Annotated in this window: 40 protein-coding genes, 4 tRNA genes and 1 pseudogene; 9 read left to right on the top strand and 36 right to left on the bottom strand. The window is 65.6% G+C overall.

The window, feature by feature from the left end; genetic code table 11:
- Positions 1-152 precede the first annotated feature (152 nt).
- The gene (locus U5709_RS09120; RefSeq protein ID WP_321971074.1) at positions 153-1,070 is read left to right on the top strand and encodes a LysR family transcriptional regulator; all 918 of its coding nucleotides are present in this window, start codon (positions 153-155) and stop codon (positions 1,068-1,070) included.
- A 111-nt stretch (positions 1,071-1,181) separates the two neighbouring features.
- On the top strand, positions 1,182-2,318 hold the full coding sequence (locus U5709_RS09115; RefSeq protein WP_321973253.1) for a 5-methyltetrahydropteroyltriglutamate--homocysteine S-methyltransferase: 1,137 nt from the start codon (positions 1,182-1,184) through the stop codon (positions 2,316-2,318).
- 77 nt (positions 2,319-2,395) lie between these two features.
- Here the strand turns inward: U5709_RS09115 and rsmI are convergent, their stop codons facing one another.
- The 15 genes from rsmI to urtA all read right to left on the bottom strand — a co-directional run bounded on the left by rsmI (position 2,396) and on the right by urtA (position 15,625).
- Positions 2,396-3,244 (bottom strand): 16S rRNA (cytidine(1402)-2'-O)-methyltransferase, encoded by an 849-nt coding sequence (rsmI, locus tag U5709_RS09110; protein ID WP_321973252.1) that lies wholly within the window; start codon positions 3,242-3,244, stop codon positions 2,396-2,398.
- A complete protein-coding gene (locus tag U5709_RS09105) occupies positions 3,244-4,290 on the bottom strand; it encodes a glucan 1,3-beta-glucosidase (protein WP_321971077.1) in 1,047 nt (348 codons plus the stop codon). The genes rsmI and U5709_RS09105 overlap by 1 nt, the downstream gene beginning before the upstream one ends.
- Positions 4,291-4,475: 185 nt before the next feature.
- Complete coding sequence (locus U5709_RS09100) at positions 4,476-5,006, bottom strand: isochorismatase family cysteine hydrolase (RefSeq protein WP_321973251.1); 531 nt, start codon at positions 5,004-5,006, stop codon at positions 4,476-4,478.
- Positions 5,007-5,125: 119 nt separating this feature from the next.
- Positions 5,126-6,025: an urease accessory protein UreD gene (locus tag U5709_RS09095; protein WP_321973250.1), complete on the bottom strand. Its 900-nt coding sequence runs from the start codon at positions 6,023-6,025 to the stop codon at positions 5,126-5,128.
- Complete coding sequence (gene ureG / locus U5709_RS09090; RefSeq protein WP_321973249.1) at positions 6,022-6,633, bottom strand: urease accessory protein UreG; 612 nt, start codon at positions 6,631-6,633, stop codon at positions 6,022-6,024. Before ureG ends, U5709_RS09095 begins: the two co-directional genes overlap by 4 nt.
- 11 nt (positions 6,634-6,644) lie before the next feature.
- A complete protein-coding gene (locus U5709_RS09085; RefSeq protein ID WP_321973248.1) occupies positions 6,645-7,382 on the bottom strand; it encodes an urease accessory protein UreF in 738 nt (245 codons plus the stop codon).
- Positions 7,336-7,917, bottom strand: a complete 582-nt coding sequence (locus tag U5709_RS09080; protein ID WP_321971082.1) for a hypothetical protein — start codon at positions 7,915-7,917, stop codon at positions 7,336-7,338. The genes U5709_RS09085 and U5709_RS09080 overlap by 47 nt, the downstream gene beginning before the upstream one ends.
- Before the next feature lie 9 nt (positions 7,918-7,926).
- Positions 7,927-9,648 carry an urease subunit alpha gene (gene ureC, locus U5709_RS09075; protein ID WP_321973247.1) on the bottom strand — a complete coding sequence of 574 codons (1,722 nt, stop codon included), beginning with the start codon at positions 9,646-9,648 and terminating at the stop codon, positions 7,927-7,929.
- 2 nt (positions 9,649-9,650) lie between these two features.
- A complete protein-coding gene (ureB, locus tag U5709_RS09070) occupies positions 9,651-10,076 on the bottom strand; it encodes an urease subunit beta (protein ID WP_321973246.1) in 426 nt (141 codons plus the stop codon).
- Positions 10,077-10,088: 12 nt separating this feature from the next.
- The gene (gene ureA, locus U5709_RS09065) at positions 10,089-10,391 is read right to left on the bottom strand and encodes an urease subunit gamma (protein WP_321973245.1); all 303 of its coding nucleotides are present in this window, start codon (positions 10,389-10,391) and stop codon (positions 10,089-10,091) included.
- A gap of 413 nt (positions 10,392-10,804) precedes the next feature.
- On the bottom strand, positions 10,805-11,509 hold the full coding sequence (gene urtE / locus U5709_RS09060; RefSeq protein ID WP_321973244.1) for an urea ABC transporter ATP-binding subunit UrtE: 705 nt from the start codon (positions 11,507-11,509) through the stop codon (positions 10,805-10,807).
- Positions 11,510-12,316 carry an urea ABC transporter ATP-binding protein UrtD gene (gene urtD / locus U5709_RS09055; RefSeq protein ID WP_321971087.1) on the bottom strand — a complete coding sequence of 269 codons (807 nt, stop codon included), beginning with the start codon at positions 12,314-12,316 and terminating at the stop codon, positions 11,510-11,512. It lies immediately after the preceding gene.
- Entirely contained in the window at positions 12,316-13,413 is a 1,098-nt protein-coding gene (gene urtC, locus U5709_RS09050) for an urea ABC transporter permease subunit UrtC (RefSeq protein ID WP_321971088.1), read from the bottom strand. Before urtC ends, urtD begins: the two co-directional genes overlap by 1 nt.
- 9 nt (positions 13,414-13,422) lie before the next feature.
- Positions 13,423-14,328, bottom strand: coding sequence for an urea ABC transporter permease subunit UrtB (urtB, locus tag U5709_RS09045; RefSeq protein ID WP_321971089.1), 906 nt, complete (start codon positions 14,326-14,328; stop codon positions 13,423-13,425).
- A gap of 10 nt (positions 14,329-14,338) precedes the next feature.
- Positions 14,339-15,625, bottom strand: coding sequence for an urea ABC transporter substrate-binding protein (gene urtA, locus U5709_RS09040; RefSeq protein WP_321971090.1), 1,287 nt, complete (start codon positions 15,623-15,625; stop codon positions 14,339-14,341).
- Positions 15,626-15,959: 334 nt separating this feature from the next.
- Between urtA and U5709_RS10690 the strand changes: the two are divergent.
- Positions 15,960-16,106, top strand: a pseudogene (locus U5709_RS10690) (hypothetical protein); the annotation flags it as partial.
- Positions 16,048-16,887: a LysR substrate-binding domain-containing protein gene (locus U5709_RS09035; protein WP_321973243.1), complete on the top strand. Its 840-nt coding sequence runs from the start codon at positions 16,048-16,050 to the stop codon at positions 16,885-16,887. The pseudogene U5709_RS10690 and the gene U5709_RS09035, both read left to right, overlap by 59 nt.
- Positions 16,888-17,040: 153 nt before the next feature.
- On the opposite strand, the gene U5709_RS09030 is transcribed toward U5709_RS09035, so the two are convergent.
- The gene (locus tag U5709_RS09030) at positions 17,041-17,748 is read right to left on the bottom strand and encodes an aquaporin (RefSeq protein WP_321971091.1); all 708 of its coding nucleotides are present in this window, start codon (positions 17,746-17,748) and stop codon (positions 17,041-17,043) included.
- 89 nt (positions 17,749-17,837) lie between these two features.
- Entirely contained in the window at positions 17,838-18,470 is a 633-nt protein-coding gene (locus U5709_RS09025) for a Pr6Pr family membrane protein (RefSeq protein WP_321971092.1), read from the bottom strand.
- A 268-nt stretch (positions 18,471-18,738) separates the two neighbouring features.
- On the opposite strand from U5709_RS09025, the gene U5709_RS09020 reads away from it, so the two are divergent.
- Together U5709_RS09020 and U5709_RS09015 are read left to right on the top strand one after the other, a co-directional pair.
- Positions 18,739-19,590 (top strand): FAD binding domain-containing protein, encoded by an 852-nt coding sequence (locus U5709_RS09020; RefSeq protein ID WP_321971093.1) that lies wholly within the window; start codon positions 18,739-18,741, stop codon positions 19,588-19,590.
- Positions 19,590-22,454, top strand: coding sequence for a molybdopterin-dependent oxidoreductase (locus U5709_RS09015; protein ID WP_321971094.1), 2,865 nt, complete (start codon positions 19,590-19,592; stop codon positions 22,452-22,454). The genes U5709_RS09020 and U5709_RS09015 overlap by 1 nt, the downstream gene beginning before the upstream one ends.
- A 189-nt stretch (positions 22,455-22,643) precedes the next feature.
- Here U5709_RS09015 and U5709_RS09010 read toward each other — a convergent pair whose 3' ends face one another.
- Positions 22,644-23,036, bottom strand: a complete 393-nt coding sequence (locus U5709_RS09010; RefSeq protein ID WP_321971095.1) for a holo-ACP synthase — start codon at positions 23,034-23,036, stop codon at positions 22,644-22,646.
- 45 nt (positions 23,037-23,081) lie between these two features.
- Entirely contained in the window at positions 23,082-23,936 is an 855-nt protein-coding gene (locus U5709_RS09005) for a DegV family protein (protein ID WP_321971096.1), read from the bottom strand.
- A gap of 266 nt (positions 23,937-24,202) precedes the next feature.
- Between U5709_RS09005 and U5709_RS09000 the strand changes: the two genes are divergently transcribed.
- The 3 genes from U5709_RS09000 (at position 24,203) to U5709_RS08990 (ending at position 29,564) form a co-directional block, all read left to right on the top strand.
- Positions 24,203-26,005 carry a 1-deoxy-D-xylulose-5-phosphate synthase gene (locus U5709_RS09000; RefSeq protein ID WP_321973242.1) on the top strand — a complete coding sequence of 601 codons (1,803 nt, stop codon included), beginning with the start codon at positions 24,203-24,205 and terminating at the stop codon, positions 26,003-26,005.
- A 74-nt stretch (positions 26,006-26,079) separates the two neighbouring features.
- Complete coding sequence (locus U5709_RS08995) at positions 26,080-27,807, top strand: ABC transporter ATP-binding protein (RefSeq protein ID WP_321973241.1); 1,728 nt, start codon at positions 26,080-26,082, stop codon at positions 27,805-27,807.
- The gene (locus tag U5709_RS08990; RefSeq protein WP_321973240.1) at positions 27,804-29,564 is read left to right on the top strand and encodes an ABC transporter ATP-binding protein; all 1,761 of its coding nucleotides are present in this window, start codon (positions 27,804-27,806) and stop codon (positions 29,562-29,564) included. The genes U5709_RS08995 and U5709_RS08990 overlap by 4 nt, the downstream gene beginning before the upstream one ends.
- 238 nt (positions 29,565-29,802) lie before the next feature.
- Here U5709_RS08990 and U5709_RS08985 read toward each other — a convergent pair whose 3' ends face one another.
- The 17 genes from U5709_RS08985 to U5709_RS08905 form a co-directional block, all read right to left on the bottom strand.
- Positions 29,803-31,233 carry a lysylphosphatidylglycerol synthase transmembrane domain-containing protein gene (locus U5709_RS08985; RefSeq protein ID WP_321971100.1) on the bottom strand — a complete coding sequence of 477 codons (1,431 nt, stop codon included), beginning with the start codon at positions 31,231-31,233 and terminating at the stop codon, positions 29,803-29,805.
- 383 nt (positions 31,234-31,616) lie between these two features.
- A complete protein-coding gene (mnmA, locus tag U5709_RS08980) occupies positions 31,617-32,684 on the bottom strand; it encodes a tRNA 2-thiouridine(34) synthase MnmA (RefSeq protein WP_321973239.1) in 1,068 nt (355 codons plus the stop codon).
- Positions 32,684-33,979, bottom strand: coding sequence for a cysteine desulfurase family protein (locus U5709_RS08975; RefSeq protein WP_321973238.1), 1,296 nt, complete (start codon positions 33,977-33,979; stop codon positions 32,684-32,686). Before U5709_RS08975 ends, mnmA begins: the two co-directional genes overlap by 1 nt.
- Positions 33,976-34,887, bottom strand: coding sequence for a putative ABC transporter permease (locus tag U5709_RS08970; RefSeq protein ID WP_321971103.1), 912 nt, complete (start codon positions 34,885-34,887; stop codon positions 33,976-33,978). The genes U5709_RS08975 and U5709_RS08970 overlap by 4 nt, the downstream gene beginning before the upstream one ends.
- Positions 34,888-34,985: 98 nt before the next feature.
- Positions 34,986-35,059, bottom strand: a tRNA-Cys gene (locus tag U5709_RS08965).
- A 38-nt stretch (positions 35,060-35,097) separates the two neighbouring features.
- Positions 35,098-35,173 (bottom strand) — tRNA-Gly (locus U5709_RS08960).
- Between the two features lie 134 nt (positions 35,174-35,307).
- Positions 35,308-35,383 (bottom strand) — tRNA-Gly (locus U5709_RS08955).
- A 75-nt stretch (positions 35,384-35,458) separates the two neighbouring features.
- The gene (locus U5709_RS08950; RefSeq protein ID WP_321971104.1) at positions 35,459-36,208 is read right to left on the bottom strand and encodes an anti-sigma factor antagonist; all 750 of its coding nucleotides are present in this window, start codon (positions 36,206-36,208) and stop codon (positions 35,459-35,461) included.
- 184 nt (positions 36,209-36,392) lie between these two features.
- Complete coding sequence (locus U5709_RS08945) at positions 36,393-38,612, bottom strand: SpoIIE family protein phosphatase (RefSeq protein ID WP_321971105.1); 2,220 nt, start codon at positions 38,610-38,612, stop codon at positions 36,393-36,395.
- A 272-nt stretch (positions 38,613-38,884) separates the two neighbouring features.
- Positions 38,885-38,974: transfer RNA gene (locus U5709_RS08940), tRNA-Leu, on the bottom strand.
- 92 nt (positions 38,975-39,066) lie between these two features.
- Entirely contained in the window at positions 39,067-40,092 is a 1,026-nt protein-coding gene (locus U5709_RS08935) for a dipeptide ABC transporter ATP-binding protein (RefSeq protein WP_321971106.1), read from the bottom strand.
- Positions 40,093-41,187: an ABC transporter ATP-binding protein gene (locus U5709_RS08930; RefSeq protein WP_321971107.1), complete on the bottom strand. Its 1,095-nt coding sequence runs from the start codon at positions 41,185-41,187 to the stop codon at positions 40,093-40,095. It lies immediately after the preceding gene.
- Between the two features lie 3 nt (positions 41,188-41,190).
- Positions 41,191-42,144 carry an ABC transporter permease gene (locus U5709_RS08925; RefSeq protein WP_321971108.1) on the bottom strand — a complete coding sequence of 318 codons (954 nt, stop codon included), beginning with the start codon at positions 42,142-42,144 and terminating at the stop codon, positions 41,191-41,193.
- Between the two features lie 13 nt (positions 42,145-42,157).
- A complete protein-coding gene (locus U5709_RS08920; RefSeq protein ID WP_321971109.1) occupies positions 42,158-43,198 on the bottom strand; it encodes an ABC transporter permease in 1,041 nt (346 codons plus the stop codon).
- Positions 43,199-43,403: 205 nt separating this feature from the next.
- Positions 43,404-45,047 (bottom strand): ABC transporter substrate-binding protein, encoded by a 1,644-nt coding sequence (locus tag U5709_RS08915; RefSeq protein ID WP_321973237.1) that lies wholly within the window; start codon positions 45,045-45,047, stop codon positions 43,404-43,406.
- Between the two features lie 242 nt (positions 45,048-45,289).
- Positions 45,290-45,541 carry a preprotein translocase subunit SecG gene (gene secG / locus U5709_RS08910; RefSeq protein ID WP_321971111.1) on the bottom strand — a complete coding sequence of 84 codons (252 nt, stop codon included), beginning with the start codon at positions 45,539-45,541 and terminating at the stop codon, positions 45,290-45,292.
- A gap of 62 nt (positions 45,542-45,603) precedes the next feature.
- The coding region (locus U5709_RS08905) for a hypothetical protein (protein WP_321973236.1) at positions 45,604-45,799 on the bottom strand (196 nt) is incomplete at its 5' end.

Raw genomic sequence — 45,799 nt, 5'->3', positions numbered from 1 at the left:
CTGCTATTCAGGCGTGTTTATGTATTTGGGAACCCACACGAAACCCCGAAGAGCCAGATTTTCCTCCTGATTTTTGAGGTTTTGCGTTCTGCGGGCAAAACGGAGGGCGCAAAACCCTTAAAACAAGGAGCAAGTCCCAAAAGGAGTAGCCCATGACGCTCACGCAGCTCAGATACGTCGTCGCCGTAGCCGAGGCCGGCTCGATCAGCGCCGCGGCGGCGCGGCTCTTCATCGCACAGCCGAGCCTTTCGAAGGCCGTGGGCGAGCTCGAGGCCGAAATGGGCGTCCGCATCTTCGAGCGCAGCTCCCGCGGCGTCCGCGAGACCGAGGAGGGGACGCGCTTTCTCTCCTACGCACGCCAGGTCGTCGAGCAGGCCGACCTGCTCGAGAACCAGTACCTGCACGGCACGCCGCCACGCCGCGTCTTCGCCGTGAGCAGCCAGCACTACGCCTTCGTGGTCAACGCCTTCGTCGAGCTCGTCCACGAGCTCGGCCGCGAGAAGTACGAGTTCTCACTGCGCGAGGGGACGACGGCCGGAATCATCGACGATGTACGCACACAGCGCTCTGAGCTGGGCGTTATTTATCGCAGCCACTTCAACCGAGAGGTCATCGCAGGCGCCGTGGTGCGCGCGGAGCTACGCTTCGAGCCGCTCTTTACCGCGCGCCCGCACGTCTTCGTGAGCCGCACCTCGCCGCTTGCGGACCGTGCGTCCGTCACCCTCGGCGACCTCGCGCCCTTCCCCCGCCTCACCTACGACCAGGGCGCGCAGAACTCGTTTTTCTTCTCGGAGGAGCCGCACCCGACCGAGGCCGTGGACAAGCAGATCGTGGTCACGGACCGCGCGACCCTCTTCAACCTGCTCATCGGCCTTAACGGCTACACCATCAGCTCGGGTATCCTCTCGACCGACCTCAACGGCGACGACATCGTGGCCGTGCCGCTCGAGTCCGACGAGGAGATGGAGGTCGGCTACCTCAAGCTGGCGGGACGCCCCCTCTCGGACATCGGCGAGCGCTATATCGAGCGCCTGCGGGGGTACGTGAAGCCTTATCTCGCCGCGGAATAGTTACCATATAGCTTTGTTCTATAGCTACTAATAGATACCCCATAGTTCCCTATAGGCCATTTACCTGCCAAACTCGGTTGCGCCAAGAAAACCAACCGAGAGGAACCGAACATGGCATACACCAGCAACGCGCCCTTCCGCGCCGACGTCGTCGGCAGCTTCCTGCGCCCCGACGTGCTCCACCAGGCCCGCCACGACTTCGCCAACGGCGTCATTGGAGCCGCTGAGCTGCGCGCCGTTGAGGACGAGGCCATCCGCGACCTCGTGGCCAAGCAGAAAGCCGCGGGCCTCCACGTGATCACCGACGGCGAGTTCCGCCGCAGCTACTGGCACCTAGACTTTATGTGGGGCCTGCAGGGCATCGAGCGTCGAGAGAGCCGCCAGGGCTACATGTTCCACGACGAGGAGACCACGGCCGACACCGCCGTCGTGACCGGCAAGGTCTCCGGCGAGAACCACCCCTTCGTCGAGCACTTCAAGTTCGTGAAGGCGCTTGAGGAAGACGGCGTCGCCGCGCGACAGACCATGCCCGCGCCTGCCCAGACCTACTCCGAGGTCATCCTCGACCGCTGCGACGGCCAGGTGGAGAGCTTGCGCTCCGTCTACCCCGATGACCAGGCGCTTATTGAGGATATCGCGGCCGCCTACCGCACCGTGATCTCCGACCTCTACGCCGCCGGCTGCCGCAACATCCAGTTCGACGACTGCACCTGGGGCATCTACTGCGACCGCGACTTCGTGGCCAAGACCGGCATGCAGCCCGTGGACATCCAGAAGGTCTCCGAGCTGCTCGTGCACATCAACAACCTGGCCATAGAGGGCAAGCCCGCCGACCTCGTGATAAACACCCACGTCTGCCGCGGCAACTATCACTCCACCTATGCCTTCGAGGGCGGCTACGAGCCGATCGCGCCGTACCTCTTCGCGAGCGAGAACGTCGATGCCTTCTACCTGGAGTTCGACACGCCGCGCGCCGGCGGCTTCGAGCCGCTCGCCCACGTGGCCGCGGGCAAGAAGGTCGTGCTGGGGCTCGTTACCTCCAAGCAGCCGGGCCTTGAGGACGAGGAGCTGCTGGTCGAGCGCGTGAACGAGGCCGCCAAGTACGTGCCGCTGGAGAACCTGTGTCTCTCGCCGCAGTGCGGCTTCGCCTCCTGCGAGTGCGGCAACAAGCTCACCGAAGACGAGCAGTGGGCCAAGGTCGCGCTGGTGCGTCGCGTGGCCGGGCGCGTCTGGGGCGAGGACCGGTAGACGACCGCCAACCTGCAAAAGGGACAGTCCCCAATGCTGGTACTACCAGCATTGGGGACTGTCCCTTTTGCAGGTCGTTAGTGGGCGAGGATGGCGTCGTAGATGTCGGACTTGGGAAGCTTGAACTCGCGGGCGAGGCGCTTGGCGAGGGCGCTTTTCGGCTCGCCGGCAACAAGGCCCTCGGCGATGGCGTCCTCCAGGCTCGCGGGACAGCCGGCAACGGCGCGGCGGCGCTCATCGAGTTCCTCAGCCGTCGGCGCGGCGATGACCACGGCGCACTCGCCGCGGACCTCCCCGCGCGCGGCGATTTCCTCCGCGAGCTCACCGGAAAACCCGCGCACGCACTCTTCGTGGAGCTTCGTGAGCTCGCGCACGAGCGCCGCGTGACGGACCGGGAACACCTCGGCCACATTGGCGAGCGTCTCGGCCACGCGCCGGGGCGACTCATAGATCACGAGGGCGCCGGGAATCGTGGCCAGCTCCTCGAGCCTCGCCAACTGCGCGGACTTCTTGCGCGGCAAGAACCCCTCGAAAAAGAAGTGCTCGCTCGCGAGACCGGAGGCCACGAGCGCGCAGGTAACGGCCGAGGGGCCCGGCACGACCTCGACGGCGAGGCCCGCATCGAGCGCCGCGTCCACCAGGCGCTGCCCAGGGTCGCTCACGCCCGGCATGCCCGCGTCGGACACGAAGGCGATGCGCTCACCTGCGGCGATGCGCTCAACGATGCCGGCCGCGCGCTGCGCGATCACGTTCTCGTCGCAGCGCTCGAGGCGCACGTGCAAATCGAACGCGCTCATCAGCTTGCCCGTCACGCGCGTGTCTTCGCACAGCACCGCGTCGGCGCCGCCGAGCGTCTCGATCACGCGCGGCGAGGCGTCGGAGAGGTTGCCGATGGGCGTGCCGACGATGGAGAGCAGTCCCGCCATCAGACGATCATCCCGCGCTCGAAGCTGGAGAGCGCCACGCGCGCATCCCAGTTGGTGAGAAGCCCCGAGGTCTTCCACGTGCTAAAGAACCACGCCGCGCAGCCGCCGTACGCGCCGAGCTGCTCGGAAGCGTAGACACGCTCGAGCGCGATGCGGCCCTCGGGCGTCATCTGCGCGTCGGCCACCGGAAGGGCGCTCGACCACTTGCCCACCATGACGGGCATGCCGGTCTTTGCCGCGGCGCGCAGGACCTTCTTCTGCGCATCGACCAGCCGGCGAACGCCGGAGGGGCCGGTGACGTCGATGTGCTTGCCGAAGCCGTGGTCCATATGGGTGTCCACCCACACGTTGCGGTAGTGGCGCTGCGCCATGAAGTTGGTAAAGCCGGCCGGGAAGCCGCCGTCGGGCATGATGACCACGGGCTCGTCGCCGGCGGCGTTTCTCACCAGCTCATAAGCCTCGCGGTAATAGTTGCGTAGCTGATGCTGCGGGACACCGTCGGTGAGCGAGAAGCCGACCCTGCGCTGCACCACGACATTGTCCGCGACCTCGATGCCGTAGAACCCGGTGCGGTGCGCGTAGCGCTTGGAGAGGCGATACACCACGTCGAGCGCCGTGCCGCGCGAGAGGCCCATGTCGGCCAGGTCGCGGCACATGACCTCGCGGTCGTGGGCGGCGCCGGGATTGATGGCCAGCGAGAAGATGACGTTGAGGCCGATTTCCTCGGCCCAGCCCAGCGCATCGTCGACGTGCTCGATGCAACCGACGTAGGGGCCATGCTCGGGGCCGTCGTCCCCGAAGGCGTACCAAGGCACCGAGAGACGCACGGCGTTGAAGCCGCGCGCGGCGATGCGCATAAAGTCGTCTCGCGTGATGAACTCCGCACGGTGCTCCTCCACGATGGCGGCATAGCGCTTCTCGCCGACGGCCTCTACCAGCGCTTCCTCGTCGAGGGCGCCCGAATCGGCAAAGAGCTCGGGCGTGACCCACGGCTCCAAGGTGAGCCAACCCGTCAAGTTGACGCCGTGCAACGCAACGCCTGCCATGGGCACCTCCGAAAACAGTTTCTTCGCCTGATTTGGAGTATAACGGCCGGACCGGACAACAATACTCGCGTCGCCGGGTTAAAGAACTATTTATTCATGCTTTTACCTGCAGCGGGCGGGTGCGGGACCTGCAGTGAGCACGGGCGGGACCTGCAGCGGGCGCGTCTGGCGGCTCAAGGGCGCGCTCAGCGCACGTCCACCTGGCAGCTGCGCATGGTGGAGAGGGCCGCCTCGTGGCTCTGGGGCGTGACGCCGGCGCAGAGCTTGGAGTCCACGCAAAGCGGCACCTCGGGCAGGTCCGCCTTGATGAGCAGAGCATTACTCACCACACAGATGTCGGTGCAGAGGCCGCAGAGCTCGATGGAGTCGATGGGTGCCTCGGCGTTGCGGGCGACGAGCCACGCGACGAGCTCGGTGGAGCCGAAGGTGGGCTTATCGATGACGGGGGCGCCGAGCTCGGAGCGCACCTCGGCGAGGGCGGGCGCGAGCTCCCAGCCGGCGGTGCCGCGCACGCAGTGGGTCACGGGGAGGTTCTTGCCTTCCTGCGTCTGCAGGTAATCGGGGCCGTGGGTGTCGCGGGTAAAGACGACCTGCCCCTCGAAGCCGCGGGCACGCTCGGCCACGGCGTCGACGATGGCTCCGGCCTCGGGAGTGCCGAGCGCCCCGTCCACAAAATCGTTCTGCATATCAATGACGAGCAGGTAGTTATTGGCCATGGCGGCTCCTTCGTCGCAGCGGGTGAAGTGGACAAAGGGACAGTCCCTTTGTCCACTGATCTGAATATTAGCGGAGGAAACGCGGTGGCTCAGCGATTGACAAAGGAGCTGTCCCCGTGTCATATGAGGAGAGCGCGGGCGCGGGAGAGGACGTCGCCGACGCGTTGGGCGCGGTGGCCCAAAAGACGCACGCAGACGTCGCCGGAGGCAAGCCGGGTAACGCCGCCCGCAACGGCCTCGGACCCCGCCGATGCGCCCACGGGCGAGCCGGCCGCGGCGCCGATGACGCCCGTCTCTTCGCGCAGGTAGTCGCGCGCGGCAAGAAACGCCGCCTCGCCAACACGGCAGTTGACCAGCACCATGTTGCCCAGATGAGAAAACCCCTCGTAAAGACCGAATTCCTCCATCGGCATGCGGTCCGGCTCATAAACGGTATTGTCCACGTAGACAGGAGCGCCGGCCACGTCCACGCACACGCGGTTGCGGAAGCTGCGGTAGCCGAAGCGCTCGCCGCGGGCCGCTCGGCCGCACGAGAGGACCTCCTCGTAAACAAGGCTGGCGTCCGGACCCGCGAGCTCGACGGACGCGCTCGCCGCATAAGCCGAACCCGCGAAGGGGATCATCGGCTGCGGCGAGTAATCGAGAAAGCCGCCGTTGGCCACGCGAAGCCGCGTCTCGCGCGAGGCAGACTCCTCCTCCCCCATCCGGTGCACCTTGTCGAAGGCCTGCGTCGTTACCTGCAGGGCCGCGCCGGCGCCGACGCAGACGTCAACGCACTGGGCGTCGCCCGCCATGATGCCGGCCGAGGCGGACATGACCATCACCTGGGCGGCAACCGGGGCCAAGCCCTCGCCCGCAGCCGCTCCGGCGATCTTTGCCGTGGGCACCTCGAAGGGGCGCATCACCCGGAAGGGCATCGTTGCGGCCACGTCGGCGAGCACGGTCTTCTCGCCGCGTCGCTCGGCAATAAGCCGCAGCTCAGAGGCCCTGCCGAACTTGTTTGACCCGTCCTTTCTCACGCGAGGTCCTCGAGCAGGACGTACTTCTTGATCCAGGCCACGACGTCGTCAACGCCGGTGCCCTCGCGGATGTCGGTGAAGACGAACGGGCGCTGCCCTCGCATGCGCCGGGAGTCGCGATCCATGACCTCAAGCGAGGCGCCTACGTACGGCGCGAGGTCGATCTTGTTAATGACGAGCAGGTCAGAGCGCATGATGCCGGGGCCGCCCTTGCGCGGGATCTTGTCGCCCTCGGAGACGTCGATGACGAAGATCGTCGCATCGGCGAGCTCCGGCGAGAAGGTGGCCGAGAGGTTGTCGCCGCCGGACTCGACGAACATGACCTGGATATCGGGGTGGGCCTCGACCATGGCCTCGACGGCCTCGAGGTTCATGCTCGCGTCCTCGCGGATGGCGGTGTGCGGGCAGCCGCCCGTCTCGACGCCCACGATGCGGTCGGCCGGAAGCACGGAATTGGCGCAGAGAAACTCGGCGTCCTCCTTGGTGTAGATGTCGTTGGTCACCACACCCAGCGAGTACTCGGAGGCCATCTTGCGCGTCAGGGCCTCGATCAAGGCCGTTTTTCCCGAGCCCACAGGGCCGGCCACGCCGATGCGTACATAGGACATTGAACTTCTCCTTAACTCATGTAGAGGCGCGAGTAGAGCGTCTCGTGCTCGATGGAGCGGGTGTCGAAGCCGGGCATCGAGAGGCCCAGCAGCCCCTCGTCCGCCTCCAGCGCGCGCTCGACCGCCTCGGCCTGCGCCGACGCCGACGCAAAGAGGATCTCTTGCCCGGCGGTCTGCGAGAGGGGCACCGTCTTCACGCAGTTGACGACCATGGCCGAGACCTGCGCATAGAGGTAGCGGCGGAGCAGCTCGCAGAGGTCGATGCCCGCGAGCGCGCAGAAGACGCCATAGGCGGCGTTGACCATGTGGCGCCCGCGCGCAGCGGCCTCGCCGACGTAGGCCGAAAAGCGCTCCGCCGCCTCGCCGGCAAGAAACGCCGCGGCCGTCTTGCAGAAGCGCGCGGCCATGCGCCGGGAGGCCTCGCGGCACTCGGACGGCACGCGCGCGGCCGCCATGAGGGCCTCGAGGTCGGCCACGCGCGCGAGGTCGCCCGCCGCCGCGGCCTCATAGGCGAGCCGCATGCCGAGAAGCTCCGTGTAGGTCAGCGGGTAGCGGATCTGCTGCTCCACGTAGCGCGCCGCCGTGGCCTTGTCGCGGACGATGCCGAGCTGGATGTAGGTCTCCAGGCCAAAGCTGTGCGAGTAGGCGCCGATAGGAAAGACGGAGTCGCAGATCTGAAGGAGCAGCAGCTCGCGGGGCACGTCACTCGTGGTCATGGTGGTGGCAGTGCTCGTGGCCGCCGTGCCCATGGCCGGCGTGCCCGTGCTCGTGCCCGTGCCCGTGCGGGTGCACGTGCGCGCTCGCCGAGACGCGCCGCGCCGGGTCGAGCACGCGCTCGCCCACGCCCACGGCAACGCCGTGCAGGCCAGCGAGCAGCCGTTCGACGGGCTCGGTGTGCTCGCAGAGCAGCTGCAGGCCGCCTTCGCCCCAAAAGAGCGGGGTGTGGGTGTTGCCGACCTCCCAGCCGACGCGCGCGAGCATGAACGAGTGGCCCGCGTCCACATCGATGACCAGGCACTTCGTCGGCAAAAGGCGCACGGCGACCACGGCCTTCTCGCCGTCCGCGCCGACCTCCGCGCCGAGCACGTCGCCGTCCGAAAGCCCGCGCGAGAGCACCCAGTCGCCCAGGCGCACGCCGACCTCGCGCCCCTGCTCGCTCGTCTTGCGGTGGAGCATCTTGAACGCCTCGTGCCAGTCGACGTCGACGTGGTCGACCGTAAACTCCCCGAGGCTAGCAACAAACGCCGCGTCGCTCAGGTTGCCCAGGACCTTCTCGCAAAGCATGCCGACCCCCTAGAACAGGTTGTAGAGCTGCGCGAGCGGCAGCTTGCGGGCGGGCTCGCACTCGGCGAGGCTGCCGTCGACCGTCACCTTGTAGGTCTCCGGATCGACCTCGATGGCGGGCGTGGCGTCGTTTAGGCGCATGTCGGCCTTGGTGATGTCTCGGCAGCGACGCACCGCGCAGCAGTGCTTCTTGAGGCCCAGCTGCTTCGGCACCTCGAGGTCGAGCGCCGCCTGCGAGACGAACGTGAGGCAGCTCGTGGCGCGCGCCAGCCCGTCGGCCGCGAACATGTGGCGATACGTCACCGGCTCCGTCGTGGGGATCGACGCGTTGGCGTCGCCCATCTTGGAGGCCACGATCATGCCGCCCTTGACGATGATGTCCGGGCGCACGCCGAAGAAGGCGGGATTCCACAGCACGAGGTCGGCGAACTTGCCCACCTCGACGGAGCCCACGTAGTCGGCGATGCCGTGGGTGACGGCGGGGTTGATCGTGTACTTGGCCACGTAGCGGCGGGCGCGGAAGTTGTCGTTGCCGTGCCCCTCGTCCTCGGGCAGCGCCCCTCGCTGGTCGCGCATCTTCGAGGCCGTCTGCCACGTGCGGGTAATGACCTCGCCCACGCGGCCCATGGCCTGCGAGTCGGAGCTCATCATCGAGAAGACGCCCATATCCTGCAGGACGTCCTCGGCGGCGATGGTCTCCGGGCGGATGCGCGAGTCCGCGAAGGCCACGTCCTCGGGGATGGACTTGTCGAGGTGGTGGCAGACCATGAGCATGTCCATGTGCTCGTCGAGGGTGTTCACCGTGAAGGGCATGGTCGGGTTGGTCGAGCTGGGCAGGATGTTGGGCTCGGCCGCCGCGCGGATGATGTCCGGCGCATGGCCGCCGCCGGCGCCCTCGGTGTGGTAGGTGTGGATGGCGCGCCCGCCGATTGCCGCGATGGTGTCCTCAACGCAACCGGCCTCGTTCAGGGTGTCCGTGTGGAGAGAAACCTGCACGTCATAGGCATCGGCCACGTTAAGTGCGTGGTTGATGGCCGCAGGAGTCGCGCCCCAGTCCTCGTGGACCTTGAGGCCGATTGCGCCGGCCTCGACCTGCTCGGCCAGCGGGCGCTCGTCGGAGCAGTTGCCCTTGCCGGTAAAGCCCAGGTTCATGGGGTAATCCTCGGCGGCCTTGAGCATCATCATGATGTTCCAGGGGCCGGGCGTCGAGGTGACGGCGTTGGTGCCGTCGGCCGGGCCGGTGCCGCCGCCGATCATGGTGGTCACGCCGGAGTAGAGGGCGCAGTCGATCTGCTGCGGACAGATGAAGTGGATGTGGGTGTCGATGCCGCCGGCGGTGAGGATGAGCCCCTCGCCCGCGAGCGCCTCGGTGCCGGCGCCCACGGTCATGCCGGGGGTCACGTTGTCCATGGTGTCGGGGTTGCCGGCGTGGCCGATGCCCACGATGTAGCCGCCCTTGATGCCGATGTCGGCCTTGTAGATGCCGGTGTAGTCGAGCACGAGGGCGTTCGTTATGACGAGGTCGAGCACGCCGTCGGCGCTCGTGGAGCGCACGTTTTGGCCCATGCCGTCGCGAAGCGTCTTGCCGCCGCCGAACTTTGCCTCATCGCCGTAGGTGGTGAGGTCGTGCTCGACCTCGATGACGAGGCTTGTGTCGGCGAGGCGCACCTTGTCGCCCGTCGTGGGGCCGTACATCGCCGCGTACTTCTCGCGGGAAATCTGCAAAGACATGGCTACTCGGCCTCCTCGATGTCGGCGTCCCAACCAGGCGCGAAACCGCAGGCGACTCCCTCGACGTAGGCGCCGAAGCCGCGGCGGTGCGCGCGCTCCAGGCCGGCGGGCTGGTTTCGCCCCACGGCCTTGGCGCGTGTGAGGTCGTTGAGGCCGTAGACGACGTGCTCGCCGCCCAGCTCCACAAGGCGCACGACCTTCTCCTCGCCCGGCTCGAAGCGCACGGAGTTTCCGCTGGGCACGTCGAGGCGATACCCGAAGGCGGCGGCGCGGTCGAAACTCAGGCAGCGGTTGACCTCAAAGAAGTGGAAGTGGCTGCCGACCTGCACCGGCCGGTCGCCGAGATTGGTGACGGGAAGCTCCAGAACCGCGCGGCCCTCGTTCAGCGTGATGGGTCCTTCGGCGCAGATGACCTCTCCTGGAATCATGGCGATGCCTTTCTACTGGATGGGGTCGTGGACGGTCACGAGCTTGGTGCCGTCCGGGAAAGTGGCCTCTACCTGCACTTCCTTGACCATGGAGGCGACGCCGTCCATGACGTCGTCGGCGGTGAGGATCTGGCGGCCGAGGCTCATGAGCTCCGAGACGTCGTGGCCGTCGCGGGCGAGCTCCAGCAAATCGGAGCTGATGAGGGCGACCGCCTCGGGATAGTTGAGCTTAAGGCCGCGGTCTTTGCGCTCGTGGGCGAGCGTGCCCGCCAGGTGCAGCATGAGCTTCTCCCGGTCCTTATCGTTAAGACGCATGTGGCTCCCTTCCTGCCGCATTCGGTTTGCGCAGGTCTGATTCGTATCCTACGGCCGTATCCGACCGGGTCACCGAGCCTTTACCGGCCCGGGCGACGCGCGTAACACGCCGAAACACGCCGAAACAAAGCGCAGAGGTGCCCGCGGACCACGTTTTGCGACGCGGAATACGGCCGGCGACTCACAAACTCCGCCGAGTGCGCACCTAAATCTGAGTCGAGCCTGTATAAGGGCCATTTGAGGCAAGAAAACCGCAGGAAATCGCCGGGCCTGGTCCCTTTGTACCGAGCACTCTCGAATTAAGGTGCGCACTCGGCGAAGTTTGTGCGTCGGACGCCCGAAAACCGGCGGGGCCGCGACGCGAACCATCCTCGCGCCGCGGCCCCGCGCCCAGAAACGGCCCGAAAGCCGCCCTAGAGCGACATCGTCTCCTGAAGTTTGGCTTGGTCGAGCTTGGCCGGGGCGCCGCTCATGATGACCTGGCCCTTCTCGAGCACGTAGCACTCGTCGGCGATGCCCAGAACGAACTCCAGGTACTGCTCGACGATCAAAACGGCGATGTCCTTGGAGAGCTTGCGCAAAACGTCGCCGATCTCGTCGATGACGTTGGGCTGGATGCCCTCGGTCGGCTCGTCGAGCACGAGCACCTTCGGCTTGCCCATGAGCGCTCGGGCAATGGCGAGCTGTTGCTGCTGGCCGCCGGAGAGGTCGCCGCCCTTGCGGTCGAGAAACTCTCGCAGGATCGGGAAGGTCTCAAAGATGGACTCATCGATCTCGCCCTTGCCGCCACGGGCTTCGAGCCCCAGCTGCAGGTTCTCGCGCACCGTGAGCTGCGGAAAAATCTCGCGGCCCTGCGGCACGTAGCCGATGCCGGCATGCGCCCGCTCGTAGGGCGCAAGCGCCGTCACGTCCGCGCCCTCAACCCGCACCGCGCCCTTCGCCGCGGGAAGAAGCCCCATGACGGTCTTGAGCGTCGTGGTCTTTCCCGCGCCGTTGCGGCCGACGAGGCAGGTGACCTTCCCGCGCTCGGCCGCCAAATCGACGCCCTGCAGGACCATGCCCTCGCCGTAGCCCGCCCAAAGGCCGCTTACCTCGAGCACCGCTTTCTCGCTCGCCATTTACGCCTCACCTCCGCGTCCCAAATAGACGTCGATGACCTGCTGGTTGTTGGACACGTCGTCCATCGTGCCCTCGTCGAGGACCCGCCCCTCGTGAAAAACCGTCACCTTGTCGGAGACGTCCTTCGCGAACTGCATGTCGTGCTCGACCACGATGACGGAGCACTCATTCTTGACCTTCTGCAGAAGCTCGGCCGTGTGCTCGGTCTCGCGGCGGCTCATGCCGGCCACGGGCTCATCGAGCAGCAACAGGTCCGGGCGCTCGGCGAGCAACATGCCGATCTCGAGCCACTGCTTCTCGCCGTGCGAGAGGCGCGTGGGATAGTCGAACTTCTTGCCGTCGAGGCCGATGAAGTCAAGCACGTAGCGGATGTGGTCCTCGGTGTCCTTGGACAGGCGCTTGAACGTGGTGGAGTACAGCGTGTGCTTGCCGGCCGCGGCGAGCTCCATGTTCTCCAGGATGGTGATGCCGTTGAACACCGACGGCGCCTGGAACTTGCGCCCGATGCCGAGGTTGGCGATTCTGTACTCGCGCATCTTGGTGAGGTCGTACTCGCCCTTGTAGACGATGCGCCCCTCGGAGACCTTGTTCTTGCCGCAGATAGCGTCGAGCATGGTCGTCTTGCCGGCGCCGTTGGGGCCGATGAAGAAGCGGATCTCGTTCTCCCCCACCGTCGTGGACACGCCCTTGATGGCCTTGAAGTCGCCGAAGTTGATGCTCACGTCCTCGATGGAGAGAAGTGCCGGCTTCTCGTCGGCAGCGGCGGGCGCGGGCGCCGCCTCGGTCGCGGTTGCGATATCAGCCATTATGCCTGGCTCCCTTCTTCGGTGAGTTCAGCGGACGCGGGCAGACCCGCGCCGCCCTGCCTGCGCTCGCGCCAAGCGCGGATGCGCGCCGGCACGTCCTTGATGGACATGAGGCCGCCCGGCAGGAACAGGATGACGAGCACGCACACAAGGCCGAGGCCGTAGCTCCAGAGGTCCGGGAAGCTCTCGGACGCGAAGGTCTTGACGCCGTTGACCACAAGCGCGCCCAGGATCGGCCCCACGAGCGTGCCCTTGCCGCCGATGGCGACCCAGATGATCATCTCGATGGAGCCGGAGACGGCCACGTCGGAAGGGGTGATGATGCCCACCTGGGCGACGTACAGGGCGCCGGCGATGCCCGCGATAGCGGCCGACAGCGCATAGACGAACACCTTGAACAGCGCCGTGTTGTAGCCGGTGAAGCGCACGCGGTTCTCGGAGTCGCGGATGGCCACGAGGATCTTGCCCACGCGGCGGCCGACGAGGAACGTGCACAGGCAGAAGATGGCGATGAGCGCAAAGAGCGTGATGTAGTACAGTGCGAGCTTCGTGGCGCCCGAGTCGAGCGAGAAGCCCAGCAGCGTGTCGAAGTCGGTGAGGCCGTTCGAGCCACCGGTGTACTGTTGGCAGCCGATGAGCAGCACCGACAAGATCATGGCGAGCGCCTGCGAGAGGATGGTGAAGTAGACGCCGCGGATGCGGTTCAGGAACGTTAGCAGGCCGATGACGACGGCCACGACCACGGGCACGACGACGACCATGGCGAAGGCGAACCCGGCGTTGCCGAAAGGCACCCACCAGAAGGGCAGGCTGTCGAACCCACTCCAGGTCATGAAGTCGGGCAAGGCCCCGCCGGACGCCTCGAGCTTGAGGTACATGGCCATCACGTAGGCGCCGAGGCCGAAGTAGACGCCGTGGCCCAGGCTCATGATGCCGGTGTAGCCCCAGATCATGTCGAGGCCCAAGGCGATGATGGCGAAGCACATGTACTTGCCGATGAGGTTCACGCGAAACATCGGGAGCAGGAAGGGCAGGACGGCGAGCACGGCAAAGATGACCGCCGCCACGACCCACTTCTTTGATTTCTTCTCGGTCATGGTCCTCCCCTAATCCTCGAGCGAGCGGTTGTGGGTCTCGAAGAGGCCCTTGGGCTTGAACTGCAGCAGGATGACGATGCAGACGAAGATGAGCACCTGTCCCATGGAGGCGTCGGTCGCGAACTCGAACGCGGACTGCCCGATGCCGATGAAGCCCGCACCGAAGACGCTGCCGAAGATGGAGCCGACACCGCCGCAGACAACGGTCATGAAGGCGTTGACGATATAGTCCTGGCCGAGGCTGCTGCCGATGAGGCCGATCCAGGTGAGGGTGCAGCCGGCGAGGCCCGCAAGTCCGCAGCCGAAGGCGAAGGTGACGCCGTCGACGCGGCGGGTGTTGACGCCGAGGGAAGAGGCCATCTCGCGGTTCTGCATGACGGCGCGGATGTTTCGGCCCCAGCGGGTGCGGAACATGAGCACGTAGACGGCGACGATGGCCACGACGGCGATGACGAGGATCCAGATGCGCGTGTAGGGCAGGTAGACGTTGCCGATCTGGAGGGACCCCATCATGTACCCGGGGACCTCGACGCCCACGTTGGAGGCGCCGAAGATGTTGCGCGCCGCCTGCTGCAGGATGAGGCTCACGCCCCAGGTCACGAGCAGCGAGTCCTCGGTGCGCCCGTACAGGCGGCAGATGACGAGCTTCTCGAGGACGAGGCCGAGGGCGGCCGCGACGACGAAGGACGCCACGATGGCCACCGGCACGTAAGCGCCGAAGGCCGCGCCGTCCGCGATGCCGAGAAAGACGTTCTGCACGACGTAGGCCGTGTAGGCGCCGATCATCATGAACTCGCCGTGGGCCATGTTGATGACGCCCATGAGGCCGAAGGTGATGGCCAGGCCGATGGCGGCCAGAAGCAGGATGGAGCTCAGGCTGATGCCGTTGAACACCTGCATGATTATGGTTTCCACGTCACACCTCCTAAGAAAGGCCCGCGGCCCAGTCGTAGGTCGACAGATACGGGTCGGGCTTCACGGGGTCGCCGGTGGACCAGACCTCGTCGATCAGGCCGTCGGCGTTGACGGCGCCGATGCGCACGGGCTTGTACATGTGCTGGTTGTCGCCGTCGATGGTGACGGTGCCCTCGGGCGCCTCGAAGCTGATGCCGCCCGCGGCCGCGCGGACCTTGTCGACGTTGGTGGAGCCGGCGGCCTCGACGGCGGCCTTCCAGAGATAAACGGCGTCGTAGCCGGCCTCGATGGGGTCGTCGGTCACGCGGGCGTCGCCGTAGGCGGCCTTGTAGGCGGCCACGAACTTGCGGTTAGCCTCGGTGTCGGTGGTCTGGTAGTAGTTCCAGGAGACCAAGTGGCCCTCGCAGTAGGCGGCGCCGATGCCCTTGACCTCCTCCTCGGCCACCGAGACCGAGCACGTCATGACGTCTTCGGGGCCCAGGCCGGAGTCCTTAAGCTGCTTGAAGAAGCTCACGTTGGAGTCGCCGTTCAGCGTGTTGAACACGAAGTCGGGCTTAGCCGCGCGGATCTTGTTGATGATCGTGGCGTAGTCGGTGTGACCCATCGGGGTATAGGTCTCGCCCACGATCTCGTAGCCCTTGGCCGCGGCCTGCGCCTTGATGACGGAGTTGGCCGTGCGCGGGAAGACGTAGTCGGAGCCCATGAGGAAGATCTTGGGGCCGTACTTCTCGGCGAGGTAGTCCACGGCCGGCACGATCTGCTGGTTGGGGGCCGCGCCCACGTAGAAGATGTTCTTGGAGGACTCCATGCCCTCGTACTGGACGGGGTACCAGAGCAGGCCGTTCTTGGCCTCGAAGACCGGCAGCACCGCCTTGCGCGAGGAGGACGTCCAGCAGCCGAAGACGCAGGCCACGCCGTCGGAGTCGAGAAGCTTCGTGGCCTTCTCGGAGAAGGTCGCGTTGGAGGACGCGCCGTCCTCGACGACGGCCACGATCTGCTTGCCGAGCACGCCGCCGGCCGCGTTGATCTCGTCGATGGCGAGCATCTCCGCGTCGCGCACCGAGGTCTCCGAGATTGCCATGGTGCCCGAGAGCGAATGGAGGATGCCCACCTTGATGGTGTCGCCGAAGACGCCGTCGACGCCGTCGGCCGACGCCGTGGAGGCGTCACCGCCCTTGGCCGCCGTCACTGAGGCGACGGCGCTGCCGCTGCAGCCCGCAAGGGCCGCCGAGGCGCCCGTAAGGCCCATGAGGCCCACGAACGAGCGCCGGCTCAGCTGTGTCTGAGTTGCCGCCATCCAGCCTTCCTTTCTTCGTGTCCGATTGGATGGCTGCAGTTATACGTGCGGGCGGCAAGCGGTAGGTATCTGGCGGCGAACGGCGAAACGCAAACGTTGCGCTAAGTAACAAACGTCGTGTTTTGGCTGGTAAAGCGGTTGATAAACCGAAACGCACGGGAAACCACGTGCGTAAACCGAATCTTTGCGGAAACACTTCGGTGGAGTGGACAAAGGGACAGTCCCCATGTCCACTCCCGCGTCTTATGGACGGCCCAACCGGTAACGCTCACCGATACGCGAGCGGTTCTCGGTTGACCGTCGCGAAAATTCCGTCTTCAACTTCTCGTTGACGATGCTTCTTATACATAAACGTCGGCGAGGTGCCTGCGAGCGGCAACTTGGGACGGCTATGAACATCAATCGGATCAAGTATTTCGTCTTTGTGTTCGAGCACTCGAGCTTCCCCTTGGCGACCAAGAGCCAGGGCATTACCGTGCAGGCGGTCTCCAGAGCGATCAACGATCTCGAACGTAAGGTCGGCGTCAAGCGGTTCGCGCGCGAACCGCTCCATCTCCGCGACGAGCGCAGGCCGCGCCTTCTACAAGAAGGCCCGCGTCGCCGTCACGGCATTCCTCAGGCTCGAGGCGTTCCCCGAGGAGGGCGACGAAGCGGCCGCGGGCCTGCCCTGCTTCCGCCCCCCCGTTTTCCAGGGGTCCGACGCGCTCACCCGGTCGCTCGCGGAATTCGCCCACGAAAAGATCGGTGTCGACGTCGATTTCTCCATCGTCAACCCCCAGACCGTGAGGAAGGACCTCGGCGCATCCGTCGATGCCCTCGTGACCATCGGCGCCCTCGACCGCGAGACCATCAAACGCACGCCGGCGGGCAAGCTCTCGACCGGCATCATGATCTCGCGCGACCACCCGCTCGCCCAGAGCCCAATGGTGTCCGCGGCAGACCTCGCCGACTACCCTGCGGCGGTGTCGCCTTGGTACGACACGTTCAACACGTCGATCCTCGTCATGTACCGCGACGCGGGGATCGTCTCGAATATCCGCGAGGCCACCTCACTCGAGGAGAGCCGCGAGCTTCTCGCAAACGATCGCGGGTATTTCTTCTCGGCGATGTACCCGCGGCAACACGAAGAGGATGACCCCTCGTGTTGCGCCCGATCAACCCCCACCGAAAGCATCGGCCCTGAATTCGAGGGTTTTGCGTTGCCGGTATTTCCGCCACGACGCAAAACCCTGATTTTTAGGCTGATAAACCCCTGTTTATGAGGGTTATGCGTCGTGCGCGCGAAACCGAGGGCGCAAAACCCTCTAAATCAGGGGGCCGGCTCGGCGGCATCTATAAAAAAAGCGCGCCGCGCGATGGGGATGTGCCTTTTGCTTGCTCGAAATGCCGCGACGAGCGCGGACCGACGGCGAAGACTAGTCGTTCTTGACGTTAAGGAAGCGGTAGATGCCGGCAGCGAGGGCGGCGCCCACGAGCGGGGCGACGATGAAGACCCACACCTGCGAGAGGGCGACGGTGGAGCCGCCGCAGAGGGCCATAAACAAGGCCGGGCCGAAGGAACGGGCCGGGTTCACGGAGGTGCCGGTCAGCGCGATGCCGAAAAGGTGCACGAAAGTGAGGGCGAAGCCGACGACGAGGCCCGCGAACGGGGACCGCTTCTCGTCGGCGGTAACGCCCAAGATGGTCATGACGAAGACACAGGTAAGAATGACCTCAACGACGATGGCGCCGATAAGGGTGATGTTCATGGAGCTGGCATCCTCGTAACCGTTGCAGCCGAGGCCGAGGTCGGCCACGCTGGAGCCGGCGCAGTTGGTGATGATGAACACGAGGACAGCCGCCGCGGCGATGCCGCCGAGGAACTGGGCAACCCAGTAGCCGATGAGGTCCTTGGAGCCCATGCGCTTGTCGAGGAAGACGGCGAGCGAGACGGCCGGGTTGATGTGGCAGCCGGAGATGTTGCCGATGGCGAAGGCCATGCAGACGACGGAGAGGCCGAAGGCGAGCGCAATGCCCACGGTGCCCACGGCGGCGCCGGCGATGGCGGCGGTGCCGCAGCCGAAGAGGGTGAGGACGAAGGTTCCGACGAACTCGGCAGCGTACTTCTTCATTGCGTTGTCCATGATGCTCCGTTGCGAATTGAGGACGAACTATGGATGGTGATAGGTCAAAATCCTAACACGCCCTTGAGGCGCATCTTTGCCGGGCGAAGTTAAACGCGACCTCCAGAAACCCGTCGCGAGCAGCGGGCGAGCGCATGGTCGATAGCAACGTACAAATACCCGAACGCGACGAAGAAGACGAGGAGCGCGACGATGATGAGGGCCACGGTGAGCGCCCCGAGCGCATCGACATCGAGGAACGGATACGGCCAGCGGCCGCTGCCGAGCGAGCTCTCGCCCACCGTCACGCCGAGGCCGAGCACGGCCACAAAAATGTAGGCGACGTAGGCAAGAGGAAACAACGCCCAGCTCGGAGGCTCTTTCCAGTCCATGCTGCCCTTCTCGTCGAAGAGAAGCCAACTCGCCACCATGCCTACCGGCACCACGTAGTGCATGACGAGCATCTGCGGATGGAAGGCGCCATCGGAAAAGACTCCCCCGCCGTTCAGCATGAAGTGCGCGACAAGGCAGGTCACCGTGATGGCGAGGATGAGCGCGTGCTCGACGCGCGGCGCGGGCGGCCTGCTCGCGTGGGCGGGGTCGCGTATGGCGGCGACGCCCGCAACGTAGAGGTAGGCCACCACGGCGATGTTCGAGATGTGCGTGAAGAAGTACCAGAAGCTCGACGGGTGCTCGGCGCACTGCGCAATCAGGGCAATGGTGCCGGCAACAGCCAAGGCCAACTTAAAGATTATTGAAGCGTTTCTACAGCTAACGCCCATCTTGACCTCCAGATTATTCACTGGCACGACATGCTAGTGTTCGCGCACAAAACGCAGCGCGAAAATGCCGCGCCCCAACAAGCCGTTGAGCGGCGCGATGCACTTTATTGAGCGCGCGATGCACTTTAGAAAGTACAACGCAGGTTGGTTACGCCCTCGTGTCCGGCATTTTTCCTGATGTAGACTTAGATTTTATGCCCAAACATGCACGCGTCTTCGAGGAGGAACCGTGCTCAAATTCGAGCAGTACGTTCGCCCTGACACCCCGCAGGAGGCCTTTGACCTGCTGCAGGAGAACAGGCTCGCCACCATCATCGGCGGCATGATGTGGCTTCGACTCTCGGACCGAACCATCCCCGTGGGCATCGATCTTTCCGGGTGCGGCCTCAATACCATCGAGGAGACCGACGGCGCCTTTATCATCGGCGCCATGGTCACGCTGGGGCAGCTCGAGAACCACGAGGCCTTCAAGCAGATGACCCGCGGCGTCTTTACCGACGGCGTGCACGACATCATCGGCACGCAGTTCCGAAACCTCGCCACGGTGGGCGGCTCGGCCTACGCGCGTATGGGCTTCTCCGACATCGTGACGGCGCTTCTGCCGCTCGATACCTGGTGCGAGTTCACGGGCGCGGGCACGATGCGCTTCGCCGACTTCGTCAACGGCGGCGCCGCGCGCGACGTGCTCGAGCGCATCGTCGTCAAGAAGCACGATTACCGCGCGAGCTTCCAGTGCCTGCGCAACTCTGCCACGGATTTCTCGACCCTCAACGTCTGCGCGGCGCTGTGGGAAAACGAGTGGCACCTCGCCGTCGGTGCCCGCCCCAAGAAGGCCAAGTTCCTCGAGGGAGACGACCTCGCCCTGCCCGTCGGCTTTACTAATGAGCAGCTCGCCGCCGCCTGCGAGAACGCCCGCTACCTCAACTACGGCACCGACCGCCGCGGCAGCGCCGAGTACCGCGCCGAGCTCGCGGAGGTCCTCTCGCGCCGCGCTATCCAGGCTGCCGCGGCGCAATCGAGCGTTGAGGAAGAGCTCGCCCGTGCAGCCGAAGCCAACAAGCCGAGGGGGATCTCGCAGTAATGAAGATGACGTTTACCCTCAACGGACAGCAGGTCACGGGCGATTTCGCGCCCGACCAGACGCTGTTTAACTGGTGCCGCGAGCACAGCATCAAGTCCGTCAAGTGCGGCTGCGAAACGAGCAACTGCGGCCTGTGCACCCTGTGGCTCGACGGTGAGCCCGTGCTCTCGTGCTCCGTGCTCATGGCGCGCGTGGACGGCCACGAGGTGACCACGCTCGAAGGCGTTGGCCCCGCGCGCGAGGAATTCGCCCGCTGCATGGCCGAGGAGGGCGCCGAGCAATGCGGCTTCTGCTCCCCCGGCCTCGAGATGGACGTGCTCGCGCTCGACTTGCGCCACCCGAACGCCACCGACGAAGAGATCCGCCGCGAGCTCTCCGGCAACCTCTGCCGCTGCTCGGGCTACGCGAGCCAGATGCGCGCCATCCGCCGCTTCCTCGCCCGCCGCAAGAACCCCGCGGGCAAGCTCTCGGAGCGCTCCGAGGCCGCGATGCAGATGGAGAAGCAGGTCAAGGCTGCGGGCAAGGGCGTCACATCCGCCGACCGCGGCAGCACGCTCTCCTCCCCCGCCGTCAAGAAGGACGCCTACGCGCTTCTTGCCGGCAAGCCCGCCTATGTGGACGACCTCGCGCCCAAGGACTGCTTGATCGTCAAGATGGTCCGCAGCGGCCAGGCCCACGCCCGCGTGACCAAGGTCGACGCGACCCGCGCGCTCGCCATCCCCGGCGTCGTCGCCATCTGGGGCCCCGACGACGTGCCGCACAACCGCTTCACGCTGGCCGGCCAGTCTTACCTGGAGTGCTCCCCCTACGACACCGTGATCCTCGACTCCACCGTGCGCTACGTGGGCGACGAGGTCGCCATCGTCGTGGCCGAGACCGAGGAGGCCGCCGCGGCCGCCGTCAAGGCCGTCAAGGTAACCTACGAGAAGCTGCCCGTGATCCTCGACTGCTCCGAGGCCCTCGACAACGAGACCGTCATCCATGACGAGGACGACTGGGCCTACGGCGCCGACCGCACGGGCGACCCCAAGCGCAACCTCGTGGCCAGCGACTGCTTCGAGTTCGGCGACGTCGACGGCGCCTTCGCCGAGGCCGACGTCGTGCTCGAGCGCGACTACCACACCCAGGCCGCCGAGCAGGCAATGATGGAGACGATGCGCTGCTACGCCTACACCGACGCCTTCGGCCGCCTCACCGTGGTCTCGTCAACGCAGGTCCCCTTCCACATCCGCCGCCAGGTGGCCACGGCCCTGGGCATCCCCAAAAGCCAGGTGCGCATCATCAAGCCGCGCGTCGGCGGCGCGTTCGGCGCCAAGCAGACCGGCTGCTGCGAGGTCTTCGCGGCGCTGGCCGCGTGGCGCCTCGGCCGTCCCTGCAAGAGCATCTATTCCCGCGTCGAGACGATGAGCTGCTCGAACTCTCGCCACGAGATGAAGCTCAAGGTAAAGATGGCCGCCAAGAAGGACGGAACCATCACCGCCATCGACCTCTATGCGCTCTCGAACGCCGGCGCCTACGGGTACCACGCCACGACCACCATCGGCCTCGTCGGCGCCAAGTCGCTGCCGCTGTACAACCACGCCGCCAGCCGCTTCCACTACGACGTGGTCTACACCAACACCATGCCGGGCGGCGCCTTCCGCGGCTACGGCGCCACGCAGGGCTGCTTCGCCGTCGAGTCCACGGTCAACGAGCTAGCCGACACCCTGGGCATGGACCCCTGCGAGATCCGCTTCAAGAACCTGGTCAAGACCGGCGAGACGCTCTGGCAGCTCGGGCAGGAGCCGCTTCGCAGCTGCCGCGTCGACGAGTGCCTCGAGCGCGTCATGCAGCTCACCGGCTGGAAGCGCAAGCCCATGGTGGAGGAGCTGCCCGACGGCCGCGTCCGCGCGCGCGGCGTGGCGCTCACCATGCAGGGCTCGGGCATCTCCAACGTCGACATCGCCAACGTGGACATCACGCTGGAAGACGATGGCTTCTACGTGCTCAAAATCGGCGCGACCGACGTGGGCACGGGCGCCGACACCATCCTCGCGCAGATCGCGGCCGAGATCTTGGGCTGCGACGTCGACCACGTGATCACCAAGGGCGTCGACACCGACACCTCCCCCTTCGACACGGGCGCCTACGCATCGTCGGGCACGTACACGACGGGCGGCGCCGTGGTCAAGGCGGCCACGGACCTGCGCGACAAGATCTGCGCCTTGGCGGCCCAGTGGTGGGAGATCGACGTCGAGGACATCGAGTTCGACTCCGGCCTCGTGTACAGCTCCGACGGCAGCTACAAGATGACCGTGGCCGAGATGGCCAACCGCGCCATCGGCTTCGGGCTCAACCCCGGCATGCTCTCGGGCCACGGCTCGAACACCCAGCCGCAGTCGCCGCCGCCCTTTATCGCCGCCGTAGCCACCATCGACCTCGACCGCGAGACGGGCAAGTACGACCTCGTGGACTACGCCGCCGTCGTCGACTGCGGCACGGTGATCAACACGAACCTCGCGCGCGTTCAAGTCGAGGGCGGCCTTGTGCAGGGCATCGGCATGGCCATGTGCGAGGACGTCTCTTACGACGCCCGCGGCCGCATGCGCACGGACTCCTTCATGCAGTACAAGATCCCGAGCCGCATGGACGTGCCCGACGTGCGCGTGGAGTTCATGCCCAGCTACGAGCCCACGGGCCCCTTCGGCGCGAAGTCCATCGGCGAGGTCGTCATCAACACGCCGCCGCCCGCGATCCAAAGCGCCGTGGCCCACGCGACCGGCAACTACGTGCGCGAGCTGCCCATCACGCCCGAGAAGGCGCTGCACGGCGACGCGCTCCAGGCCCCGGAGCCCCGAAACCCGCAGCGGCCCGCGGCGGAATAGCCCTCGGAAGCGCGTTTACAGCAAAAGCACCGCTAAGCATGCGATCAAAATCGGATTTGCCGAGTAGACAAGAAAACCGCAGGCCTCTGACCTGCGGTTTTTTCTTTAGCGAGTAGCAACGATGCTCGGCGACCTCGAGTTTGTTTGCATACTTAGCGAGATATTGCGTGCGCGAGGCGCGAATCCGCCTCACTGCGCAAGGGCGATGGCCTCTACGAAGCCCGATTCATTCGTTATAGAGACGAGGATCGACCCGACGCCGGCCGCGGCATAGGTCTCGGCAAGAGCGCCGCCCATGTTCACCTGTGGCTGGCCGCTCGGCGCATCGATGGTCTCGACACGGCGCAAATCAAACCCGTCGCAGGTCAGAGGGGCAACGGCCTTAAACACCGCTTCCTTTGCGGCAAAACGTCCCGCAAGGTATTGGCAGGCGTCGTGGCGTTCGCGGGCCTGCGCGAGCTCGGGCGCGGTAAAGGTCCGCGCCACGAAGGCGCAAGGCTCGTCGGTCTTCGCGCAGAAACCCTCGCAGATGCGGCGGAACTCCTCAAGATCGACCAGGTCTATGCCCACGCCCTTAATCAAAGCGGCCTCCTCGCAAAAACGCCCACGGCAAAGAGAATAGCGCAGCTACTCGGCGGCGGCGAAGGCGACGCCGAACGAGCCGGGGCCGCAGTGGGAGGTGATCACGTCGCCCGTCTCGTACCAGCGCAAATGCGCGAAGCCGAGCTCTCGCGCGTGCTCCTCAGCAGCCCGCTGCACGGACTCGGGCAGGCCGCACGAGCGCACGAAGCACACAAGATCGCGGTCGTAGTCGCCCTGCGAGGCGAGCAGGTCGATGAGCTGGACGACGGCCTTCTCCATGGAGCCGCGGAGCTTCTTTGTGGCCACGAGCTTGCCGTCCACGACCTCGATGACCGGCTTGATGCGCAGCAGCGTGGCGCCCACGAACGCCGCGTTGGAAAGACGGCCGCCCGCACGCAGATAGCCGAGGTCGCCGGGGATAAAGCCCATGCGCACGCGGCGCGCGAGGCCCTCGCCCCAGGCCCGGAGCTCCTCGACCGAGATGTCGGGGTTGGCAGCCAGGTGACGGGCGGTCTCGGTCACGACGAGGCCCTGACCGATGGTCACGTGGGCGGTGTCGAACATGTGCACATAGTCGCGGCCCTCGGCGGCGGTGCGCGCGGACTCGAACGAGCAGGTGGTCACAGCCGAATAAGCGATTATGAGGATCTGCGCCTCGGGGCGCTTGCCGTGGATGCGGTCATAGACGGCCGCGAAGTCGCCCGGGGTGCAGCCGCTCGTGCGCGGGAGCACGCCGAGCTGGCGGCACTCCTCGAGCATCTCGGCGCCGGAGATCTCGCCGTCGTCGATGGTCTTGTCGCCGATGGCGACGTGCATGGGGACCAGGACGACGCCCAGCTCGGCCGCCTCAGCGGCACAAACGTCGCAACCGGTCTCGGCGATGATGACGATATCGTTCATGTCTTTGCCCCTCTTGTCCTGGTTTTGCGAATTTTTCTAACTCGGTTCAAAAGTCAAAGCTGAATAACGCGCAGCTCAAACTATGCGCAGCAATCATATGGCACCATCCAAGTCAAAACATAACCTACATATCTCGGCGGCGGTGCGCCCGCGCTCGGCCGCCCAACATGTGCTGCACACCGAAAAGTGAGAAGGTATACTACACAGGCTTGTTACGCTTTGGACTATTACACCTGCGGCGCGCGAATGCAGAGAGGGGGAGGCGCGTGTACCTGGAGCACATCCAAGGACCTGAGGACGTCAAGAAACTGGCGACAGACCAGCTGGCCCCGCTTTGCGACGAGATTCGCCGCGCGATCCTCGACTCCTCGGCCATCGTGGGCGGGCATGTTGCCTCAAACCTCGCGTCCGTGGAGCTCACGGTCGCGCTCCATCGCGTCTTCGACTCCCCCGCCGACAAGATCGTCTTCGACGTGTCGCACCAGTGCTACGCGCACAAGATGCTCACCGGGCGCGCCGCCGCCTTTCTCGACCCCATGTCCTACGAGGACGTGAGCGGCTTCACGAACCCCCGCGAGTCCGAGCACGACCACTTCTCCGTGGGCCACACCTCCACGGCGGCGAGCCTCGCCTGCGGCCTCGCCAAGGCCCGCGACCTCGTCGGCGGCGACCACAACGTCGTCGCCGTCATCGGCGACGGCTCGCTCTCGGGCGGCCTCGCCTTCGAGGGCCTCGATTGGGCCGCCGAGCAGGGCGGCAACATGATTTTCGTGATCAACGACAACGAGTGGTCCATCGCCCCGGACGCAGGCGGCCTCTATCGCTCTTTGGCCGAGCTGCGCCAGACCCAGGGCAAGGCCCCGGACAACTACTTCCGCTCGCTCGGCCTCGACTACCGCTACCTCGCCGACGGCCACGACGTGCTCGCCCTCGAGCAGGCCCTCTTTGAGCTGAGGGGCATCGACCACCCCTGCGTGCTGCACATCCACACGCAAAAGGGCCGCGGCTACGCCCCCGCCGAGGCCGACCCCGAGGGCTGGCACCACGTCGGCCCCTTCGACGTGGTCTCCGGCACAAAGAGGCGCGCGAGCGCGGCTCCCCACGCCATCGACGAGGAGGAGCGCGACTACGCCCAGCTCACCGGCGGTTTCTTGCTGCGCCGCATGGCGGCAGACCCCAGCGTGGTCGCCATCAGCGCCGCCACGCCCTACATCATGGGCTTCGGCCCCGAGCGCCGCGAGGCCGCGGGCAAGCAGTTCGTGGACGTGGGCATCGCCGAGGAGCACGCCGTCACCTACGCGACGGCGCTGGCCGCGGCGGGCGCCCGCCCCGTGCTCGGCGTCTACGGCACTTTCCTGCAGCGCGCCTTCGACGAGCTCATGCACGACGCGGGCCTCAACGCCGCCCCCGTGACCATCCTCGTCTTCGGCTGCTCGGTCTATGGCACGAGCGACGCCACCCACCTCGGCTTCTTCGACATCCCGATGCTCGGCTGCGTGCCGGGCCTCACCTACCTCGCGCCGACCTGCGCCGAGGAGTACCTCTCGATGCTCGACTGGTCGCTCTCGCGAAAGGGCGAGTCCGCCCGCGGCCCCGTGGCCATCCGCGTACCCGCCGCGAGCCTCGTGAACAGGCCTTCGTTCGCACCTCTGGACGACTACGCCTCCCCCGCCGCCGATGTCTGCGGCGCCGCCGGCGCCCGCGCGGCCATCCTTGCCCTCGGCGACTTCTACCCCCTCGGCAAGAAGGCCTGCCGCGAGCTCTCGGCACGCGGCGTCGAGTGCGCCCTCGTCAACCCGCGCTGCGCGAACGCCGTCGACGGCCGCGCCCTCGCCTCGCTCGCCGACGGCGGCTGCGAGCTCTTTGCCACCCTCGAGGACGGCTGCGTCGACGGCGGCTTCGGCGCCCGCGTGGCCCAGGCCCTCGCTGACCGCGGCGACGTCCGCGTCCGCGCCCTCGGCCTGCCCAAGGCCTTCGCCGACCGCTACGACGCATCCAGGCTTCTCGCCTCCTGCGGCCTTACGCCCGAAGCCATCGCCGACCTCGTGGAGTCCGAGCTCGCTGGCTAGCCATCGCTCGGCCAAACCAAACGTCATTAGCGCTACCATTTTGCCGGTGTGTTCTCAAAACCGACAGGAGCCGCATGTTCAGACTCAGGCGCTACCTGCGCGGGCATTACGCCGAGTGCGTGCTCGCGCCCTCCTTCAAGGGCCTGGAGGCCATCCTCCAGCTGCTCGTCCCCATCATCATGTCCGAGGTCATCGACGTCGGCATCGCCAACAAAGACACGGCCTACATCCTTCTGCACGCAGGCTCGCTCGTGCTGCTCGCCTTTTTCTGCTACGGCATCTCCATAACGGCCCAGTACTTCTCATCGAAGCTCGCGGCGCAGTTCGGCACGGCGCTGCGCGACGACCTCTTCCGCCACGTCATGACCCTCTCGCGCGAGGACATCGACCGCCTCGGCCGCTCGAGCCTCGTCACGCGCATCACCAACGACGCCCAGCAGACCCAAGACGGCCTGAACCTCTTCTTCCGCCTCATCCTGCGCGCGCCGTTCATCATCGTCGGCTCCATCGTGGCCGCCTTCATCGTCGACGGCTGGGAGGGCGCGGTGCTGCTCGCCTCCGTGACGGTGGCCGTCGCCATCATCCTCTGCTTTATGCGCATCACCACCAAGCGCTACCGCAAGACGCAGAAGGCCTTGGACGAAGTGCAGCTCAAGTGCTCCGAGAACCTCGAGGGCGCCCGCGTGCTGCGCGCGTTTTGCCAGGAGGACGCCGAGAAGGCCGCCTTCGGCGCCGCAGCCCACGAGGTCCGCGACCTGCAGCTTTCTGCCGGCAACCTCTCGAGCGTGGTGAACCCGCTCACCTACTGCGCGGCAAACATCGGCCTCGTCGCCCTGCTTTGGGTGGGCGGTCTGCAGGTCAACGTGGGCAACCTCACCCAAGGACAGGTCGTCGCCCTCGTGAGCTACGTCTCGCAGACGCTCGTCGAGCTCCTCAAGCTCACGATGCTCATCACCACCCTTGCCAAGGCGCAGGCCTGCGCGAGCCGCATCAACGAGGTCTTCGACGTCAACCCGACGCAGGTAGACGGCAAGAAACTCGCGGACGCGGGCGCGGGCGGAGCCGCCATCGCCTTCGACGACGTGAGCTTCGCCTATCCCGACGCCGGCGGCGAGTCGCTCACCCACGTGAGCTTTTCGCTGCCCTCCGGCGCGACCCTCGGCGTGATCGGCGGCACGGGCTCCGGCAAGTCAACCTTGGCCGCGCTCGCCATGCGCTTCTACGACGCCACGGCGGGGCGCGTCCTCGTCGGCGGGACCGATGTGCGAGACCTCACGCAACAGAGCCTGCGGCAGGAGGTCGGCCTCGTCGAGCAGGGGCCGCGGCTCTTCAGCGGCACAATAGCCTCCAACCTGCGCTGGGGCGGCACGGACGCCGACGACGAGGCGCTCATGGCCGCTGTCGCGTGCGCGCAGGCCGCCGACGTGGTCGAGTCCAAGGGCGGCCTCGACGGCGAGGTCGAGCAATTCGGGCGCAACTTCTCAGGCGGCCAGCGCCAGCGCCTCGCCATCGCGCGGACCCTCGCGCGGCGGCCTCGCGTGCTTATCCTCGACGACGCCTCGTCGGCCCTCGACTTCGCCACCGACGCGAAGCTGCGCCGCGCGATCAAGCGCGAGTACGCCGACGCCGCCGTCATCCTCATCTCGCAGCGCGTGGCCGCTGTGCGCGGCTCCGACCAGATCCTCGTGCTCGACGGCGGCCGCGTGGCGGGCCTCGGCACCCACGAGGAGCTTCTCGCCACCTGCGAGGTGTACCGCGAGATTTGCGACTCGCAGCTCTCGAGCGAGGAGGTCAACCGATGAATTCCGCAACCACCCAAACAAATAAGGACCAGACCATCCGCCGCATGCTCGGGCTTTTCGCGCATCGCAGGCGCTCGCTCGCGGCGCTCGTGGCGCTCGGCGTCGTGGTGACGGTGGGCACGCTCACGCTCCCCACGCTCTCGGGCGAGGCCGTCGACCGCGTCGTCGGCGCGGGACAGGTCGACTTCGAGGGGCTCGCGCATGTGCTGCAGTGGATGGCGGCCGTCGTCTGCCTCACCTGCGCCGCGCAGTACGCGCTGGCGGTCGTCACGAACCGCCTAGCCTACGATGCCGCCTTCGACCTGCGCGAACAAGCCTTCGACCGCCTGCAGTCCATGCCGCTTTCGTATGTGGACACCCACGAGCACGGCGAGATCGCGAGCCGCATCGTCAACGACGCCGACCAGCTCACCAACGGCTTCGTCATGGGCTTCCAGCAGCTCCCGACCGGCATCCTCACCATCGTGGTCACGCTCGTCTTCATGTTCCGCCTGAACTTCGTCATCGCGCTCGTGGTAACCGTGCTCACGCCGTTCTCGGTCTGGGCGGCCAAGTTCATCTCGAGCCACGCGAGCCGCCACTTCGCCGGACAGACGCAGCTGCGCGGCGAGCTCACCGGCCTCGTCGAGGAGATGATCGGCGGCGTGGGCACCATCGAGGCCTTCGGCGTCGCCGACTCCGTCTGCGAGCGGATGCGCGACGTCGACGGGCGCCTGGGCTCCGAGAGCTATAAGGCCGTGTTCTTCTCGTCGCTCGCCAACCCGACCATGCGCTTCATGAACTCGCTGGTATACGCCGCGATCGGCATCTTCGGCGCGTTCGTGGCTATCTCGGGCGGCATCACCGTGGGCGGGCTCTCGGCGTTTCTCTCCTACGCCGACCAGTACGCCAAGCCCTTCAACGACATCACCGGCGTCGTGACCGAGCTGCAGAACTCCATCGCCTGTGCGCGGCACCTCTTCGAGCTCATCGACGAGCCGCTCGAGGCGCCGGACTCCGAGGGAGCGGCCGCGCTCGAGCAGGTCGAGGGAACTGTCGCGCTCGACGACGTCACCTTCTCCTACGTCCCCGGAAAGCCGATCCTCGAGCACGTGGAGCTCGCCGCCGAGCCGGGGCAGCGCATCGCGCTCGTTGGCCACACCGGCTGCGGAAAGACGACCCTCATCAACCTGCTCATGCGCTTCTACGACGTCGATTCCGGGCACGTGACGGTCGACGGTCACGACGTGCGAGACCTCACGCGCGCGAGCCTGCGCGGCTGCTGGGGCATGGTCCTGCAGGACACCTGGGTCCGCCGCGCCACGGTTCGCGAGAACATCGCCATCGGCAACCCCGCGGCCACAGACGACCAGATCGTGGCCGCCGCCAAGGCCGCCTACGCCGACGGGTTCATCAGCAGGCTCCCCCACGGCTACGACACCGTGCTCGACGGCTCAGCTAGCCTCTCGGCCGGCCAGAAGCAGCTTCTGTGCATCGCCCGCGTGATGGTCGCCAAGCCCCAGATGCTCATCCTCGACGAGGCCACGTCGAACATCGACACCCGCACCGAGGTCCTCGTGCAGCGCGCGTTCGACAACCTGATGCGCGGCCGCACGAGCTTCGTCGTCGCGCACCGCCTCTCGACCGTCCGCGACGCCGACGCCATCTGCGTCGTCGACCACGGGCGTATCGCCGAGAAGGGCACGCACGACGAGCTGCTGGCGGCAGGCGGCCTCTACCGCGAGATCTACGAGAGCCAGTTTGCCCCGGCCGAGTAACCACACGCCCCGCACCCCGCAACGCGCCGCCCCCGCGCCACCACCAAAGTTCAGAAGCCTTCCAAACTTGAGAAGGCTTCCGAACTTTGTTTTAAGGTTATATATTCGCAGGTAAACGGCTTACGGCGTTTCTCTTCCCCAGCCTTCTAAAGTTTGGAAGGCTTCCGAACTCGGAGGAGAAGGCGCGGCTTGCCTTCCGCGGGTGAGTGTGGCTCAATCACAGGGGGACCTGCGAGGGTTACTTAGGTTGGGAGGGTTTCTGACCAGCGGCGGCCTTGCCGGCGGCTATCTTGGCCTGGATGTCCACTTGCGGGGCGGACCTTGTGCCGGTGACCACGGTCTTGTTGCCGCGGATCTGAACCTTTGCGCCGCCCTCGAGGGTCTTCGCGGTGAGCTTCTTTGCGCCCTCGACCTTCCTGGCCTTGGGCTTGACGGTCACGGTGCCCTTAATGCCCTGGCCGGCAGACGACGCGCCGGACTTGAAGGAGCCGGTCTCGATGTAGCCGTTGATACCGCCGGTGATGCGGCCCCAGAAGCTGTGCCAACGGCGGTTGATGGAGAGCCCGCCGGTTGAGCGCATGCCCATGCACGGCGCGGCGATAAGAACCGGCAGCAGGTACTCGACCGCGCGCCAGATAACGAAACCGGCGGGCAGATGCACGCCGAACATGCCCTTGAACAGATAGGCGAAGCCGACCTCCGCGCCGCCAGTGCCGCCTGGCAGCGGGACCGCGTTGATCAACAGCTCGAGCATAGAGCCGCACGCGGTGCAGATGAGCAGGTCAGCCGGCTCGCCGAACGCGCGTAACACGAAGTACGGCAGCGCGTACATGCAACCGAGCTGCAGCAGCGTGACAACCATGGTCGCGCACATCTCGCCGACGTTCTTCGACGCGCTGCGGAACCTCGCGGAGAACTCGGACATCTCGCCGTTCAGGGTCTCATAGAACTTCTGGTACTTCTCCTCCTTGATCCAGCCGTGGCGGTGGACGAAGCGTAAAAGCCAGTTGCCGATGGCGATGACGGGCCTCGGGAAGAGGCACAGCGCGAGCACGACGCCAACCTGTACGACCTTGAAGCCAAAGAGGAAGATGCCGATAAGCGTGACGTCGCCGAACTGCTCGTAGAAGTAGTTTCCGCAGAAGAGCAACATGATGGCCGCGAAGACGCCCTCGCCGGCCTCATAGAGCACAAATCGCGTGAAGTTGAGGGCGCCGGCCTGGCCCACGGTCATTCCCGCGCGCGTGAGGCGGTAGATCTGGGCGGGCGGGGCGCCGGCGCCGCTCGGGGTAAGGCGCATGAAGAAGACGCCCGAAGCCTCGACGCTCATGAGGTCGCGGATGCCCACCGGCGAGTCCGGGTCGGAGATGACCGAGAGCACGTAGGCGAGCACGCCGAAGACGTAGTAGAAGAGGAAACAGATGACGCCCGCGAGGATCCAGCCGAGGTCGACGCCGGCAAGCGACGTGACGAACTCGTCGACCTGGCCGGTGACGACCAGGTAAATCACGTAAGCGACGACGACGAAGGCGAGGAAGACCAGCGTCTTTCGGACCTGTCCCATCGATTCCTTGTCGGCCTCGGCGTCCTCGTTGTGCGCCTTGGACGAGGAGGCGCCGCTGACCTTGAGCGCAACCTTCTTCTTCGGCTTTTTGAGCTCGTCTGTCACGGGTAGCCCCTCTTTTGCGATTTCATGTTGCGACTGGCGCTGCGATCCCTTTATTCTACCCCGTCGGGCAGCCGCCAGACCAAAAGGGGCGTGCGGCGGGGCTCCCCGCCCCGAATGGCCCTGCGACCGCGTCCACGATTGCAAGGTTTAGCCGCTCGTGCGACAAAACCCATGAGGCCGTGCAAGGTTTTGCCGCTCGTGCGACGTACTTTTGGCCTGAAAGCGCCGAGCAGCCGATGCCCAACTGGGGTTTTGCCGAGCACAAAGTCCTTGCACCCAAAAAACACGTCGCACGAGCGGCAAAACCTTGCAACGCATCAGCCAAAACGTCGCACGAGCGGCAAAACCTCGCAGAGAGCGCGCGGTGCCGGCGGAAGGCGCACCTACTTTTGGATAACGCCGCCGCCGAGGCAGCGCGCGCCGTCGTAAATGACGGCCGACTGGCCGGGGGCCACGCGGCGCTGGGACTCGGCGAAGCGGACCGTCGAGGCGGACCCGTCCTCAGCGAGCGCCAGCGAGCAGGTCACGAGCTCGCCCGTGTGCCGCGTGCGCACGACGTACTCCCCCGCCGCCGGGGGCTCGCCCGCTATCCAGCGGCAATCGGAGAGCCGCAGCTCATCGGCAAAGAGCGCCGGGCTCATGCGGTCGGCCGTCACGTAGACGATGTTCTTCTCGACGTCGGTCGAGACGACGTAGCGCGCAGGCCCGCCGCCGAGGTCGAGGCCGCGGCGCTGCCCCACGGTAAAGAGGAACGCGCCGTCGTGGTGGCCGAGCACGGCGCCCGTCTCCAGCTCCACCACGTCGCCCGCGCGCCTCTCCAAGGTGTCGAGCAGGAAGGTGCGGATGCCGACCGGCCCCACAAAGCAGATGCCGTCGGAGTCGGGCTTTTGCTCAAGGCCAAGCCCACGCTCGGCCACCATGCGCCTGACCTCGGCTTTATTGGAAACATCGCCAATGGGAAAGAGGGTCTTCGCCAGCACATCCTCGCCGACGCGCCACAAGAAATACGTCTGGTCCTTGTGCTCATCGGCGGCCCGCAGCAGGCGCGCGCGGCCGTCGGCGGTCGCCTCGACGCGCCCGTAGTGGCCAGTCGCCACAAAGTCCGCGCCCGCAGCGAACGCCTTGTCCGCGAAGGTGCCGAACTTGATGGTCTGGTTGCACATGACGTCCGGGTTCGGCGTGAATCCGTGCGCGTAGGCATCGACCAGGTAATCAACCACGGTGGCCTTGTACTCGGCCTCGCAGTCCCAGACCTCGAGGTCGATGCCCAGGCTCACCGCGACGCGCTCGGCGTCGGCCAAGTCGTCGGCCCAGGCGCACTTGAACCCGGGCAGGTCGCGTGACCAGTTGCGCATGTAGACCGCCGTGACGTCGTGGCCCTGCTCGCAAAGAAGCGCGACCGCGAGCGCCGAGTCGACGCCGCCCGAAAGCCCCGCGTATACCTTGGCCATCAGGCTTCGCCACCCTTTTTACCAGCGGTTTGTTTAACGGTTGCGCCGGCAGCGGTGCACGTGCCGCTCTCGCCGCTCGTAGGATCGATGCCCGTGCGCGCGCACTCGGCGGCCACGGCGCGGGCGATGGCGGCCACCGCGTAGTCGACGTCGTCCTCGGTGGTCGGATGCCCGAGCGTGATGCGCAGGCTCCCCGCCGCCACCTCGTCCGAGGCGCCCATGGCGGCGAGCACGTGGCTCGCGCGCATCTTGCTCGCCGCGCAGGCCGACCCCGTGCCCACGCTCACGCCCTCGCGCTCGAGCGCGATGACGAGGCGGCGCGCCTCGAGGCCCGGGAAGCTCACGTGAAGAAGCCCGGGGAGGCGCAGCTTGTTTGCCCGCGGGCCCGAGACCCGCGCCCAGCAGAACTCCCTGCACACCGCCTGCTGCAGGCGATTGCGAAGCGCGGCGAGCCTGCGGGCCTCGGCGCCGCGCCGCTCGCCCGCGAGCTCGAGCGCCCGCGCGAAGCCGACGATGCCCGCCACGTTCTCCGTGCCGGAGCGCACGCCGTTCTCCTGCCCGCCGCCGACCACGAGCGGCCGCAGCGCCACGTCATCAGAGGACCACAGCAGCCCCACCTGCTTGGGGCCATAGATCTTGGCCGCCGAGAGCGTGAGCATGTCGCATCCCAGCGTGCCGACGTTCACCGCGAGGGCGCCCGCCGCCTGCGAGGCATCCGTATGCAGGTAAATGGGCGTTTTCTCAACGGCAGCCAGGCGACGGGCGCGCTCGGCCGCCACCACGCGCGCGATCTCGCGCACCGGCTGGATGGCGCCCACCTCGCCGTTGGCGAGCTCAACCGAGACGAGCTCGGTCGCAGGCGTAAGGGCGGCCGCGACGTCGCCGGCGGACACGCGCCCGTCACCGCCGACGCCCACGATCGCATGCGAGCGTGCCTCCGCGCAGGCGAGCACGCTCTCGTGCTCCACGGCGCTCACGACCACGTGCGCACCCGGGTCCACGGCGGCGAATGCCAGGTTGTTCGCCTCGGTCGCCCCCGCGGTAAAGGTCACGTTGCCGGGGCGGGCACCGATAGCGTGGGCCACGGCCGTCCGAGCCTGATCCACATCGGCTCGCACACCCCGTGCCGCGGCATAGGGCGCCCCAGGGTTGAAGAACTTCTCGCAAAAGTATGGCGCCATGGCAGCCGCGACGTCGGAGTCCATCGGCGTCGCCGCGGCGTAGTCGAGGTACACGAAGCGCTTCTCAGCCGTGTGCGCGGCGGGGACAAAAGGCGCAGCGGAATGTATCGTCACTTGGGGTCCCTCTCGTCGCCGATCTTCAGGTTCTCGAAACGCCCGGCGATGAACTCGTCAGTGTAGTTGGTGTCCACCCATTGCTCGAAGGCGTTTTGCGCGGGCATGCCCGCGTCGCGCGCGGCCTTTCGCCCGAAGCAGGCGAGCGTCATGCCGATGTCGAGCACCAAATACGCGCTCACCAGCACGACGAACACAACCTGGCGCTGTGAGGTAGGCATGCCGATCTGATAGAGCAGCCTCGGCATGACGAGCCTCGTCCACACGATGCCGAGCAGCCCCCAAAAGAAGAGGAAGCGCCACGCGACCCACTGCGTGATGTGGTCGGGCAGGTACAGGTACGTCCACGACTCGGCCGAGAAAAGCGCCTCCATCCCCCACCCCGTGACCTGCTCGAGCGCGCCGCCGATGCCCGCCGAGATAAAGAACACCTGCCACATCCTGGCGCCACGTCTCCGCATCTGGAAGCAGATCGCTGTGAGAAACGCCGCGCCGAAGCCGTAGAGCGGAGAGAACGGCCCCCACACGAGCCCGACGCGGTTCTCGGTGAGGCCGGCCGTGGCGAGCATCCAGATCTCCTCGAGGAGAAGGCCCCCCATGCAGCCCACAAAGAAGATGATGATGACCTGGTACCAACCAAGGTGCATGTTGTCCAGATACTCGTCGATCGCCTCGCCCTTAGCCTGCCAGCGCGCGAACACGCGGGCGAGGCCGCGCTTGCCGGCCGCGCGCGCCATCTCGCGCTCAAGGGCGTCGTCGGACTCGACCATCGCGCGGACCGCCGGCTCCAGGTCCTCCTCGTCGATGCTGCGCCCACGCTGCAGCCATTCGTCGAAGTAGACCGCCACGCGGACGAAGCCGCGGACGATCTCGATGAGGAACACGAGCAGAAGCAGAGCGTAGAGCATGGCGCTGACAACTCCAAGGGCCGAAGGGAAGGGCTCGTCTATGGTACCCCAGCCACCGCGGCAATAAAAAAGGCACCCCGTAGGGTGCCGAGAGTTTTTGGAGGCGAAGCCCGGATTCGAACCGGGGGTAAAGGCTTTGCAGGCCTCTGCCTTACCACTTGGCCACTTCGCCATATGAAAGAGGCCGGTTAACCGGCCTCGAAGCTCACATGGAGCGGGCTACGGGGTTCGAACCCGCGACCTCCACCTTGGCAAGGTGGCGCGCTACCAACTGCGCTAAGCCCGCAAGCGCAGGGACTAATATACGGGAACCGCCGGCGGCGCGCAAGCCAGAATTTCAAATTCGGCCGAAAAAATCGACGCGGCTCCGGGTGGCTCGCACAAAAAAGCGGCCGACCGGAGTCGACCGCTTAAAATTCATGGAGCGGGCTACGGGGTTCGAACCCGCGACCTCCACCTTGGCAAGGTGGCGCGCTACCAACTGCGCTAAGCCCGCATTGAGGCAAGGAGTAACTATACGCGCGCATCCGCAAAAGTGCAAGGGTCAATTCGCGTTTTTTTGCCCACAGTTTTAGGCAGCCGGCGCAGCAGGCTTGGGGAACATCTTAACGAGCCTCACCACGGTGCCCGCTCCCGTCGTCTTGGGCGAGATGGTGACGGAGTCCGCGAGCAGCTGCATCAGCTTGATGCCGCGGCCGCGCTCCGAGCAGGCGTCGACGTCGGCGGCTTCATGCTCGGCAGGGCTAAACCCGTCCCCGCAGTCGGCCACGTCCACCACCACGCGATCGTCGTAGACGGCCACGGTAACCAGCACTCCATCGGCATCGGTGTGGTCCACGGCGTTGCCCACGGCTTCCCCCGACGCGAGGCCGATGTCGAAGGCGCCGTCCTCGGTGAGGGGCAGCGCCGAGATGAGCTGCTCGATCCTTCGGCGGGCGCGCTCCAGGCGATCGGCGTCCACGCGGAAGGTGGTCCTGCTGCGCGGCAACGCGTTGGCCGGCAGGTCGGGCACCTCGTTGGCCGCCCCCTCGCGTGAGATGGGCACGAAGTCCGTCATTCTCATGAGACAAAGCGCCTGGTACACCCTGGCCGAGACGTTGGTCAGCGAGAGAAGCCCGCCCACCTCGTGCATGCGTCGAAGCTCGCCCAGGATAAGGCCCATACCAGAGGAATCGGCATAGGTAGCGTTGGCCATGTTGAGCACCACGCGCCGGCAGCCGGAGTCGATGAGCCCGTCAAGCGTCCGGCGGACCCCGGGGACCGACCTCACGTCGAGGTCACCGTCCACAATTACCTGGGCTATGTTCGCGTAGTGAGCCATAGGGCTAGGATGCCCTTCTCGCCGGCAATCTAATCACCGTTTCTACACATAATTGCCGCGCCGTCGGGGCCGCTCGCGGCGAACCCGTCATTTTGTGCGGCACGTAGAACCTGTCACTGCGTGCTGCAGCTGACGACAGGCTCGTTGTGCTGCGTGAAACGACAGATTCGAAGTGCGGGCGGACCTATCCGAGGGCATCGAAGCGAAGGCTTACCATGGCGACGTCGTCCTCGAGCTTATGGCCCGTGAAGTCCTCCACATGCGCGAGCAGGCGGTCAAGGAACCCGTCGTAGGTCTTGCCGGGCCCCGACTCCTCCATCACCATGTCGCGAAGCCCCTGCTCGCCGAAGAAGGCGCCCGAACCGTCTCTTGCCTCGGTCGTGCCGTCGGTATAGAGCAGCAGCACGTCGCCCTCCGAGAGCCGCGCCACGCCGTCCTGGTAGGCGATGCCCTTAAAGGCCCCGACGACGCCCGACTGGACGTCCAGAAGCGTCATCTCGGAGGCGCCGGCGCGCACGAGGATCGCCGGCGGGTGGCCCGCCGAGCAATAGGTTATCGTCGCCGCCCCGAGGTCCACGATGCCCACGAACAGGGTCGCGAACGTCTCGACGCGCGAGAAGCCGAGCAGGAAGTCGTTGAGCGCGCGGACCATGCGCGCGGGCGCCAGACCCTCCCAGGCGTATGCGCCCAGCGCCGTCTTGACCGCGGCCGAGACGGACGCGGCCTCGATTCCCTTGCCCGAGACGTCGCCCATGATCACGCAGGCGCGGCGCTCGGGCAGGCGGATCAGGTCGTAGAAGTCGCCGCCGACGAAGGCCGAGGCCGTGGCCGACGAATAGACGCCCTGCGCGGTTATGCCGTCGACGGCCTGCAGCTCGTTTCTCATGCCCGTCTGCAGCGCCTGCGAGATGCGGCGGTTCTCGATGTGGGCCTGCTCGCCGCGTGCGACGTCGCGCGCGCAGGAGATCAAGCGGGCGAGAAACGCCTGCTCCACGTCATCGAAGGGCTCGGCGCCGTCGGGGCGCAGCATGAGGCAGCAGCGCCTCTTGCCGGCCACGACGCCCCCGTCGAGAAGAACGCCCTCGCACGGCTCGCCGAGGTCGCGCAGGGCACGCCCGAGGCCCGTGTCGCCGCTCAGGGGCGCCACTGCGATGCCGTCGCTCTCGTGGCCGTCCAAGACCTCCTCGAGGTCGCAGGAGAGCTCGCAAGCGCCCGTGAGCGGGAGCTCCGCGCGAACGGCGCCGCCCTCGTCCACCTCGAGCTCCACGAAGGCCGCCTCGAGCTCGTCAGCCGCGTCCTCCATGACGCACACGATGGCCTTGTGGGGGTCCTCGTCGTCCTCGAGGCCGAGCACCTCCTCGCGAAGGTCGGCGAGGGTCTCGTCCAGCCGCGCACGCCGCTGGGCCTGGAGCGTCGCGAAAGCGCCGGCGAGCTGCACGGCCAAGTAGCGAGCGACGGAATCGAGCAGGCGCGCGTCCTCCTTGAGGACTGGGTGCTGGCGCTTCCAGCCCACCTCGATGATCGCGATGACCTGTCCGTCGAACCACACGGGCACCACCACGAAACTCGTGAACGGCGGCAAGAGGCGCGACTGAATCTTAACGACCTCGCGCGTGTCCTCGTTGATAACCTCGCGCAACGTGAGCCTGCCCTTGCGCAGGGCGTCGCCGGAGGGCGCCGCGACGCGCAGGCGGACCGCGCGGCCGGCGCGTGCGGCCACACCGTCGATCGCCTGGCCGAAATGCATGAAGCGGGGCACCCGGGCCACTTCGACGTCGCCGGAAACGCCGCGCAGGTGAAGCCCGTCGCTGCCGGCAAGATACACCACCGTGGCGTCGGCCTCCATGGTTTGGTAGAGACTCTTGAGCGTGCGCCCGAAGAGCTCGCCTACGTCCTTGGCGTCGAGCGTGTCGAGCACGATGTTAAACGCACCGGAAAGCCTGCGATTCGCGCGCTTGAGGTCCTCGGTCGCGCGTTCCTGGCCGCGGTCAGAGGCCGTCTCGGCGTCTCCGGGGCACGCGACGAGCAGGTACGTCTCACCGGGCGCCTGAACCGACTCGCAGCGCACCATGAGGGACCTCAGGCCGCCGTCCGCAGCGCGCGCCATGACCGGCGTGGAGGTGCCGTCGACGGGGAACGGTAGGCCCATACGGATGCCCGCGAGAGCCTCGTCGCCCTCGCGGGCCGACCCGTCCGCGAGCCCAGATACATCCTCGAGCACGGGAAAGAACGCGGCCACCTCGGCGCCCACGAGCGCGTCGCCCGCGCACGCGAAGACCTCGGCCGCCTCCTCGTTGGCAAGAAGCACGCGCCCGGCGCCGTCGAAAATGAGGACCGCGTCGCTGGTCAGCTGCAAAAGACGGGAGAGGGTGCCCACGAGGCTCCCCTCCCCGATTCCTTCCATATGGTGCCTGGCCAGCGCGTTTTTCGCTTTTGCCATGTGCTGCGGCCGCCTCTCGCTAATGCGGGCGACCGTGCTGTCGCCCCTAGAGCAAGTGTAGGCGTATTCGACGCTGTGGTCGCACGAGGAGCGGCGGTCGCAGATAAACCTGAAGGGGGCGGTCCCTTTTGCAGGTCCGTCCCCTTTCCGCAGCGGTTTGGGGACTGTCCCCTTTCCGCAGGTCGTGGAGACAAGAAAAGAGGGTCTCCGATTGGAGACCCTCTTTCTCATTGGCATGGTGTCGGAGGCGGGACTTGAACCCGCACGACCTTTAAATAGTCACTAGCACCTCAAGCTAGCGCGTCTGCCAATTCCGCCACTCCGACGTTGACGCTTTCGCGCGAGAAAGAATATAACATCCTTTCAAAGGCCGGCGCAACCCCCAATTTAAAAAAACTTGGCCGCACCGGGAAAAGCGCTATAGATCGATCGACTCGCCCTTGATCGGATTCGGGGCGGCAAAGTGGCAGGCGCAGAAGTGGCCGGGGGCGACTTCCTTGAACTCCGGGCGCTCGTCCTCGCACTTGGCGCAGGCCATGGGGCAGCGCGTGTGGAAGCAGCAGCCGGAAGGCGCGTCGATTGGCGAGGGCGGGTCGCCCGCGAGGATAATGCGCTTGCGCGACGCCTGGATATCCGGGTCGGGCACGGGCACGGCCGAGAGAAGCGACTGGGTGTAGGGGTGGTGCGGCTCGTCATAGAGCTTCTGCCAGTCGGCGTACTCCATCATGTGGCCCAGGTACATGACGCCGATGTTGTCGGAAATATGCTGGACGACCGAGAGATCGTGGGCGATGAAGAGGTACGCGGTGCCGGTCTCTTTCTGCAGGTCGTTGAGCAGGTTCAGGACCTGTGCCTGGATGGAGACGTCAAGGGCCGAGACGGGCTCGTCGCAGATGATCAGCTTCGGCTTCAGCGCGAAGGTGCGCGCGATGCCGACGCGCTGGCGCTGGCCGCCGGAGAACTCGTGCGGATAGCGGTTGATGTGCTCGGGGTTCAGGCCGACCATGTCAAGAAGCTCGCGTACGTACTTTTCGCGCTCGGCGGCATCCTTCATGATGCCGTGGATAATCAGCGGCTCGGAGACGATCTCGCCGATGGTCATTCGGGGGTTGAGCGACGCGTAGGGGTCCTGGAAGATGAACTGCATGTTGCGGCGCATCTCCTTGAGCTCCTTCTTATTCATCTTGGCGACGTCCTTGCCGTCGAACAGAACGGTGCCGCTCGTGGGCTTGGTGAGGCGCATGATGCAGCGGCCGGTCGTCGACTTGCCGCATCCGGACTCGCCAACGAGACCGAAGGTCTCGCCCGGGTAGATGTCGAAGGAGACGTCATTCACGGCGTGGACGCTCTTCTTGGAGAAGCGCTTCCCGAAGACGCCCGACTCGACGGGGAACTCCTTGCAGAGGTGCTGGACGGAAAGCAGCGGGGTACGGGCCTCGGTCATTTAGGCCTCCCCTCCCTTCTTCGTGCGGGAGTTCTCGGGCGTATGGGCGCGGACGAACTCCTCATCGCCAGCGTAGTGGCAGCGGGCGAAATGACCCTCGGACACCTCGACGCGCTCAGGCTTCTGGGCGCGGCACTTGTCGGTGGCATACGGACAGCGCGGAGCGAAGGAGCAGCCCTCGGGGATGTGAACAAGCGAGGGCGGGTTGCCGTTGATCGGGGTCAGCGGGCGCTTCTCGCCGGTCTCGCTCTTGGGGATCGAGTTCATGAGTCCCCAGGTATAGGGGTGGTGCGGCTCGTAGAAGATCTCGTCGGCGGTACCCATCTCGACCGGGGCGCCGGCGTACATGACCATGATCTTGTCGGCCACGTCGGCAACGACGCCCAGATCGTGGGTGATCATGATGATGGCGTTGCCGTTCTTCTCCTGCATCTCCTTCATGAGCTCGATGATCTGGGCCTGGATGGTCACGTCCAGGGCCGTCGTCGGCTCGTCGGCGATGAGGATGTCGGGGTCGCAGGCGAGCGCCATGGCGATCATCACACGCTGGCGCATGCCGCCGGAGAACTGGTGCGGGTAGTCTTTGACGCGCTGCTCGGGGTTCGGGATGCCCACGAGGTCGAGAAGCTCGACCGCGCGCTGCAACGCCTGCTCCTTGGAGTAGCCACGGTGGAGGCGCAGGCCCTCGCCGAGCTGGCGACCGATGGTGTAGACCGGATTGAGCGAGGTCATCGGATCCTGGAAGATCATGGCGATGTCGTTGCCGCGGATGTGCTGCATCTCGGCCTCGGACATCTGGAGCAGCGACTTGCCGCGGTAACGAACGTCGCCGCCCTCGATCTTGCCCGGGGGCATCTCGATGAGGCCCATGATGGTGAGCGACGTCACGGACTTGCCGGAGCCGGACTCGCCGACCACGCCCAGGGTCTCGCCACGGTCAAGCGTATAGGAAACGCCGTTGACAGCCTTGACCACGCCGTCTTGGGTGTGGAAGTACATCTTCAGGTCGTCGACCTCAAGCAGGTGGGCGCCCTCGGGGACCGGCTGGTTCTTCAGGTCCTTGGAGGGGTCGTAAGTGTTCTTTTTTCCAAACATGGCTTATGCGTCCTTCATCTTGACGTCGAGGGCATCACGCAGGCCATCGCCCAGCAGCGTGAACGCCAGGACGGTGGAGAGGATTGCCAGACCGGGCATGATCATCAACCAAGGCTCGGTGGACAGATAGGTCTGGCCATCGGAGATGAGATTGCCCCACGACGGGTCGGGGGGAACGACACCCATGCCAAGGAAGGACAGCGACGACTCGGTGAGGATAGCGCCGCCGATGCTCATCGTGGCGTAGACCACGATGGAGGCCACGGAGTTCGGGAAGATGTGGCGGGCGATGATACGCAGGTCGGAGGCACCCATGGCGCGGGCAGCGTCGACGTAGTCGCTCTCCTTGACCGAGAGAATCGCGGAGCGGAACACGCGCGCGATGGACGGCCAGCCCAGCAGGCCGATGGCGATGAAGACGTTCTGGATGCCGTTGCCCAGGACCGCGATCATCGCGATGACAAACAGCGTGTACGGGAAGGCCATAAAGATATCGGCCAGGCGCATGACGATGGTGTCCCAGATGCCGCCGTAGTACGCCGCGATGGCGCCCATGACAAGGCCGATCGCCGTGGAGATGGCGGTGGCAAGAAGGCCGACGGCGAGCGAGACGCGCGCACCGTAGATGACGCGGCACAAAACGTCGCGGCCCAGCGTGTCGGTGCCGAAGGGGTGCTCGAGCGAGGGGGCCAGGCGAGAATTCGCCGTCATGGTCGTGGAGTCGGCGGCCGTGGGGTCTCCCAGCCACTGGGGTGCCCACAGGTCGGCAGTCAGAGCCACGAGGACGATGAAGACGATCCAGACGATGGCGACCATCGCAAGCTTGTTCTTCTTGAGGCGCTTCCAGGCGTCCCCCCAAAGGGTGCGGGCCTCGGCAGGCTTGGTAGCCTTCGGGCCTGCGGGGGTCTTGAGCTCGTCGCCCTCCTGGACCGCACCGTTCTTGGTCTCTTCAGACATGCGATGCACCTCCCTAGTTCTCTTTGCCGGAGTTGTCGAAACGGATGCGCGGGTCGAGGAACGCATAAGACACGTCGACGATCAGGTTGATGACCATGACCAGCACGACGATGACGGTGACCGAACCGAGGACGATCGGCCAATCTCGCTGGGAAATCGCTCGATAGGTCTCGTTGCCCACGCCCGGCCAGTTGAAGACCGTCTCGGTCAGGATGGCGCCGGCCATCATGGCTCCGAAGTCGTTGCCGATGTAGGTGACGACGGGGATGAGCGCGTTCTTAAGCGCGTGGTGCCAGATGACCGAGCGGCGAGAAAGCCCCTTTGCGCGCGCCGTGCGGATGTAGTCCTGGTTCATGACCTCAAGGAGCTGCGAGCGCATGATGCGAGCCGTGTATGCCGTGGACACGGCGGCCAGGGTAACCGCCGGCAAAATGTAGTAGACCCAACCCTGGAACTCGGCGTACGGAGAGAAGTCCGCGGACACGGGCAGGTAGAAAGCGTCGCCGGTCGCGTTCTTAAGAACGACGCCGAAGAAGAGCTGCAGCAGCATGCCGAGCCAGAAAGCGGGCATGGCCACGAGAATGGAGGTGACGAGGGTGACCAACACGTCCCAGAACGAATAGCGTTTGATGGCCGATATCATGCCCGCCCCGATACCGATAATCGTCTCGAGGATGATGGCCACGACGGCGAGCTTGATTGTGTAGGGATACTTCGAGAGCAGGATGTCGGCGACCGCCTGTCCCTTACGCTGGTAAGAAGTGCCGAGGTCGCCCTGCACAAGACCGCCGACGTACATGATGTAGCGCTTCCACAAAGGCGTCTCGACAGGGTTGCCGGACTCGTCGTAGACGACGTTCCCAGAGTCGTCGGTCTCGACCAGGTGATAGGTCACGCGCAGGTTGAGCTCGGTCTGCGCGTCGAGTTTCTTCTCGCCGGCCATAAGCTTGATCGGGTCGCCGGGAACGATGTTTTCAAGCGCGAAGAGAATGAGCGTCACGCCCAGAAAAACCGGGATGAACTGCACGATGCGCTTTAGGATGTACTTTCCCACGATATCCCCCCTCTACAGATAAATACTTTAAACTATGTTGCGCTGTTATCAGGCCTTCCCGCAAGCATCTCGCGACCGGTTAGAAGGACGGACAACAGCACAACACCCATAGACAAATAGAACGGCAACGGGACATCGACCGAATATGGCCGATGTCCCATGCCTCTCTTTATGTCCTAGAAAACCAAGACGGTCGCCTTAACGCCTAAGCGGAGAGCTCGGCGTTCTTGAGATTGGCCTTGCCCTGGGCGTCGTAATACAGGGACTTGACGCGCTCAGAGCCAAGGTGGACGTGAGAGTAGAACATGATCGGGATGATCGGCATGTCCTCAGCGACCTTGTCGTTGATGGCGCGGTAAGCGTCCTTGCGCTCCTCCTCGTCGGTGATCTGGCGCGCAGCCAGGGTGTCGGCGTCAACTTCCGCACTGTTGTAGCGGGAGTAGTTGTTGTCGGCGGTCGAGAAGAAGTTGGGGTAGATGAAGTTGTCCATCGTCGGGTAGTCCGCGATCCAGCCAAGACGGCCGATCTGGAAGGAGCCGTCGGTCAGGCCGGAAAGGTAAGCCGCCCACTCCTGGGACTGTTGGGACACGGAGAAGCCCACGGCCTCGAGGTCGGCCTGGATGCAGGACATGATGTCCTCGTGGCCGCCGCCGGAATTGTAGGACAAGGTGATCTGGGTGCCGGCGAGGCCGTTGTCGTCCATGATCTTCTGTGCGGCGTCCTTGTCGTACTTGGCGTACTGCCAAGCGTTGGCCTTGTCGTCGATGATCGGCGGGAAGATGTTGTCGGCAGGATCACGCACGCCCTCGAAGAGGGTGTCGACGATGTTCTGGCGATTGATGGCCAAGGACATGGCGTGACGGACGTTGGCGTCCTGCATGGTCGGGTCGTCCATGTTGAGGACGAGGTAGTAGATGGAGCCCTCGGCACCGGTGAGGCACTGCTTACCCGGGGTCACGGTGTAGCCGTCCTCGGACTCGCCGTACTCGGAGATGAGCTCCTTGATCTGACCGGTGGGCATCTGGCAGAAGTCCATGTTGCCGGCCTTGAACTCGCTCAGAGCGGTCTTGGGGTCCTTCTGGATGGAGAAGTTGATGGCATCGAGCTTAGGCGCGTCACCGTAGTAGTCCTCGTTGCGGACGACGTTGATGTACTGGCCGGATTCCCACTTGCCGTCCATCTTGAAGGCGCCGTTACCGATCGGGGACAGCAGGAACGATGAGGGGTCGTCGAGGGCCGCCTGGGGAACGGGGGCAAGGCCGGGGTGGCAGCAGACGATCAGGAAGTCGGCCATGGGGTCGGTGAGGGTGACCTCGAAGGTCTTGTCGTCCTTGGCAACGAGGCCGGTGATCTCGGTGGCCTCGCCCTTGGAGAAGGCCTCGTAGCCGGCGACGGGGGCAAGGTGGTAGCCAATCTCGCCGGGGGTCTCCATGGTCGGGTCGACAAGGCGCTCCCAGCCGCGCTTGAAGGAAGCGGCGTCCACGGCATCGCCGTTGTGGAACTTAGCCTCCTTGAGTGTGAAGGTGAAGACCGTGCCGTCGTCGGAGACAGTCCAGGACTCAGCCGCGGCGGGGACGACCTCGGACTTCGTCCAGTCGTAGCTCACCAGGGAGTCGAAGAGGCAGTGGCCAACCTGGGTACCCTCGGACTCCTGCAGGTTGTAAGGGTCGATAGCGACGGGGTCGGAGATGTAGAACTTAAAGGTGCCGCCATTAGAGGCGGTATCGGTGGTGCTGCTGCTGGAACTGTTCTTGCCACACGCGGAAAGAGCGGCAAGAGCGCTAGCGGCGAGGCCACCCTGGACAAAGGTGCGACGCGAGACAACGCCACCAAACCTGTCGAGAGCCATATATTCCTCCTCCTGCTTATACGGGCCTGGGCACCCTGTATGCCCTCTCAAACCCGTATGAACCTTATACGGGATTGGCCCGTGCTTTATATAAGGCTTCGAAAGCCTAGCGCAAGTTGTATCGGAGGTTTTGACGTTTTGTCAATTGTTACGTCCGTTTTAACAAAAGACGCCCCCGTATTCAAAAAAGAAGACGGTCTCCCGCCTTCTTTGAAACACCTATTCAGCTTGGGGGATCCCGCTCAACCGATCGTGCCGACGGGGAACGTGATCGCCATAACAATCACGCAGAGGATAAAGACCGTCGTCGTGATCACGGTGAGACGATCGAGGTTCTTTTCCCAGATGCCGGAGCCCGACGCCGCGTTGTACATGGACGACGCGATCATGTCCGAGACGCCAGTGCCCTTGCCGGAGTGCATGAGCACGAGGATGACGGTAAGGACGCCAGAGATGATGAGCAGGGCGAGAAGCACGTAATTCAGCGGGTTCAAGAGGACTCCTAATCAGAAGTTCGTTTCATACAAATTAGAAGATTAGCACAATACGTCGCGAATTACCTCATATGGCCCGCGATCACACGCATAATGCCAACATGGCTGCTCACCTGCGCTTTGGGGACAGTCCCCTTTTTGCACACGCGTGGGCACTGCAGCCCCATCACCGAACCGTGGACCAATTGCTTGATGCGACGGTTCGTGTGCAAAAAGGGGACTGTCCCCAAAGCGCAGGTGAGCAGCCATGTTGGCATT

The organism is Paratractidigestivibacter sp. (assembly GCF_963660155.1).
Taxonomy (GTDB): domain Bacteria; phylum Actinomycetota; class Coriobacteriia; order Coriobacteriales; family Atopobiaceae; genus Paratractidigestivibacter.
Note: the sequence above shows the minus strand (reverse complement) of the source record. Positions and strands in the feature narration are given on the sequence as shown.

What these genes read in the sequence shown, in the direction of transcription:
- U5709_RS09120 (WP_321971074.1), top strand. Translation starts at nt 153, where the DNA reads ATGACGCTCACGCAGCTCAGATACGTCGTCGCCGTAGCCGAGGCCGGC.
- U5709_RS09115 (WP_321973253.1), top strand. Translation starts at nt 1,182, where the DNA reads ATGGCATACACCAGCAACGCGCCCTTCCGCGCCGACGTCGTCGGCAGC.
- rsmI (WP_321973252.1), bottom strand. Translation starts at nt 3,244, where the DNA reads ATGGCGGGACTGCTCTCCATCGTCGGCACGCCCATCGGCAACCTCTCC.
- U5709_RS09105 (WP_321971077.1), bottom strand. Translation starts at nt 4,290, where the DNA reads ATGGCAGGCGTTGCGTTGCACGGCGTCAACTTGACGGGTTGGCTCACC.
- U5709_RS09100 (WP_321973251.1), bottom strand. Translation starts at nt 5,006, where the DNA reads ATGGCCAATAACTACCTGCTCGTCATTGATATGCAGAACGATTTTGTG.
- ureG (WP_321973249.1), bottom strand. Translation starts at nt 6,633, where the DNA reads ATGTCCTATGTACGCATCGGCGTGGCCGGCCCTGTGGGCTCGGGAAAA.
- U5709_RS09085 (WP_321973248.1), bottom strand. Translation starts at nt 7,382, where the DNA reads ATGGGCACGGCGGCCACGAGCACTGCCACCACCATGACCACGAGTGAC.
- U5709_RS09080 (WP_321971082.1), bottom strand. Translation starts at nt 7,917, where the DNA reads ATGCTTTGCGAGAAGGTCCTGGGCAACCTGAGCGACGCGGCGTTTGTT.
- ureC (WP_321973247.1), bottom strand. Translation starts at nt 9,648, where the DNA reads ATGTCTTTGCAGATTTCCCGCGAGAAGTACGCGGCGATGTACGGCCCC.
- ureB (WP_321973246.1), bottom strand. Translation starts at nt 10,076, where the DNA reads ATGATTCCAGGAGAGGTCATCTGCGCCGAAGGACCCATCACGCTGAAC.
- ureA (WP_321973245.1), bottom strand. Translation starts at nt 10,391, where the DNA reads ATGCGTCTTAACGATAAGGACCGGGAGAAGCTCATGCTGCACCTGGCG.
- urtE (WP_321973244.1), bottom strand. Translation starts at nt 11,509, where the DNA reads ATGGCGAGCGAGAAAGCGGTGCTCGAGGTAAGCGGCCTTTGGGCGGGC.
- urtD (WP_321971087.1), bottom strand. Translation starts at nt 12,316, where the DNA reads ATGGCTGATATCGCAACCGCGACCGAGGCGGCGCCCGCGCCCGCCGCT.
- urtC (WP_321971088.1), bottom strand. Translation starts at nt 13,413, where the DNA reads ATGACCGAGAAGAAATCAAAGAAGTGGGTCGTGGCGGCGGTCATCTTT.
- urtA (WP_321971090.1), bottom strand. Translation starts at nt 15,625, where the DNA reads ATGGCGGCAACTCAGACACAGCTGAGCCGGCGCTCGTTCGTGGGCCTC.
- U5709_RS09030 (WP_321971091.1), bottom strand. Translation starts at nt 17,748, where the DNA reads ATGGACAACGCAATGAAGAAGTACGCTGCCGAGTTCGTCGGAACCTTC.
- U5709_RS09015 (WP_321971094.1), top strand. Translation starts at nt 19,590, where the DNA reads ATGAAGATGACGTTTACCCTCAACGGACAGCAGGTCACGGGCGATTTC.
- U5709_RS09005 (WP_321971096.1), bottom strand. Translation starts at nt 23,936, where the DNA reads ATGAACGATATCGTCATCATCGCCGAGACCGGTTGCGACGTTTGTGCC.
- U5709_RS08995 (WP_321973241.1), top strand. Translation starts at nt 26,080, where the DNA reads ATGTTCAGACTCAGGCGCTACCTGCGCGGGCATTACGCCGAGTGCGTG.
- U5709_RS08990 (WP_321973240.1), top strand. Translation starts at nt 27,804, where the DNA reads ATGAATTCCGCAACCACCCAAACAAATAAGGACCAGACCATCCGCCGC.
- mnmA (WP_321973239.1), bottom strand. Translation starts at nt 32,684, where the DNA reads ATGGCCAAGGTATACGCGGGGCTTTCGGGCGGCGTCGACTCGGCGCTC.
- U5709_RS08970 (WP_321971103.1), bottom strand. Translation starts at nt 34,887, where the DNA reads ATGCTCTACGCTCTGCTTCTGCTCGTGTTCCTCATCGAGATCGTCCGC.
- U5709_RS08950 (WP_321971104.1), bottom strand. Translation starts at nt 36,208, where the DNA reads ATGGCTCACTACGCGAACATAGCCCAGGTAATTGTGGACGGTGACCTC.
- U5709_RS08945 (WP_321971105.1), bottom strand. Translation starts at nt 38,612, where the DNA reads ATGGAAGGAATCGGGGAGGGGAGCCTCGTGGGCACCCTCTCCCGTCTT.
- U5709_RS08935 (WP_321971106.1), bottom strand. Translation starts at nt 40,092, where the DNA reads ATGACCGAGGCCCGTACCCCGCTGCTTTCCGTCCAGCACCTCTGCAAG.
- U5709_RS08930 (WP_321971107.1), bottom strand. Translation starts at nt 41,187, where the DNA reads ATGTTTGGAAAAAAGAACACTTACGACCCCTCCAAGGACCTGAAGAAC.
- U5709_RS08925 (WP_321971108.1), bottom strand. Translation starts at nt 42,144, where the DNA reads ATGTCTGAAGAGACCAAGAACGGTGCGGTCCAGGAGGGCGACGAGCTC.
- U5709_RS08915 (WP_321973237.1), bottom strand. Translation starts at nt 45,047, where the DNA reads ATGGCTCTCGACAGGTTTGGTGGCGTTGTCTCGCGTCGCACCTTTGTC.